General features: G+C 38.6%; 56 protein-coding genes (1 of these 56 cut by a window edge). 29 read left to right on the forward strand and 27 right to left on the reverse strand.

Annotation, left to right across the window (positions count from 1 at the left end):
• Positions 1-84 precede the first annotated feature (84 nt).
• From HNP36_RS10360 to HNP36_RS10380, 5 genes are all read right to left on the reverse strand, one after another.
• On the reverse strand, positions 85-2,148 hold the full coding sequence (locus tag HNP36_RS10360; RefSeq protein ID WP_184162644.1) for a T9SS type A sorting domain-containing protein: 2,064 nt from the start codon (positions 2,146-2,148) through the stop codon (positions 85-87).
• Positions 2,149-2,352: 204 nt separating this feature from the next.
• The gene (locus HNP36_RS10365) at positions 2,353-3,030 is read right to left on the reverse strand and encodes an RluA family pseudouridine synthase (RefSeq protein ID WP_184162647.1); all 678 of its coding nucleotides are present in this window, start codon (positions 3,028-3,030) and stop codon (positions 2,353-2,355) included.
• Between the two features lie 3 nt (positions 3,031-3,033).
• The gene (locus HNP36_RS10370) at positions 3,034-3,354 is read right to left on the reverse strand and encodes a hypothetical protein (RefSeq protein WP_184162650.1); all 321 of its coding nucleotides are present in this window, start codon (positions 3,352-3,354) and stop codon (positions 3,034-3,036) included.
• A gap of 3 nt (positions 3,355-3,357) precedes the next feature.
• Positions 3,358-4,173 (reverse strand): 3-methyl-2-oxobutanoate hydroxymethyltransferase, encoded by an 816-nt coding sequence (gene panB / locus HNP36_RS10375; RefSeq protein WP_184162653.1) that lies wholly within the window; start codon positions 4,171-4,173, stop codon positions 3,358-3,360.
• A gap of 63 nt (positions 4,174-4,236) precedes the next feature.
• Entirely contained in the window at positions 4,237-4,950 is a 714-nt protein-coding gene (locus tag HNP36_RS10380; protein ID WP_184162675.1) for a Crp/Fnr family transcriptional regulator, read from the reverse strand.
• A gap of 89 nt (positions 4,951-5,039) precedes the next feature.
• Between HNP36_RS10380 and HNP36_RS10385 the strand changes: the two genes are divergently transcribed.
• The 10 genes from HNP36_RS10385 (at position 5,040) to HNP36_RS10430 (ending at position 15,505) form a co-directional block, all read left to right on the forward strand.
• Entirely contained in the window at positions 5,040-7,418 is a 2,379-nt protein-coding gene (locus HNP36_RS10385; RefSeq protein ID WP_184162678.1) for a heavy metal translocating P-type ATPase, read from the forward strand.
• A 110-nt stretch (positions 7,419-7,528) separates the two neighbouring features.
• Positions 7,529-7,756 (forward strand): cbb3-type cytochrome oxidase assembly protein CcoS, encoded by a 228-nt coding sequence (gene ccoS, locus HNP36_RS10390; protein ID WP_184162681.1) that lies wholly within the window; start codon positions 7,529-7,531, stop codon positions 7,754-7,756.
• A 5-nt stretch (positions 7,757-7,761) separates the two neighbouring features.
• Entirely contained in the window at positions 7,762-10,023 is a 2,262-nt protein-coding gene (ccoN, locus tag HNP36_RS10395) for a cytochrome-c oxidase, cbb3-type subunit I (RefSeq protein ID WP_184162684.1), read from the forward strand.
• A gap of 16 nt (positions 10,024-10,039) precedes the next feature.
• A complete protein-coding gene (locus HNP36_RS10400) occupies positions 10,040-10,240 on the forward strand; it encodes a cbb3-type cytochrome c oxidase subunit 3 (protein ID WP_184162687.1) in 201 nt (66 codons plus the stop codon).
• A 10-nt stretch (positions 10,241-10,250) separates the two neighbouring features.
• On the forward strand, positions 10,251-11,132 hold the full coding sequence (locus tag HNP36_RS10405; protein ID WP_184162690.1) for a cbb3-type cytochrome c oxidase N-terminal domain-containing protein: 882 nt from the start codon (positions 10,251-10,253) through the stop codon (positions 11,130-11,132).
• A 95-nt stretch (positions 11,133-11,227) separates the two neighbouring features.
• A complete protein-coding gene (gene ccoG / locus HNP36_RS10410; protein ID WP_184162693.1) occupies positions 11,228-12,682 on the forward strand; it encodes a cytochrome c oxidase accessory protein CcoG in 1,455 nt (484 codons plus the stop codon).
• 12 nt (positions 12,683-12,694) lie between these two features.
• Complete coding sequence (locus HNP36_RS10415; RefSeq protein WP_184162696.1) at positions 12,695-13,147, forward strand: FixH family protein; 453 nt, start codon at positions 12,695-12,697, stop codon at positions 13,145-13,147.
• Entirely contained in the window at positions 13,138-13,893 is a 756-nt protein-coding gene (locus HNP36_RS10420) for a sulfite exporter TauE/SafE family protein (RefSeq protein WP_184162699.1), read from the forward strand. The genes HNP36_RS10415 and HNP36_RS10420 overlap by 10 nt, the downstream gene beginning before the upstream one ends.
• 17 nt (positions 13,894-13,910) lie before the next feature.
• Complete coding sequence (locus HNP36_RS10425; protein ID WP_184162703.1) at positions 13,911-14,651, forward strand: hypothetical protein; 741 nt, start codon at positions 13,911-13,913, stop codon at positions 14,649-14,651.
• A gap of 77 nt (positions 14,652-14,728) precedes the next feature.
• On the forward strand, positions 14,729-15,505 hold the full coding sequence (locus HNP36_RS10430; protein ID WP_184162708.1) for a hypothetical protein: 777 nt from the start codon (positions 14,729-14,731) through the stop codon (positions 15,503-15,505).
• Positions 15,506-15,579: 74 nt separating this feature from the next.
• Here the strand turns inward: HNP36_RS10430 and serS are convergent, their stop codons facing one another.
• Together serS and HNP36_RS10440 are read right to left on the reverse strand one after the other, a co-directional pair.
• Positions 15,580-16,848 carry a serine--tRNA ligase gene (gene serS / locus HNP36_RS10435; RefSeq protein WP_184162711.1) on the reverse strand — a complete coding sequence of 423 codons (1,269 nt, stop codon included), beginning with the start codon at positions 16,846-16,848 and terminating at the stop codon, positions 15,580-15,582.
• A 66-nt stretch (positions 16,849-16,914) separates the two neighbouring features.
• Positions 16,915-17,439, reverse strand: a complete 525-nt coding sequence (locus HNP36_RS10440; protein ID WP_184162714.1) for a hypothetical protein — start codon at positions 17,437-17,439, stop codon at positions 16,915-16,917.
• A 71-nt stretch (positions 17,440-17,510) separates the two neighbouring features.
• Between HNP36_RS10440 and HNP36_RS10445 the strand changes: the two genes are divergently transcribed.
• Both HNP36_RS10445 and HNP36_RS10450 read left to right on the forward strand, forming a co-directional pair.
• A complete protein-coding gene (locus tag HNP36_RS10445) occupies positions 17,511-18,743 on the forward strand; it encodes a lipopolysaccharide biosynthesis protein (RefSeq protein ID WP_184162717.1) in 1,233 nt (410 codons plus the stop codon).
• Positions 18,730-19,338: an acyltransferase gene (locus tag HNP36_RS10450; RefSeq protein WP_184162720.1), complete on the forward strand. Its 609-nt coding sequence runs from the start codon at positions 18,730-18,732 to the stop codon at positions 19,336-19,338. Before HNP36_RS10445 ends, HNP36_RS10450 begins: the two co-directional genes overlap by 14 nt.
• A 20-nt stretch (positions 19,339-19,358) precedes the next feature.
• Here HNP36_RS10450 and HNP36_RS10455 read toward each other — a convergent pair whose 3' ends face one another.
• The 5 genes from HNP36_RS10455 to HNP36_RS10475 all read right to left on the reverse strand — a co-directional run bounded on the left by HNP36_RS10455 (position 19,359) and on the right by HNP36_RS10475 (position 25,396).
• Complete coding sequence (locus HNP36_RS10455; protein WP_184162723.1) at positions 19,359-19,847, reverse strand: hypothetical protein; 489 nt, start codon at positions 19,845-19,847, stop codon at positions 19,359-19,361.
• A 102-nt stretch (positions 19,848-19,949) separates the two neighbouring features.
• Complete coding sequence (locus HNP36_RS10460; RefSeq protein WP_184162727.1) at positions 19,950-20,735, reverse strand: (Fe-S)-binding protein; 786 nt, start codon at positions 20,733-20,735, stop codon at positions 19,950-19,952.
• Between the two features lie 78 nt (positions 20,736-20,813).
• Positions 20,814-22,157 carry a (Fe-S)-binding protein gene (locus HNP36_RS10465; protein ID WP_184162729.1) on the reverse strand — a complete coding sequence of 448 codons (1,344 nt, stop codon included), beginning with the start codon at positions 22,155-22,157 and terminating at the stop codon, positions 20,814-20,816.
• A 7-nt stretch (positions 22,158-22,164) separates the two neighbouring features.
• Positions 22,165-23,115 (reverse strand): MlaD family protein, encoded by a 951-nt coding sequence (locus HNP36_RS10470; RefSeq protein ID WP_184162730.1) that lies wholly within the window; start codon positions 23,113-23,115, stop codon positions 22,165-22,167.
• Positions 23,116-23,242: 127 nt separating this feature from the next.
• Positions 23,243-25,396 carry a peptidylprolyl isomerase gene (locus tag HNP36_RS10475; RefSeq protein ID WP_184162731.1) on the reverse strand — a complete coding sequence of 718 codons (2,154 nt, stop codon included), beginning with the start codon at positions 25,394-25,396 and terminating at the stop codon, positions 23,243-23,245.
• Positions 25,397-25,659: 263 nt separating this feature from the next.
• Here HNP36_RS10475 and lon point away from each other — a divergent pair, with 263 nt between their 5' ends.
• Together lon and HNP36_RS10485 are read left to right on the forward strand one after the other, a co-directional pair.
• Positions 25,660-28,065, forward strand: coding sequence for an endopeptidase La (gene lon, locus HNP36_RS10480; protein WP_184162732.1), 2,406 nt, complete (start codon positions 25,660-25,662; stop codon positions 28,063-28,065).
• A gap of 297 nt (positions 28,066-28,362) precedes the next feature.
• Positions 28,363-29,475, forward strand: a complete 1,113-nt coding sequence (locus HNP36_RS10485) for an AI-2E family transporter (protein ID WP_184162733.1) — start codon at positions 28,363-28,365, stop codon at positions 29,473-29,475.
• A gap of 116 nt (positions 29,476-29,591) precedes the next feature.
• Here the strand turns inward: HNP36_RS10485 and HNP36_RS10490 are convergent, their stop codons facing one another.
• Complete coding sequence (locus tag HNP36_RS10490) at positions 29,592-29,831, reverse strand: bacteriocin-like protein (RefSeq protein WP_228456340.1); 240 nt, start codon at positions 29,829-29,831, stop codon at positions 29,592-29,594.
• A 155-nt stretch (positions 29,832-29,986) separates the two neighbouring features.
• On the opposite strand from HNP36_RS10490, the gene HNP36_RS10495 reads away from it, so the two are divergent.
• Positions 29,987-30,364 (forward strand): DoxX family protein, encoded by a 378-nt coding sequence (locus HNP36_RS10495; RefSeq protein WP_184162734.1) that lies wholly within the window; start codon positions 29,987-29,989, stop codon positions 30,362-30,364.
• A gap of 77 nt (positions 30,365-30,441) precedes the next feature.
• On the opposite strand, the gene HNP36_RS10500 is transcribed toward HNP36_RS10495, so the two are convergent.
• Positions 30,442-31,800, reverse strand: a complete 1,359-nt coding sequence (locus HNP36_RS10500) for an acyl-CoA dehydrogenase family protein (RefSeq protein WP_184162737.1) — start codon at positions 31,798-31,800, stop codon at positions 30,442-30,444.
• 208 nt (positions 31,801-32,008) lie between these two features.
• Here HNP36_RS10500 and HNP36_RS10505 point away from each other — a divergent pair, with 208 nt between their 5' ends.
• The 11 genes from HNP36_RS10505 to HNP36_RS10555 all read left to right on the forward strand — a co-directional run bounded on the left by HNP36_RS10505 (position 32,009) and on the right by HNP36_RS10555 (position 42,207).
• Complete coding sequence (locus HNP36_RS10505; RefSeq protein WP_184162740.1) at positions 32,009-32,929, forward strand: DUF4349 domain-containing protein; 921 nt, start codon at positions 32,009-32,011, stop codon at positions 32,927-32,929.
• Between the two features lie 328 nt (positions 32,930-33,257).
• Complete coding sequence (locus HNP36_RS10510; RefSeq protein WP_410494182.1) at positions 33,258-33,692, forward strand: RNA polymerase sigma factor; 435 nt, start codon at positions 33,258-33,260, stop codon at positions 33,690-33,692.
• Positions 33,682-34,290 carry a hypothetical protein gene (locus HNP36_RS10515; protein WP_184162746.1) on the forward strand — a complete coding sequence of 203 codons (609 nt, stop codon included), beginning with the start codon at positions 33,682-33,684 and terminating at the stop codon, positions 34,288-34,290. The genes HNP36_RS10510 and HNP36_RS10515 overlap by 11 nt, the downstream gene beginning before the upstream one ends.
• 206 nt (positions 34,291-34,496) lie before the next feature.
• Entirely contained in the window at positions 34,497-36,137 is a 1,641-nt protein-coding gene (pgi, locus tag HNP36_RS10520; RefSeq protein WP_184162749.1) for a glucose-6-phosphate isomerase, read from the forward strand.
• A 3-nt stretch (positions 36,138-36,140) separates the two neighbouring features.
• Entirely contained in the window at positions 36,141-36,965 is an 825-nt protein-coding gene (locus HNP36_RS10525; RefSeq protein ID WP_184162752.1) for a class I SAM-dependent methyltransferase, read from the forward strand.
• A 21-nt stretch (positions 36,966-36,986) separates the two neighbouring features.
• On the forward strand, positions 36,987-37,871 hold the full coding sequence (locus tag HNP36_RS10530; protein ID WP_184162755.1) for a bifunctional 5,10-methylenetetrahydrofolate dehydrogenase/5,10-methenyltetrahydrofolate cyclohydrolase: 885 nt from the start codon (positions 36,987-36,989) through the stop codon (positions 37,869-37,871).
• A gap of 7 nt (positions 37,872-37,878) precedes the next feature.
• A complete protein-coding gene (locus HNP36_RS10535; protein ID WP_184162758.1) occupies positions 37,879-38,508 on the forward strand; it encodes a 7-carboxy-7-deazaguanine synthase QueE in 630 nt (209 codons plus the stop codon).
• 44 nt (positions 38,509-38,552) lie between these two features.
• Positions 38,553-39,923, forward strand: coding sequence for an exopolysaccharide biosynthesis polyprenyl glycosylphosphotransferase (locus HNP36_RS10540; protein ID WP_184162775.1), 1,371 nt, complete (start codon positions 38,553-38,555; stop codon positions 39,921-39,923).
• 118 nt (positions 39,924-40,041) lie between these two features.
• A complete protein-coding gene (locus HNP36_RS10545) occupies positions 40,042-40,794 on the forward strand; it encodes an MlaE family ABC transporter permease (RefSeq protein WP_184162778.1) in 753 nt (250 codons plus the stop codon).
• Positions 40,794-41,609 carry an ABC transporter ATP-binding protein gene (locus HNP36_RS10550; RefSeq protein ID WP_184162780.1) on the forward strand — a complete coding sequence of 272 codons (816 nt, stop codon included), beginning with the start codon at positions 40,794-40,796 and terminating at the stop codon, positions 41,607-41,609. The genes HNP36_RS10545 and HNP36_RS10550 overlap by 1 nt, the downstream gene beginning before the upstream one ends.
• Positions 41,593-42,207 (forward strand): outer membrane beta-barrel protein, encoded by a 615-nt coding sequence (locus HNP36_RS10555; protein WP_184162783.1) that lies wholly within the window; start codon positions 41,593-41,595, stop codon positions 42,205-42,207. The genes HNP36_RS10550 and HNP36_RS10555 overlap by 17 nt, the downstream gene beginning before the upstream one ends.
• 35 nt (positions 42,208-42,242) lie before the next feature.
• Here HNP36_RS10555 and HNP36_RS10560 read toward each other — a convergent pair whose 3' ends face one another.
• Together HNP36_RS10560 and HNP36_RS10565 are read right to left on the reverse strand one after the other, a co-directional pair.
• Entirely contained in the window at positions 42,243-42,551 is a 309-nt protein-coding gene (locus HNP36_RS10560) for a hypothetical protein (protein WP_184162786.1), read from the reverse strand.
• A 91-nt stretch (positions 42,552-42,642) separates the two neighbouring features.
• On the reverse strand, positions 42,643-43,449 hold the full coding sequence (locus HNP36_RS10565) for a M48 family metallopeptidase (protein ID WP_184162789.1): 807 nt from the start codon (positions 43,447-43,449) through the stop codon (positions 42,643-42,645).
• Positions 43,450-43,558: 109 nt separating this feature from the next.
• Here HNP36_RS10565 and HNP36_RS10570 point away from each other — a divergent pair, with 109 nt between their 5' ends.
• A complete protein-coding gene (locus tag HNP36_RS10570; RefSeq protein WP_184162792.1) occupies positions 43,559-44,110 on the forward strand; it encodes a DUF4251 domain-containing protein in 552 nt (183 codons plus the stop codon).
• Here the strand turns inward: HNP36_RS10570 and meaB are convergent.
• Entirely contained in the window at positions 44,107-45,090 is a 984-nt protein-coding gene (meaB, locus tag HNP36_RS10575) for a methylmalonyl Co-A mutase-associated GTPase MeaB (RefSeq protein ID WP_184162795.1), read from the reverse strand. The two genes, HNP36_RS10570 and meaB, sit on opposite strands and share 4 nt — an antisense overlap.
• Positions 45,091-45,231: 141 nt before the next feature.
• Here meaB and HNP36_RS10580 point away from each other — a divergent pair, with 141 nt between their 5' ends.
• Complete coding sequence (locus HNP36_RS10580; RefSeq protein ID WP_184162798.1) at positions 45,232-45,522, forward strand: c-type cytochrome; 291 nt, start codon at positions 45,232-45,234, stop codon at positions 45,520-45,522.
• A gap of 24 nt (positions 45,523-45,546) precedes the next feature.
• On the forward strand, positions 45,547-45,834 hold the full coding sequence (locus tag HNP36_RS10585; protein ID WP_184162801.1) for a c-type cytochrome: 288 nt from the start codon (positions 45,547-45,549) through the stop codon (positions 45,832-45,834).
• A 19-nt stretch (positions 45,835-45,853) separates the two neighbouring features.
• Here HNP36_RS10585 and HNP36_RS10590 read toward each other — a convergent pair whose 3' ends face one another.
• From HNP36_RS10590 to HNP36_RS10635, 10 genes are all read right to left on the reverse strand, one after another.
• On the reverse strand, positions 45,854-46,846 hold the full coding sequence (locus tag HNP36_RS10590; RefSeq protein WP_184162805.1) for an enolase C-terminal domain-like protein: 993 nt from the start codon (positions 46,844-46,846) through the stop codon (positions 45,854-45,856).
• Between the two features lie 62 nt (positions 46,847-46,908).
• On the reverse strand, positions 46,909-49,509 hold the full coding sequence (locus HNP36_RS10595; protein ID WP_184162808.1) for a T9SS-dependent M36 family metallopeptidase: 2,601 nt from the start codon (positions 49,507-49,509) through the stop codon (positions 46,909-46,911).
• Positions 49,510-49,560: 51 nt separating this feature from the next.
• Complete coding sequence (locus HNP36_RS10600; RefSeq protein ID WP_184162812.1) at positions 49,561-50,061, reverse strand: hypothetical protein; 501 nt, start codon at positions 50,059-50,061, stop codon at positions 49,561-49,563.
• Positions 50,048-50,746 (reverse strand): peptide chain release factor H, encoded by a 699-nt coding sequence (gene prfH / locus HNP36_RS10605; RefSeq protein WP_184162815.1) that lies wholly within the window; start codon positions 50,744-50,746, stop codon positions 50,048-50,050. Before prfH ends, HNP36_RS10600 begins: the two co-directional genes overlap by 14 nt.
• A gap of 3 nt (positions 50,747-50,749) precedes the next feature.
• Positions 50,750-51,301, reverse strand: a complete 552-nt coding sequence (locus HNP36_RS10610) for a hypothetical protein (protein ID WP_184162818.1) — start codon at positions 51,299-51,301, stop codon at positions 50,750-50,752.
• Between the two features lie 83 nt (positions 51,302-51,384).
• Positions 51,385-52,776 carry an RtcB family protein gene (locus HNP36_RS10615; RefSeq protein ID WP_184162821.1) on the reverse strand — a complete coding sequence of 464 codons (1,392 nt, stop codon included), beginning with the start codon at positions 52,774-52,776 and terminating at the stop codon, positions 51,385-51,387.
• A 26-nt stretch (positions 52,777-52,802) separates the two neighbouring features.
• Positions 52,803-53,537 (reverse strand): hypothetical protein, encoded by a 735-nt coding sequence (locus HNP36_RS10620; RefSeq protein ID WP_184162824.1) that lies wholly within the window; start codon positions 53,535-53,537, stop codon positions 52,803-52,805.
• A gap of 408 nt (positions 53,538-53,945) precedes the next feature.
• Entirely contained in the window at positions 53,946-54,926 is a 981-nt protein-coding gene (locus tag HNP36_RS10625; RefSeq protein WP_184162827.1) for a M28 family peptidase, read from the reverse strand.
• 77 nt (positions 54,927-55,003) lie between these two features.
• The gene (gene scpA / locus HNP36_RS10630) at positions 55,004-57,124 is read right to left on the reverse strand and encodes a methylmalonyl-CoA mutase (protein ID WP_184162830.1); all 2,121 of its coding nucleotides are present in this window, start codon (positions 57,122-57,124) and stop codon (positions 55,004-55,006) included.
• A gap of 138 nt (positions 57,125-57,262) precedes the next feature.
• On the reverse strand, positions 57,263-57,671 hold the 3' portion of the coding sequence (locus HNP36_RS10635) for a reprolysin-like metallopeptidase (protein ID WP_184162833.1). It continues 2,549 nt past the right edge of the window; only the last 409 of its 2,958 coding nucleotides appear in the window; the start codon falls outside the window, past its right edge; the stop codon is at positions 57,263-57,265.

Genomic DNA, 57,671 nt, shown 5'->3' on the forward strand with positions numbered 1-57,671 from the left:
ACATTTTTTCAGAACGGACAAAATTTAAATTGAAAAGCCCGGAGCTTTGAAACTCCGGGCTTTTTATTTTTTGTTTAAAAGATCTTATTTTTTAATTGCTTTTATCTGGAAAGCATTTCCTTCTTTCATGGATATGTTAAGAATATACATTCCTGATTTTAAGTCTCCAAGATAGATTTCTTCAGATGGCTTGTCTATAGTTTTCATCATTCTTCCTGCAGTGTCAAAAATCTGAATGGATTTTACTTTTTCAACATCATTAATTGTTATTATATCTTTAAACGGATTAGGATATACTTTCATTTTATCTTTAGCATTAACCTCTGACGTACTTAAACAGGCAGTATCCACTGTTGCCGTAACTGTACTTCTTATACTTTCACATTTGGTACTGATCTGCCAGTCATAAAAATAGTAATAAGATGTTGAGGGACTATTTCCGGTAAGATTTCCCCCAGTCACAGACAATGCCCCCGGAACTGTAAGCGGATAACTGCCCCAGCTACTTCCCGACTCTCTTATCAATCCACTCACACCGCCAGCTCTGGTGAGCATCATTAATTTATAATTGTTCCCGGGAGGAACCGTAAAATTCAAAGGAACGTAAGTTTTTACATATGGAGAGCCGGAACCTGTAAGATTAACCGTAATCGTCTGTAATGTAGCGGCAGGTGAAACATTTCCATCCTGAAGGGCAATTTCTACAGTTCCTGCTCCTGTACCTATTGGATATACATTTACCCCATTGATTGTAATTGTAGAGTAAACATCAAAGAGCAACCCTGCATCCAGGGTATATCCCGATGTGGAAATTGCATTGGTCATTCCTGTTGAAGAAGTTCCTCCCGTTGAAGCTGCTACATAATAAGGCGTTGTACTGCTTAACGCTGGTGTTGTAAAACTCGATCCTGTACCTACTACATTTCCTGCAGTAGCGGCATCATACCAGGTTATGGATGCTCCGGTATCTGCAGTAGCAGACAATGTCGCAGGCTGGTTAGGACAAACAATTGCACCGGCGGTTGTAAGAATGGCCGGCGGCTGACATTGCGTTATTACCTGTACAGGCTGAAGAGACCATACACTTGTGTTCCCTCCTCCGCAATTTGACCTGATCCAGACATAATATGATGTAGAGGGTGCTAATGACCCTATAGAAGTTGAAGTACCCGGAACATTTGGAATTGTTGGAGGTGTAGAAGATGTGGGAGGTGTGCTGGAAGTGCTATAATAAATATCATACCCAGAAGGAGATGATGGAGAAGCAGTCCAGGATATAGCAGCACTGTTATTGGTAGTTGCCCCTCCCGTAAGTGCTGATGCAGCATAACATGTCGGAGGTGTCCAGATATAGGTAAGTCCTGCGGCAGGCATCCCCGGAACTGCATTGGCCGTATTAAATGCCTGTGTACTGCTATTTGCTATACCTGGTGTGGAATTTATAAATTCCAGTGTTGTTGCGTTAAGCCGGGTATTAAAATCAGTGGCAGCATTACCTCTCAGTCCTATCTGGGCAGTTCCTGAAACAGCTGTAGACCCCACTAAATAAGCTCCGCTGCTATACACCATCTGAATAACATTAGAGGTTTCCTGTAAACGGATCTGGAAGGAAAAGGTATAAGCCGCAGTGGTAGAGGTACTGCTGCTTGGCCTGAAATTTTTCCATTGAATAATTGCCTCTCGGTTAGGAGCTGCCCCGGTTGTTTGCCAGCTGATATCACCTGTTGTTCCACTGATATCGAAAACACTGCTCAAATCCCGTCCGAAGACAGAAACTGCTCCTTCATAAGCTGTAGTGCCTGATATGGGCGTTGTGGTAGTGGTCCCCGGAACTGTTGCTCCGAAAGTTATAAATCCGTTCGTGGAAACATTCAGCGTATTATAGGAAATTCCGTTGAATACAAAATTGAATGGCAGGGTTAAGGGGTAAACGTTACTGTTAAGATTGGTTGCAGAAGCATTACCTGTAGCCGCCCCCAATACACTTCCTGATATTGGGCTATAAGTGCCTGTAGCCTGTGAAAAGCCGTAAGCACTTACCTGGGCATCAGCTGCAGTTACAGCTGTAAACATAGCAAAGCAACTGAAAACAGTTTTCAGATGCTTTTTCTTTCCGTTACCGAAAAGAAATTTGTAAAAATAATTCATAATGGAATAGGATTAGATTATCTCCTAAGATATGAAATTTTAACAATATTACATTAAAAAATAAATTACAATAAAATATTTATATTAATTCAAGCAAAAACAAACCAATTAATTATTTGTATTTGAAAAATATTGCAAATAATTTTTTATGAATTTTATATTATAATTTAAAAAAATCCTGCAAATTTTGCAGGATCATTTATTTTATTCTTCACAAGCTCTCCAGATGGCATCGTTCTGTGGAACGGGAGCTATAATCTCTATTTTCTCTTTGGTAACAGGATGAATAAATTCCAGCTTCCTTGCATGAAGATTAATTCCTCCATCCGGATTGGAACGAGGCGCCCCATATTTCAGATCTCCTTTTATAGGAACTCCGGTTTTAGAAAGCTGAGCACGGATCTGGTGATGCCTTCCCGTTTCAAGATCAATTTCAAGAAGCATATAATGATCTAATGCTTTAATCACATGATAAGTCAAGATTGCTTCTTTTGCTCCTTCCGTTGCTTTTGGAAAGACAATGGCTTTATTATTCTTTTCGTTCTTTTTCAGATAATGAACAAGTCTTTGGCTTTGCGGTATCATTTCTTTTCCTACAACAGCCCAATACGTTTTTTTGACCTCTCTGTTCTTTACCATTTGGGTAAGTCGGGAAAGCGCTTTGGAAGTTTTAGCATAAATAACCAGGCCGGAAGTCGGACGGTCTATACGGTGAACCAGGCCGAGAAAAACATTTCCGGGCTTGGCATCTCTTATTTTAATAAAATTTTTAATGGACTCCAGCAAAGATTCATCACCGGTTTTATCACCCTGAACAAGCTGTCCTACCTTCTTATTAACAACCAAAAGGTGGTTGTCTTCATATACAATCTGTTCCTTCATACATTATACGCGCTTTGGCCGACCGATAAAAGAAAGGGCAATTCCCCCAAGCAGACCTATCGTTTTAAGAATCGAAAATTTGGATTCTTCCGGTAAAGTCGCCCCCACTATACAAAGCAGTGCCGCTGCGTACATTATATATGTAAAATTTTTATTGCTGAGTAACGGGGCCTGAAAAAAGAAACTGGCTCCTATCAGGTAATAAAAAACCTTTCGGGAAAGAATAATATTGATTTCGGGAGAAAACAGGTTAAACCAGCCCGCCGCAAGACAGACCAGCGCTGCAATTGATAAAATTCCCTGAATAGTTTGTTGGTTCTGCATCAGTTAGTAACTTTCATTTTCGTTAGGGAATTCAACGTTTTTCACATCTTTTACGTACTGGGCAACTGCTCCTGTAATTTCTGTATAGAGATCAAGGTATCTTCTTAGGAATTTCGGACTGAAACCTTTGTTCATACCAACCATATCGTGATATACCAACACCTGTCCGTCACAGTCAGGGCCAGCTCCAATTCCAATGGTTGGAATGGAAATGCTTTCAGATACTTTTTTGGCCAGATCAGCAGGAATTTTCTCCAAAACTACCGCGAAACAGCCTAATTCTTCCAAAAGCTGTGCATCGGAAATCAATTTTTCAGCTTCCGCTTCGTCTTTTGCTCTTACTTTATAGGTACCGAATTTGTAGATGGACTGCGGTGTTAGCCCCAAATGTCCCATCACAGGAATTCCGGCATTGATGATTTTTTTAATAGATTTTGAGATCTCTTTTCCCCCTTCAATTTTTACGGCATGAGCACCTCCTTCTTTCATCATTCTTACAGCAGATTCCAGCGCTTTTTCAGGATTACTCTGATAAGTCCCGAATGGAAGGTCTGCTACAACAAGAGCCCTGTCCGTTCCTCTTACCACACTTTGGGAATGGTAGATCATCTGATCAAGCGTAATCGGCAATGTTGTTTCAAAACCCGCCATCACATTGGCTGCGGAATCTCCGATCAAAATTGCATCAACTCCTCCCGCATCTACCATTTTAGCGGTAGTAAAATCGTATGCAGTAAGCATTGTTATTTTCTCCTTGTCGAATTTCATTTTTCGCAAGGTTTCAGTGGTAACTTTTTTAATTTCAGAGTGAACAGACATAATTTATCTATTTTTAAAAGTTAAAAAAGTCGGCTTTCGCCGACTTAAGTTTTTGTATGATGGTTATAAAACTACGTGACCTAGTTTCATCAGTTTGTCGTGGTTCAAAATTTTGATGTTTCTTCCGTCTACTTCAATGAGACTGTCCTGTTTAAATTCGGAAATCAAACGGATGGCACTTTCTGTGGCGGTACCAATAATGTTAGCAATCTCTTCTCTTGTAAGCGAGATTTTTATAAATCCTTCCGGATCTACTCCTAATTTCTGCTCAAGAAGAATAAGGATTTCCGCCAGTCTTTCTCTCACTGTTTTCTGAGCAAGGAAAGTGATGGTGTTGGATGATTCTCCGAGTTCATAAGAAATTTTCTGAAGCATTACAAAAGAAAGCTGTGGATCTACCTCAAGAAGGTACATAAAAATATCCGCGGGCAGGAAAATGCATTCAATATCTGTCATAGCCTCTGCCTTTGCCTGGAAATTCTCCCCGCAAAGCAATGAACGATAGCCGATAATATCCCCCTCTTTGATAAATCTTAAAATCTGGTCTTTTCCAAAAGCTCCGGACTTGGAAAGTTTAGCTGCTCCTTTTTCTAAAACATAAACTCCTTTCGGTGTTTCTCCGTCCTCGAAAATGGTGTCGTGTTTCTGAAAACTTAATTTTTTCTTGCCGTTAATATATTTTTCAAAATCAGTGCTAGAAAGTCTTTCCTTAAATGATTTATCATTAAAAACTCTGGCGAACCTCTCTTCAATTGCAATCTGTTGTTCCTGCGACATTTTATATGACATTTATCACAAAAATAGAACTTTTTAACTCGATAAACAAAAAAAATTGTTATAATTTTGTAGTTCAATATTTTATGGTGGTGAGCGAGAACTGTTTTCATTGTGGTCAAGGAATAGAAAAGGAGCGAATTCTATTTGATGAAAAGACTTTCTGTTGCAACGGCTGCAAGTCCGTTTACGAAATTCTGAATATCAATAATTTAACCAATTTCTACGAGCTTAATAAAAGAGCAGGAATCCGTCCCAGTGACGAAAGTTCTTCACAGTTCGAATATCTTGACACTCCGGAGATTTTCGAGAAGATTACGGATTTTTCCGAAGGAAGCACCAGCCTTGTTACGTTCAAGATTCCTGTAATTCACTGTTCTTCGTGTATATGGCTGCTGGAAAGCCTTCATACCCTGAATGAACATATCAAATACTCACAGGTAAACTTCACGCGGAAAACCTTACAGATTTCATTTAACCATAACGATCTGAAATTAAGCGAACTAGCTAATTTCCTAACCAATCTTGGATACAAACCCGTTATCAGTCTTGAAACAGCAGATAAAAATGTAGACCATCTTGATAAATCTCTTCTTATAAAGTTTGCCATTGCAGGTTTTGCATTCGGAAACGGGATGTTTCTTGCTTTCCCTGAGTATGTAGGCGGTGAAGATTACTGGATGGAGCATTACAAAGGGCTATTCAGAACACTGATGTTCCTTTTAGCATGTCCTGTTGTATTTTATTCTGCTTCAGATTATTATAAATCCGCGTGGTATGGTTTAAAGAATAAAATTGTTAATATTGATGTCCCAATTGTGCTTGGAATCTTTGTCCTTTTCGGGCGAAGCATTTATGAAGTGGTTACGGATTACGGGCCAGGATATTTTGATACTTTGTGCGGACTGCTTTTCTTTATGCTGATGGGTAAAATTTTCCAGAAAAGAACATACAGCGCATTATCATATGACAGAGATTACAAATCATTTTATCCTATTGCCGTTACCAAAGTAGATTTTGAAGGAAAACAGGATAATATCCTCCTTTCTGAAATCAAAGTTGGAGACAGAATTCTAGTAAGAAACCAGGAAATTATTCCGGTTGATGCCATCCTGATCAACGGGGAAGGAAATATAGACAACAGTTTTATCACGGGAGAAAGTGAAAGTATCAGCAAACAGCCAGGCGACAAGATATTTGCCGGAGGAAAGCAAATCGGATCTTCATTAGAGCTGGAAGTGATTAAAGATGTTGACCAGAGTTACCTTACGCAGCTTTGGAACAAGGAAGCTTTCAAAAAGCATGAAACCGGCCTTGATACCCTAACGAACAGCATCAGCAAGTATTTCACTTTCATTATTTTAGGTATTGCTTTAATTTCCGGAATTTACTGGGCATTTATTGATCTGGAAAAAATGTTCCAGGTAATTTCAGCGATCCTTATTATCGCCTGCCCATGCGCCTTAGCATTGTCTGCTCCGTTTACTTTCGGGCATATTATGAGAATTTTAGGCCGCAATAAATTCTATGTAAAAGATACGTTAACGATTGAAAAGATTGCGAAACTGGATACGATTGTTTTTGATAAAACAGGAACCATCACTCACAGAAAAAAATCAAACATCCGGTATGAAGGATCTGCAATCAGTGAATTTGATCAACTGAATATCAAAACCTTATTAAAAAATTCCAATCACCCTCTTTCTAAATCTCTTTATGAATTCATAGAGGTGAATGATGATTATTTCCCTGTTGAAAATTTCCAGGAGATTTCCGGAAAAGGCTATGAGGCAAGTGTAAGAGGAAATATCTATAAGATAGGTTCTGCCCGTTATAACGAACAGGAGCCTAAGAATCTGGAAACAGCCGTTTACATCAGCAAAAATGGAGCATTTTCAGGTAAATTCATCTTCAAAAATGAATACCGCCCGAAATTAAAGGAGCTGTTCACAAAACTTACCAGCTACAAAATATTCATCCTGAGCGGCGATAATTCTTCTGAAGAAACACAGCTTAAGGAACTTATCCCGAGCTATAAGGGAATGGCTTTCAACCAAAACCCTGAAGATAAGCTGAATTACATTAAAAACCTTCAGGATCAGAACATGAAAGTAGCAATGCTCGGCGACGGATTAAATGACGCAGGAGCCTTGAAACAGAGTAATGTGGGAATAGCAATTGCCGATGACACCAACAGCTTCACACCTTCTTCCGATGTCATTATGAATGGTGATAAAGTTGTAACATTAGACAATTACCTGAACGTATGCAAAGGATCGATCACCATTGTTAAAATGACATTCATAATCAGTTTCCTGTACAACATTGTTGGTTTAAGTTACGCAGTTACAGGCCATATGCATCCGCTTTTTGCAGCAATCATCATGCCAATCAGTTCCATTACTGTGGTTACATTCACTACTATTTCCACCTGGATTTTAGGGCGTAAATATTTCAAAAAACAGGCGTAAAAGCCCCTTATTTAGACTGATTTTAAATTAGCTGAAATCCGCATTTATTGATGAATGTCATTATTTTTCACTAAATTTGAACCCCGAAAATAGGTTAATTTTGTTGTCCAATGGATATTCTATATTTAATGATCCTCTGCAGTGTTTCTTTGGCTGCGATTTTCTTGGTCGTATTTATAGTGTATGCCCGAAAAGGACAGTTTGAAGATGATGAATCTCCGGCTGTCAGAATCCTTTTTGATAATGGAGAGATCAAGGAAAAGGATGAAAACGGCAACAAAGATAAAGACGAGAAAAAAATAGGAGAGAATAATAAAATTGAAGAAAAAAGTGAATAGTTGATATGGAAACACAAAAGTTTAGTTATGACAACAGTATTGTCCGTGCGTTTCTCTATGCGACCTTAGTTTTCGGTCTTATAGGATTTACGTTCGGGCTTACGGCGGCATTAATGCTTTTCTACCCGGAATTACCGGAATTTTTATTCGGTACAGATGATACAACCATCAAAAGTCTTGCATCAGGCAATATTCAGGGGTTAATAAATACTCATGGTGCATTTGGTTTTGGTAGAATCAGAATGCTTCATACCAATACCGTGATCTTTGCATTTGTATGTAATATCGTTTATACCGGTATTTATTACTCATTACAGAGATTATTAAAAACAAGAATGTACAGTGATACATTATCATGGTTGCATTTCTGGACCTGGCAGTTTATGATTGTTGCTACGTTCGTTACCTTCTTTATGGGGATCAATACTTCAAAAGAATATGCTGAACACGAGTGGCCGATCGACATATTGATTGCATTCTCCTGGATCATTTTCGGGATTAACATGTTCCTGACTATTTCAAAAAGAAGAGTAAGACACCTTTATGTGGCCATCTGGTTCTATATCGGAACATGGATTGCAGTAGCAATGCTTCACATCTTCAATAACCTTGAAGTTCCATTATCTTTCACTGGCTGGAAATCATATTCAGCATATGCAGGGGTAAAAGATGCTATTGTACAGTGGTGGTACGGTCACAATGCGGTGGCATTCGTACTGACGACTCCGGTTCTTGGGTTAATGTATTACTTCCTTCCGAAGGCTGCAGACCGACCGGTATTCTCTTACAAACTGTCTATTATTCACTTCTGGTCATTAATTTTCGTATATATCTGGGCTGGTCCTCACCACCTTCAGTATACAGCACTTCCTGCGTGGGCACAGGCTGTGGGAACCGGTTTCTCTATCATGCTTATTGCACCATCCTGGGGAGGAATGCTAAACGGACTTCTTACGCTGAGAGGAGCGTGGGATAAGGTAAGAGAAAATCCTATCCTTAAATTCTTCGTAGTAGCTGTTACCTGTTATGGTATGGCAACATTCGAAGGGCCGCTTTTGGCAACAAAAAACATCAACAAAATTGGTCACTTTACAGACTGGGTTATCGGTCACGTACACTTAGGAGCTCTTGGATGGAATGGTTTCATGGCATTCGGGGTTATCTATTACCTGGTACCTATTATGTGGAGAACAAAAATCTGGTCTGTAAAATTAGCTAACTGGCATTTCTGGTTAGGTACGTTAGGAATTATTTTCTATGCAGTACCCATGTATATTTCAGGATTTACACAAGGTTTGATGTGGAAACAGTTCAACCCGGACGGTACTTTGATGTACAAAAACTGGTTGGATACCGTAACAGCAATCATTCCTTACTTCAAAATGAGATTCTTAGGAGGAGCATTCTATATTTCAGGATCTATTCTAATGATTATTAACGTAATCGCTACGGTAAGAAAAGGTTCATTCCAGAAAGAAGTTCCTGCTGAAGCACCTGCACTGGCAAACATCGGAAACAAACGTAAAGAAGGGGAAGGTACTCACCTATGGCTTGAAAGAATGCCATTATTATTAGGTATCCTGTCTTTCTTCACTATTTCCATCGGTAGTTCAGTTGAAATTATTCCTACACTATCTTTAAAGAAAAGTGTTCCTACGATTTCAGCGGTAAAACCATATTCACCACTTGAACTGGAAGGTAGAGATATTTATATCCGTGAAGGATGTAACGCTTGTCACTCCCAAATGATCAGACCGTTCAGAGATGAGATCACAAGATTCAACGGTAAGAACGGACAGTATTCAAAAGCGGGAGAATTCATTTATGACAGACCATTCTTATGGGGGTCTAAGAGAACAGGACCGGATTTACATAGAGAAGGAGGTAAAAACCCAAGTTCTTGGCACTATAAGCATATGTATAACCCAAGATCTACTTCTGCAGGTTCCATTATGCCTCGTTACCCTTGGCTAATTGCCACCAACTTAGACAGATCTAAAATGGTAGATAAAATGAAGCTTATGAAGAACGCATTTGAAGTTCCTTATAGCAAAGCTGAAATAGATTCTGCCAACTCATGGGCAGATAACCAGTCAAAGAAAATTGTAAAAGATATCTTCTCTGAAGCTAATGACCTTAAAGTGGCGTATGCTAAGAGACCTCAGGGAGAATTGGAGAAAAAAGAGATTGTAGCTCTTATCTCTTTCCTTCAGAGACTTGGAACAGATATCAAAACAACAGAAATAAAAACAGCAAGTACTAACTAAACATTAAAAGGTTCACATGATTCCTCAGAACTTTAAAGATATATTATCCAATACAGAAAACGCTGGTCTCTACCAGACGCTGGCTCTGATTTTCTTTATGCTGTTCTTCGTAGCTCTTGTAATCTATGTTTTTACCAGACCTAAAAAATATTACAAAGAGGAAGAAGAGGCTCCGCTTGGGGATGATGAGGATGACGATTTTAATTTAAAAAATTAAACTATTTATTATGAAACAAAGAACACCTGTTGTTGTAAACATTTTAATAATAACTGGACTTTTAATAGTTTTTTATTATTTGTTTGTACAAAGCTACTCGTTCCTAGCTTCACCTTACTTCTGGGGAACTGTGGTGATCAGTGCTATTCTGGCATATATCCACAGTGCTATCGGGGATTTGATTGAAAACAACAAATTCAAAAAATTATCTCCGGAAGAAAAAGCAGCTTATCTGGCAGAAAAGAAAGTTCCTTTCTTAAGAAGAATGTACGACAGTGCATTCAAGAAACAGTCTGCTACAGAAGAAAAAGATATCCTTATTGACCACGGTTTCGATGGGATCATGGAATTGGATAACCAATTGCCAAAATGGTGGGTAGGTTTATTCTATTTTGGGACTGCTTTTTGTATTGTATATATTGCAGCTTACTCTTTCACAGATTTCGCACACCCGTTGAGCGAATATGAACAAGAATATAAAGAACAGATGGCAAGTATTGCAGAATATGAAAAGAACCAGCCTCCTGTGACTATAGAAACAGCAAAATACTCTGCTGACAATATCGCAGATGGGAAAGAGCTATTCAAAACCAACTGTGCATCTTGTCACAAAGAAGACGGAAGCGGTGGTATCGGTCCAAACCTTACGGATAATTACTGGATCAACCAGCCTGAGAAAACCTTATTCAAAAACGTTTTCCATATGGACTGGAATGGTTCTCCTACTAACCCTGCGATGAGAGCATTCGGTAAAAACGGAGAAGTTTCAGGTGCAGAGATTGAGAAGATTGCAGCCTATGTATATCATATCAACCAGGAACAACCGCCAGTGACGCAGGCTCAGGGAGGAGCAGCTCCTCAGGGAACCGAAGCACATTGGGAAAAAGAATAATTTTAAAAAAATTAGAAACATATGAAAAAAACATAATTTGTTATTAAAGAAAATAGTAACGAATTATGTTTTTTCTTTTTAAAACATACTATAAAATGTCAGACATAGAAGAAATAGAAGTACGCGGCGGACAGGGACAGGTTCTGGACCCTGAGACTTACAGAGATTCTATAGGGACAATGGAGCAATCCGGAAAAAGAAAATGGGTATTCCCAAGAAAGCCAAAAGGGAAATACACCAACTATAGAAACATTGTAAGCTATATTTTATTAATCATTTATTTTACAGTGCCATTTCTCAAGATCAATGGTAACCCTTTCTTTTTATTTAATGTTATTGATAGAGAGTTCTATATTTTCGGACAGCCTTTCTATCCACAGGACTTTTTTATCCTTACTTTAGGTGCCATCGCATCTTTAATATTTATCATCATTTTTACGATTGCGTTCGGAAGAATTTTCTGCGGGTGGATATGTCCTCAGACAATTTTTATGGAATCTATCTTCCGTAAAATTGAATATCTTATTGAAGGTGACCGGAACAAACAGATGAAACTGGACAGACAGGAGTGGAACAGCGAGAAAATCTGGAAACGAAGCTTAAAATGGACAGTTTATATCATTATTTCATTAATAATCACCCACTTTATGCTTATGTATATCGTTGGGTATAAAGAAATATTCAGAATCATCTCGGAAGGGCCGTTTGCCCATCCTACCAATTTTATCATAATGGTTCTTTTTACCGCTGCATTTTATTTTGTATTTGCATGGTTCAGAGAACAGGTTTGTACATTGGTTTGCCCATACGGAAGACTGCAAGGAGTTTTAATCGATAAAGATACCATCAACGTTTTCTACGATTTCAAAAGAGGGGAAAACAGATCTAAATGGAGAAAAGGTGAAGACCGTAAAGCAGCCGGAAAAGGAGACTGTATAGATTGCCATCAATGCGTGGTAGTTTGTCCTACAGGAATTGATATCAGGGACGGACAGCAGCTTGAATGCGTGAACTGTACAGCATGTATTGACGCCTGTGACGAAGTAATGGAAAAAGTAGGCCTTCCAAAAGGGCTTATCAGATACGCTTCCGAAAATGAAATTGAAAACCAGACTCAGTTCAAATTCACGGGAAGAATGAAAGGCTTTGCCGTTGTTCTGGTATTGCTGGTAGGATTCTTAGGATTCCTTCTTTACAGTCGTGGTGAAATGGAAGCAAAATTCATTAAACCGGCAGGAAGCACATTCTTTGTAAGAGACGGCAGAATTACCAATACCTACAATTATACATTCCTGAACAAAACCAACGATAAGAAGATCGTTACCATAAAAGTTCTTGAACCTGCTCATGGCGAGATCATCTACAGTGCATCCAGCAAGATTGAGGTAGACAGGGATAAAATTTCCAAAGGAACCATCAACATCAGCTTCCCGGAAGATGATATGAAACTTTCAAAACAGAATATAACCATCGGAGTTTACGACATGAAAGGTAAGCTTGTAGATTCTTACCAGACCTACTTCGAAGGGCCATTCAAACTGCAATTTTAATTTTAAGAAGAAATGAAAAACTTTAGTTGGGGACACGGTGTTGTAATTGCATTATTTGCATTCATTGCTTTTATTTTATCCATGTTATTCCTTTTCCCGAACGGGCAGAAGAATTCAGAAATGGTAACCGATAATTATTATGAAGAGGAACTTAAGTACCAGGATGTAATTGATGCTAAAAAAAGAGCGGACAATCTTCAGGAAAAACCGGTATACAGCCAGGAAAAAAGCGGAATTAAAATCACCTTTCCGAAAGATTACAATAACTCAAATACTACGGTAAAATTTGTTTTAAACAGAACCGACGACCAGAATTTAGACATAAAAAAATCTGTACAGCTGGATGCTGCCCAGTCATTCTTTATACCCGGGCAGTTATTAAAAGTAGGAAACTATACTTTGAGACTGATGTGGACGAAAGACAAAACAGATTATAGAATGGATTATGATGTGATATGGAAATAGGACTTATTTTATCGGCTATTGCTTTGGGCTTCGCTTCCGGTTTTCATTGTATCGGAATGTGCGGACCTATTGCCTTATCGATGGGATTGACTAAAAAACAGGCCACCAACTTCTATCTTCAGAATCTCACCTACCAGTTCGGCAGAATCTTTACCTATTCTTTATTAGGCGCCATTCTGGGAATTGTAGGAGAAGGTTTTGAAATGGCAGGGTTCCAACAGTACCTGACAATCATTGCGGGAGTCCTTCTGATTATCATGGCCCTGTTTTCATTTGGCGGAAAGGATTTTGCCTCTAAAATTCCCTTTCTTTCCGGATTTCTTTTTTCTGTAAAATCAAACTTAGGGAAATTACTTCAGAAAGCAGATTACCGGTCAAGGTTTACAACCGGGGTCCTTAACGGTTTTCTTCCATGCGGAATGGTTTACATGGCACTTACAGCCAGCCTGGCAGCCGGAGGAATATGGCAGGGAGCATCATATATGGCCTTATTCGGGTTGGGAACACTTCCATTCATGTTTGCGGTAGTTTTGGCCGGGAATCTCATGAATCAGGCTTTCAGAATTAAAATCCTAAAAGCTGTTCCTGTTATTATGATCATTTTAGGCGGATTATTTATTCTGAGAGGCCTTGAACTGGGAATCCCATACATTTCACCAAGGGCCGAAGCAATGACCATATCCAAAGATCATAATGCCAACTGTCACATTGAAGGGCATGATCACGGTTCAGCCAACTGTCATTAATACATCTAACTAATTCCATGAAAAAAGTATTTCTCTTATTCATTGCAGCTCTTTTCGTCCTGCAATCGTGTACGATCAACTCTGAAATTGTTTACCATAAAGATGCAGCCTCAACTTCAGTTACCGATATTGATATGAGACAGTTCATTTCAGAAATGAAAGCTATGACTCCCGATTCCTTGAAACAGAAGAAAGAATTCGGGGAAATGGATAAACTTCCAACAGTCTGGACAAGTCTTTCAGATATTCAGAAACAGGATGGCAAGCCTCAGACCACAGACCCGGATTCTCTCAGGATCATGAAAAAGATCTTCATGAAAATGAATAAGGAAAATAATGAGCCGGCAGGACTTTCTTTAAAAATGGATCGTTTCACACAGGCAGACTATCAATTGCTGAGCAGCTATAATAAGAAAGAAAAATTACCGCTGGATCAGAATATCTTTAATAACTGGGATGGAAAAACACTGACCATTAACACGGAAAATTTCAACCTTAAAAATATTGAAGAAACGCTTAAAAACAAAACTTCAAAAGATGAAGCTGAAAAGGTAGAAGGAATGATTACCATGTTCTTTAAAAGCATTGGAACAACCCTGAAGTTCGAAAACAAAATAAAATCCGTCACCGGAAAACATGACTGGGTGAAACAGATAGATCATTATACGGTTAAAATAGACTACGATATCAAAGCAATATACGATACAGAGGCTAAATTAAAAAATGCAGATAAAAAAATCGTCATTGTTACAGAATAAAAAACCGGCTGAAGTTTCAGCCGGTTTTTGGTTGGTATCTGTTTTGTTATACATAAGATAATACTAAAATTTGAGTAATGATTAAACAGATAAATTTTTTATGGGCTGCCCTTCTTATCGTAGTTCTCCAGTCCTGCTCCATCAATACAGAAACTACTTATTATAAGGATTCTGCAACCAGTATGCAGTCTAATATTCTTATGGATAAAAGTGTAATGGGAATGATGAGCATGATGGGAACAGATCCGAAGAAGCTGAATGACCTTGATAAGCTGCCTACCGACTGGACCAGCCTTTACAATGTTCAGAAGCATGGAAAAGTAACTTTGAATGAAGATTCAGTAAAAGTGCTGAAAAAAGTCTTTATGAAGGTGGATAAAGATAAAAATGAAATCGTTGGCCTTTCTCTTAAATATGATAAACTCATGCCTTCGGAAATCACGCAGCTTCTGACCAGCGACAAACGCCTGAAAAAAATCCCTTTACAGGACATTGCAGTCTGGAATGGCAATTCATTAACGATTAATACTGATAAATTCAACTCCGATGGCATTCTTAAAATGCTGGAAGAAAAAGAAACGGAAGAAAAAACAGTTCCCAAAACCAAAAGCGATTCCATTGAAGCATACGGAAAACAAATGGCTTCCGGAATGGCAGGAATGCTGAGGATGTTCAATCTTACATTTACCAATACCCTGAAATTTCAGAAACCGATCAAAACTATTGAAGGAAAACACGATTTTGTAAAACAGATAGACAATAAAACAGTTGAGATTACTGTAAGATCCAATGATTTAGCAGACGGCAAAAATCTTGTTAATAAAGACAAAAAAGTCGTTATTACCACTGAATAATTCTAACAATTACCGATAAATAAAATCCCCTTCCAAAGCTGAAAGGGGATTATTTATTATAATAAAATATAATTCTAGTTAATCAGATCGAATCTTGCATATTCTGCAATTTTCTTAGGAATTTTGATACCTTCCGCAGTCTGGTTGTTTTCAAGCAAAGCAGCCATAATTCTTGGAAGGGCCATTGCAGAACCATTCAAGGTATGCACCAGCTGAGATTTTCCTTCTGTTTTGAAACGGCATTTCAAACGGTTTGACTGGAATGTTTCAAAATTAGATACAGAGCTTACCTCAAGCCACATTTCCTGTGCTGCGCTCCAAACTTCAAAATCATAGGTCATTGCAGATGCAAAACCTGTATCACCACCACAAAGTCTCAATACTCTGAACGGAAGCTCAAGATCTGTAAGGATTTCTTTGATGTGTTCTACCATTTCTTCTAATGCAGCATAAGAATTTTCAGGCTTTTCAAGTCTTACGATCTCTACTTTTTCGAACTGGTGAAGACGGTTCAGGCCTCTTACATGAGCTCCGTAACTTCCCGCTTCTCTTCTGTAACACTGAGAGAAAGCCGTATTTTTGATAGGAAGATCCTTTTCTTCAAGCAATACATCACGGTAAAGGTTCGTTACAGGAACTTCTGCCGTTGGGATCAGGTAAAGATCATCTAAACCTACATGGTACATCTGCCCTTCTTTATCAGGAAGCTGCCCTGTTCCGTATCCTGAAGCCTCGTTGACAACGTGAGGAGGATTTACTTCCATATATCCTTTTTCAACATTCTTATCAAGGAAATACTGAACCAAAGCTCTCTGAAGTCTTGCTCCCTTACCTAAATAAACAGGGAAACCTGCCCCTGCAATCTTTACCCCTAACTCAAAATCGATCAGGTTATATTTTTTGGCCAGCTCCCAGTGAGGAATAGCGCCTTCTCCAAGGCCTTCCACATCGTGAGACTGGAAAATATTTTCATTGTCTTCTGCAGAAGCTCCGCTTTTTACCGCTTCAAACGGAATATTCGGAATCTGGTATAAAATATCCAGCAAGGCTTTCTCCGTTACATCTAATTGGGACTGCAGTTCTTTACCCGATTCTTTAAATTGTGCTGTTTTAGATTTTGCAGACTCCGCCTCTTCTTTCTTTCCTTCTTTCATCAAAAGTCCGATTTCTTTGGAGATTTTGTTGATCTCGGAAAGCTGGGAATCTAATTCAAACTGGATTCTTTTTCTTTCGTCGTCAGTAGCAATAGCATCGTCTACCAACCCAAGATTCTTGAATTGTCTTTTCTGAAGACCTTCTAAAACGCGTTCTTTATTGTCGCGTAAAAAATTGACTTGTAACATTGTATTGGGATGTTAAATATTAGATGTTAAACTTAAATAGTAAGCTAACAGTTTTGCAAATTTAAATTATTTTATGATAGTAACGGTATTTATAGCATTGGGTGCGTCTGCCGGTTTGGTAAATACAGTCTGATTATTGTAAAGAACCTCGGAAACCTGGAATACTGAGGGTGTCCAGCGGTACCTGATCTCCATTGAATCAACAGTGATTACCTGTGCATTATTTACAGTTCTGCTCAGGGCAATTGCCAGTTTGGAGTGATAAGTCCTGTTATCCGGGCTGAGTGAATCCATTGTTCTTCTTTTTGCTCCTCTCAGATATTCAAAATAATATAAGGAATCTGCGGTCATTTTAAGAGGTACGGATACCGGAGCTACGTCTGTAACACCAAAAACATCATTCACCGCATAGGCAGAATAGGAGCCGTTCTTTTTTGCATTCAGAAGGTCCTGCCCGGCGCTGTTTTTTATGTAGATGTTCAGGGTCTGATCAATTCTCTGCAGAGATTCATCATCGCTTCCGCACGAAACCGCTAAAAACAGGATGGCTGTAAGTTTAACTAATAAAATATGATTCAGCTTCAATTTCATCTTCCGTTAATTTTCAATAATCTTTTTTATGCAAATGTATAATTATATATTTGTTCTCGTAATATTTTACCATGTTTTTAAATAAACTCAAAAGATTAAACAGCAGCCACATCACCACCATCTTTAAGGGGAACTTTATTTCCAAGTTCGTTCTGGTGATCGGAGGGCTTTTACTGGCGAAATATTACGGGTCTTCCGAATACGGTATTTTCAGTATTTACCTGAGTATTATGAGCATCTTTACGGTGGTTTTAAGTCTTGCACAGGAACATATGATTATGCTTGAAGGCAATGAGCAGGATGTGAATAATAATTTTAGTGCGGCAGGTATCGTTTCAGCGATAGTTATGCTTTTGGCTTTCCTGTTGGTCTTCATTCCTTTTGATATTCCGAAAAATATTTTATTTCTTGGGATTTTTACGGGTTTCATCTATTTGTTCACGAATAATGCGAAATTTCTGCTGGCCAAGAAAAAACTTTTCAAGCTGGTATCTGTATTAACGATCATAGATTCTTTGGTGAGCTTTCTGTTTCAGGTACTGTTTGTATTTATTAAGATTGAAAACGGGCTTGTTATCGGTAGTCTGATAGGATATATTGCAGCTTTTCTTGCCGCTTTATATTGTTCAAGAAAATATTTCGTAAAGCCTGATGTGAAGCGCTATATCGCCAATGCAAAGAAAAGGCCTGAGCTTTTTAAATATTCATATCCTTCTACCCTGATCAATGCTTTAGGCAATAATATCATGCCGATCCTGATTTCGCTTTATTTTGCAGACTCTTTATTGGGAGAATATTCTTTAGCTGTAAAAATAATGTCGGTTCCGCTTCTTCTGATCTCATCCTCCATTGCTACGGTTTATTATCCGAAAGCCGCAGAAATCAATAACAAAGGCAAAAGCAGAAACGAGCTGTTTGCTTACACGAAGAAAATGAGCCTGATGAATTTCTATATCATTTTTGGATTATACATTCTCATTAATGTAATTGGTATCCCTGTCCTGAAAATGTTTTTCAATAAAAACTGGGAACATCTGGGGCTGTTTATTTTCCTGATGTCTTTCGGATATCTTACGCGAAGCCTTATCAATCCTATTTCCGATATTCTGACGATCTTAAAGCGGAATAATGTTGCCCTGGTTTTTAATATTTATCTTTTCCTGGCCAATATTGCTGCAATCTTTATTGGAAAAGAAATGGGAATCAGCTATCTGGTGGGGATTTTTTCAGGTTTCTTGTTTATCGGCTATGGATTTTTGTATTTTTACATCATGCTTATTCTGAAGAAAAATGAATCCGATTAAAAAATTTATTGAATACCAGATTTTCCATAGAATTAATAATTTTTTCTATCCTGAATATTACCGCCAGAAGTATGATTACCTGCTTCCTCATGTGCTTTTCTTCACGTATTTAATTCCACAAAAAATATTGAGGATCAACGGAAAAGTTCCGTGGCCTGTACATTTTACTTCGGAAATCAGAGGGTATCAGAATATTAAGAAAGGTATTTTGTGCGATCCGGGAGATAATCCCAATATTTATATCCAGGCCAATAATGGTATTATTATCGGAAGTAATGTGGGTTTCGGAGCGGGATCTTCGCTGATTTCTGCCAATCACAATCATAATGATCACAGTATTCATGATGAATGCGGCCCGATTGTTATTGGTAATAATGTTTTTGTAGGGACTAATTCTGTAATCCTTCCGGGGGTAAAAATTGGGGACAATGTGGTAATTGGAGCAGGCTCTATTGTTGCCAAAGATATTCCTTCCAATTCTATTGCGGTTGGAAACCCATGCAAGGTAATCAAACAAAAAGAACCTTACATTGAAGACTTTACGCAGACTGTTTTCAACCGAAAACTGCCTGAAGGCTTCAATCTAAAGTTCTGATTGATATTTTTTTTAATGCTTTAAGCTATTCCTGCAGCCCAACTTTTTTCCAACGGCAGCAAGAAGTGACTTAAAAAGTCCAGATACGTATTTTTAGAGAAATCAAAGACCTGAATGTCTTTTGGTAATTCACCGTTTCTCAGTTGAGATTTAAAGTCTTGCAGCTTGAGTGTTTTTACCTGTCCGTCCTGTACAAAGCTGGCTTTCATCCTGTCGAAAAGTCCAAGCTGGTACTCTCCGTCAATCTCGCGCATGATCTTTCCTAATGCATCAATACTGCATCCTGAAGCCATTTCCTTCTCTTCATCCACACATACTACGATAAACTGATTTTTTTCAATTTTAAAGGATGAGGAAAGCGGTTTTCCGTGGGCAGCCCAGGTCGCAAGGAAATCGAAAAGTTTTTCGGTGATTACTTTGGCTTCTTTGGTTTCAAAAGGTCTGGATGCCGGGTATATAATGACTCTGTAGTCGCTGGTTTCTACTATACTGGATTCTTCAATTTTCATATCCTGTCTGTTTTAAAGTATAAAATTAAGAAATATTCCTGAGTTTATGATAAAGAAAAACCCAGACCTGAGCCTGAGTTTTTACATCTGTTTTATAGGATCTTACAGATCGTCTGCTTCTGCAAGAAGTTCTACAATATCTTTTACGGCTACTTCCGTGTTCTTGTTAAAATGTTTTACGCCATCCGTCATCATTGTATTACAGAAAGGACATCCTGTAGCAATCACTTTAGGCTCGAAAGACAAGGCTTCTTCGGTTCTTTCGATATTGATGTCTTTATTTCCTTTTTCAGGTTCTTTAAACATCTGTGCGCCTCCTGCCCCACAACATAAACCGTTGGTTTTGCAGCGTTTCATTTCCACTAGTTCTGCATCCAGCTTTTCAAGAAGCATTCTTGGAGCTTCATACTCGTCATTGGCTCTTCCAAGGTAGCAAGGATCGTGGAAAGTGATCTTTTTCCCTCTGAAGGCTCCTCCTTCTATCTTCAGCCTTCCTTCTTCCATCAATGATTTAAGGAACTGGGTATGGTGTACCACATCAAAATGCCCTCCTAAGCTTGGATATTCATTTTTAAGGGTGTTGAAACAGTGAGGACATGCCGTAACGATCTTTTTCACTTCATAAGCATTCAGGACCTCAATATTGGTAAGGGCCATCATCTGGAAAACAAATTCGTTACCGGCTCTTTTTGCGGGATCTCCTGTACAGCTTTCTTCCTGTCCAAGAACGGCAAATTCAACTCCTATTTTATTTAATATCTTGCAAAATGCTTTTGTAATTTTTTTGGCTCGGTCGTCAAAACTTCCGGCGCATCCAACCCAGAATAAAACTTCCGGGGCTTTTCCTTCGGCAGCATATTCTGCCATTGTTTTTATACTGAAATCCATTTTCTCAAATTTATCAATATGTCCATGTACCAGTTTACCAATGATTGTTAAATGGTTACATTATTTTACACTGTTACATTAATTTTCATTGGCCCAATTCAGACGGTCTGCCTGATTATACTGCCACGGAGCAGCATTGTTTTCCACATTCGTCATCATGAGATTGAGTTCCTGAGGAGCAGCAGACTGTTCCATTACAAGGAATCTTCTCATTTCAAAAATAATGGAAAGGGGATCCAGCAGTACCGGACAGGCTTCCGTACATGCATTACATGTAGTACATGCCCAAAGTTCTTCTTTTGTGATATAATCATTCAGGAGCCTCTTTCCATCGTCTTCGAATTTCCCGTTTTTGTCAATATTTCTTCCTACTTCCTCTAACCTGTCTCTTGTTTTCATAAGAATTAATCTCGGAGAAAGTTTTTTACCTGTAATATTGGCAGGGCATACGGAAGTACATCTTCCGCATTCTGTACATGAGTAGGCATTAAGCAGCTGTACCTGATTAAGGTCAAATATATCTTCTGCACCAAATTTAGAGGGAACATCAGCTTCAGCACCTTCAGCCGGAGCGGCATAAGGGTCTGCGTTGGGGTCCATCATTAATTTGATTTCTTTTGTTACTGAATCAAGGTTATTGAATTTTCCTTTTTCATCAAGATTTGAATACCATGTACTTGGAAATGCAAGAATAATGTGTAAATGCTTGGAATAATAAAGGTAGTTCATAAAGAACAGGATTCCTACAAAGTGGAACCACCATGCGCTTCTTTCAATAAAAATTAAGAATCCATTGTCAAAGCTGAATACTTCCAGGAACGGAACGAAAAGCATCTGGCTGATCGGGAAAGAACCGATATGGTGAAAGCCTTCTGCATTTCTTGCCTGCAAAACAGACTCCGAAGCATTCATGCTAAAGAAAGCCATCATCAGAGCAAATTCAATGATCAGAATCCAGTTGGCATCGTTTTTAGGCCAGCCGAAAAGTTCTTTCATATTAAGTCTTTTCACTCCGTAGAAATTTCTTCTGATAAAGAAAATAACCACTCCAATTATTACTAAAAGAGCCAGTACTTCTAAAGTTGCCGTAAAGAAACTGTAGAACATATCTCCAAAAATGGAGGCTAAAAATCTGTGGGTTCCAAAGATTCCGTCAACAATAATTTCTATCAGCTCAATGTTGATAATCACAAAACCTACATATACAAAAAGGTGAAGAATACCTGCTACAGGACGTTTGCCCATTTTGCTCTGGCCCATAGCTACTGTGGCCATGGTTTCCCAGCGCTCGGATTTCCTGTCGCTTCTGTTGATTTCTCTTCCTAACCTGATATTTCTGTAGATCTTTTGCAGACTTTTGGCAAACAGCCCGAATCCCGCCACTAATAAGATCAGAAAAATAATGTTATCGATGTACTGCATAAGGTGATTAGTCTTTATTATTCTTACCGAAAACCGAGAAATTAATATATCTCTTAGGGTTTGCTTTCATGTCTTCAATCAGTGAATTCAGGTTGGTGGAAGCAGAATTCAGGTTATTGTATAACTGTTCATCTTTCATCAGTTTTCCTAAGCTTCCCTGTCCGTTGTCAACTCCTGCGATTACCTGATTAAGTTTTCCTACGGTAGCGTCTAAATTTGCGATTGTTGCATTCAGTTTTTTAGTATCAATGCTTTCTGCAAGGTTACCGTATTTGTCTAATGTTACTTTCCCGCTCTGCATGGTAACGCTTGCATCATCAAGTACTTTCTGAAGTTTAGGATCGTTATGGCCTACAAGGGTATTTACGCTTCCTGCTGTGGTTTCCAGCGCTCCTACTGTTTTGTTAAGATTAGCCAGTAATGCCTTGATCTCAGCTCTGTTCTGCCCGTCAACCAATTGATTGGCATTGGCCATAAGTGAGTCTACACGGTGTAAAACAGTCTGCAGTTGATCCTTAACCGGGCCTACCTGAGAAGAAAGGCTTCCCAAAGTTCCCAATTTGAAAGCTCCCTGCAATGTATCTCCATCTTTGGCAGTCGGGCCTCCGTACATCAGATTTACTCTCATCTCCTTTCCGGACATTAAGCCAGGTTCAAAGATTTCAAGGGTTGAATTTTTGGAAAACTCGAATTTATCATCCACTGTAATTTTTACCACAAAACTGATCTTTCCGTCTTTTGCTGTTCTGGGAATGATCTTATCAACCTGTCCTACTTTCAGACCATTGATGGAAACTGCGGATGACTGTGCAAGCCCTTCCACATTATCGTATTTTGCGTAAAATATATTGTCAGTAGTAAAAAGACTTCTGCCTTTCATGAATTGAAACAACAACACAAAGCCTACTATAGCTAGAAGTGCAATTACACCAGCTTTTAATTCTTTACTCAACTTCACTTGCTAAATTTTTTCTAATGAGCAAATATAGCACATTTTAAATTAATCTTTTTCTTTATTGTTCTGCGTTAAATACAAAAAAGCGGCAGAAAATTCTGCCGCTTTCATATCTGTAAAAATTAATTTCTTACTGTTGCTGATTTCCCAGCTTATTCCAGATCTCGATTCTGTAATCTTTGATATCTGCATTATCCTGAAGGCTCTTCATCCAAGCCTGTCCGAACATTCCTGAATTTCTCTGGGTAATAGATTCTGTAAACTGCTTCACGTCTCCCGGCTGCTTGTTTACCGTTTCTGATTTTTTGATCAATACATAAACTCCTGTTCCGCCTTCAATAGGGTTGGAAAGTTTACCTTTTGCCGCACCGAAAGCAGCACCGGCTACTTTAGGCTCCATAGCACCGGCTACTGAAGGGTTAAGCATATTAACCTGAGCGGCCTGTTTTGTAGAAGCAAACATTTTAGCAATCTGATCTAAGTTTGAAGCCTTAGCTCCGGCAATTTTATCAGAAATCTGTTTTGCTGCCAGTTTATTTTTAACGATCACTTCAATCTGATCTCTTACAGATTCAGGATCAGCAAGACCAGCTTCCTGTTTCCCGTTAAGATATGCAACGATTTTATCTCCTGTACCTTCTACAGTAAAGAATTCTGTATCTCCTTTGGTTCTTTTCTTATCGAAAGCCCAAGCCAGGATTTCTCCGTCTTTATCTGTACCAAGTCCCTGAAGCTGTCCGTCAAATCTTTTGGCAGCTTTTGGATTGGAGAACTGATAGTTTCCTTTTTTAGCAATATTCACGAAATCGTTGAAAGATTTCCCCTGAACCTGCTGGATGAATCTTCTTGCTTTTTTATCAGATTCAGCTTCTGTAGCATCAGAAGGCTTCACTTCTTTTACAAGGTTAGCTACTTTATAGCTCATTGCCCCTGCTTTTTTATCTTCAATATTGATGATATGGTATCCGAACTGTGTTTCTACTACGCCTGTAGCACCTTTAGGGTTGTTAGCCAGATAGGTAAGGAACTCGGGAACGAAAGGTGTTTCCGGGGTTGTCCATCCTAGGCTTCCTCCCTGAGCTGCAGAGTTAGGGTCGTTGGAAAGTTTCAGGAATTCTGTAAATTTAGCTGGAGTTGCTTTTACAATAGCTCCGATAGAGTCTGCCAATTTCTTAGCCTGCTCTTTAGTTCTTGTTACTCCTTCTCCCGCAGGGCTTCCTTTGAAAGCAATAAGAATATGTCTTGACAATGTAGAGTCAGAGGTCTTTTTATCCAAAAGTTTTGAAACCACATAGAAGTTCTGCTCTTTGTAAGGTCCAAAAACCTGTCCGATAGCAGCAGATGTGATCTGCCCTTTAATCGTCTGAGGTAATTGGTTAGGCGATAAATATTGGTTGTTGAATGGCATATCAGAATTAGCCATTACGAACATTGAGTCATTCTTTGTATTCTGGAAGTTTTCAGTTCCTCCACTAGTATCTGTACCGGCTGAAAACAGCTTATTGATCTCCTTCTGAGTCGCTGCATCATCTGCAGGACTAGGTGTGGAAGGGAAATAAACGATTCCTATATTTCTGCTAGGCTCAGCTTTGAACATTACAGGGTGCTGCTTGATGTAGTTTTCAAGGTCAGCTGTAGTAACGTTGATTTTTGTTTTCTGAAGGTATGCCGCATAATCAATCTTTACGAAATCAATGTCAGCCATCTGATCTCTCTGCTTCATAAGCTCTTCAGCTTCTTTCTTTCCGGTAGTGATTCCCGCAGAAATATTAGTAAACACCTGTCTTGCCATCAGTCTGTATTCCACAGTTTTTCTGGTTTTCAGCCACTGGTTGTAGCCTTCCGGGTTGGTGTTCTTTAATGTTTCAATTTCTTTTTTAAGTTCTTGAGTTTTAAAATTACCTTTCTCATCAAAGAACTGTTTGTTTTGTGCAAACATCTGGTCATACTGGATCTGATTCCAGAAATAATCATCTGTCATTTCAAAGCCCAATTTCTCAAACTGCTGCTTGATAAGTTTAGATTGTACAAGTAACTGCCATGCCTGCTCTTCAAGTCCCGTTTTTGGACGGCCCTGTTGTTCAGCCTGCTGCTGCAGTACGAAAAGCTGGTCATTAAACTCTTCGCGGGATATTTTCTCCCCGTTTACTTTTCCTAAAACATCAGGATTTTTTCCAAAAACCTTGTCGATGCTGTCAGGGTTTACCAGAAACGCTAAAAGCGCCAATGCGATCACTCCCATCAAAAGCCAAGGCTTACTCCTAATCTGTCCTAAAATTGCCATTTTATATATTATAGTTTTTTATCAGTTTGCGAAAATACACATTTTTAAGAAATTAGAGAAGCAGAAGTCCTTTATTTTAATTTTAAAAATGAAAGATTATTAAAAAAAGGAAATTTTGACCATATTTTTCAACAAAAAACAAATGGCACAGCTATTGTGCCATTTAGATAACTATAATATGCCACACGTTTTCAGCGCATATTGTAAGTTTATCACTTTAACGATTTAAAACGAGAATGACAATTTGTCATTTCAATATAAGTATGACAGAATTTGAAGATATTAGTTTAGAGGAAATGATTGGTGATGGATTTGATATTGTAGCGGAAGAGATCAACCTTTCAGACTTTTCGGAGACTGATAAAAATTCCGAACAGAGAATATTCCCGATACTTCCTGTAAGAAATATGGTCATGTTTCCGAATGTGGTAATTCCTATTACCGCCGGAAGAAAAACCTCGATACAGCTTCTTGAAGAGGCCCAGAAAAATGGTGAATTCATCGGAATCGTGAGCCAGAAAAATTCAGATCTGGAGCAGCCTTCTGAAAAAGATATGTACCAGACCGGCACTCTGGCCAAGATTATTAAGATCATCAAACTTCCTGAAGGAAATATCACCGCTATTACCAAAGGCTTCCACAGATTCAAAATAAAAAAGATTGTAGAAAACAAGCCTTACTTTAAAGCGGAAATCTCAAAGCTAAAGGATTCCCAACCAAAAAATAAGGAAGAATATGAGGCTTTGCTTGAAAATATCAAAGATTTAGCCTTAAAAATCATTGAGCTGGATCCCAACATCCCGAATGCAGCCAATTTCGCCATCAAGAATATTAATAATAATGATGATCTTCTGAATTTCATCTGTACCAATGCCAGTTTTCCTTCCACAGAAAAGCAAAAGCTCCTTGAAGAGAAAAGTCTCATAGAAAGAGCCAACAAGTGCTATGAAATGATGCATGAGGATTTCAGAAAACTGGAACTGAGAAACCAGATTCATCAGAAAACCTCGAAGGATCTTGACAAGCAGCAGAGGGAATACTTCCTGAACCAGCAGATCAGAACCATCCAGGATGAATTGGGAGGCGGCCTGGAAAGTGATGTGGAAGACCTCATCAACAAAGCAAAAAGTAAAAAATGGAGTCAGGAAGTGGAAGATCATTTCCAAAAGGAGATCAACAGGCTGCAACGCCAGAATCCTAATGCTCCGGATTATAACGTACAAAGGAATTATCTTGATTTCTTTACGGATCTTCCGTGGGAAACCTATACAAAGGATACTTTTGATATTGCCAAAGCTGAAAAGATTTTAGACAAGGCTCATTTCGGACTGGAAGATATTAAGAAAAGGATTCTGGAGCACATGGCTGTTTTAAAATTGAAAAACAACATGAAATCTCCTATTCTTTTACTTGTAGGGCCTCCGGGAGTAGGAAAAACTTCTTTAGGAAAATCTGTTGCTGATGCTTTGGGAAGAAAATACGTAAGGTTATCACTTGGCGGACTTCATGATGAAAGTGAGATCCGCGGACACAGAAAGACTTATATTGGAGCTATGGCCGGAAGAATTCTGCAGTCTATCAAAAAATCAGGCACATCCAACCCCGTTATTGTTCTTGATGAAATTGATAAGATCGGGCAAGGTCTTCATGGCGATCCAAGTTCCGCCTTGCTGGAAGTCCTTGATCCTGAACAAAATAAAGCTTTCTATGATAATTTCCTGGAAATGGGTTACGATTTGTCTAAGGTAATGTTTATTGCTACAGCCAATTCACTTTCCACAATTCAAACACCATTATTGGACAGAACGGAGATCATTCAGATCGCCGGATACACAATGGAGGAAAAAACGGAGATCGCGAAAAGACATTTGATCAAAAAGCAGCAGGAAGAAAACGGTCTGGATGCAAAATCATTCAAACTTGGAAATCCTGAGCTTAAGCATATTATTGAAGCACACACTTCGGAAAGCGGTGTGAGAACCCTGGAAAAAAGGATTGCTGCCATTGCAAGATGGGTGGCTCTTCAGACCGCTCTGGTAAAAGAATATGATCCAAAGATCACTATCGAAAAAACAGATGAAATCCTTGGGGTTCCAAGACCGAAAAGTCTGTCTGAAATTACCGGTGTGCCCGGTGTTGTAACCGGACTGGCCTGGACAAGCGTAGGTGGGGATATTTTATACATTGAAAGTATCTTAAGCAATGGAAAAGGCAGTCTTACCATGACCGGAAATTTAGGTACGGTAATGAAGGAATCCGCAACTATTGCCCTTGAATATATTAAAGCTAAGCATCATGAACTTGGTATACCGCAGGAAGACCTGGATAAGAAAAATGTTCACGTTCACGTTCCGGAAGGGGCAACTCCAAAGGATGGACCATCTGCCGGTATTGCGATGCTGACCTCAATGGTTTCTTCATTCAAGAATAAGAAAGTAAAACCTCATCTTGCCATGACAGGAGAAATAACTTTAAGAGGAAAAGTTCTTCCTGTAGGCGGAATCAAAGAAAAGCTTCTTGCTGCAACCAGAGCAGGAATAAAGGAAGTAATTCTTTGTGAAGCCAACAGAAAAGATGTGGAAGAAATTAAAAAAGATTACCTGAAAAACCTGACTGTACATTATGTAAACAGAATGGAAGAGGTAATAGATTTTGCCATTGAAAAATAACAGATAACATATCAACTCTCAATAAGGAAACGCGTCTCATATTTCTGGGATGCGTTTTTTTATGGTAAACCTGTTTACACTTATTGAAAAGTAGTTTTTACTTTAATCATTAAGCTACACTTGAGGAAAAAAGTACGGTTAAGATCCAAATTTACAATGTCCATTATTATTTAAACAAAACATACCACACCACTGAATCCCGGCATTTATTTTGTTAAAAGAATTATGTTAATTAAGCCAAAATAACCTTTCAATTGGGAGGGTTTTATTATTTTTATACTACATATTTGAAAAATCATGAATTTTCTTAGACTTCCTTTCCTTGTTAATCTCACGCTTGTAGTTATTTCCATTATTGGTCTGGGCTACCTGCTGGCACTCGGGCAGAGCATTTTAGCCCCTTTTTTTCTGGCCTTTTTAATGGCTATGCTCTTTCTGCCTGCTGCCACTTTTATGGAAAGAAGACTGAAATTTCCCAGATCCATTTCAACAATGACTTCTGTTCTCATTATGCTGGCCATTTTATCAGGACTCATTTATTTTTTCGGATCGCAGCTTTCTGATTTCAGCAAAGATCTGCCGCACCTCAGAGAACAGGTAACGACCGTTTTCAGTAATCTGCAGCACTGGATATCAAAAACATTCAATGTAAAGGTGGATGAGCAGCTTAATTACATTAACCAGGGATTAAACAAACTCTTGTCTTCTTCGGGTGTGATTCTGGGTTTTACTTTCGGAATATTTTCAAGCGGTTTCGGCTTTATTGTATTTTTCACCCTGTTTTTTATCTTTATTTTAAACTACAGAAGAGTTCTTAATAATTTCATTGTAACGGTATTTAATGAAAAACACAAGGCAAGTGTACAGGAAGTGGTTACGGAGATCAGGGTGATGACGAAGAAATATATTTTCGGGCTCTGCCTGCAGGTTTTGATTGTTTCCATTCTCTGCTCGATCCTGCTTACCATTTTAGGGGTAAAATATGCTATTCTTCTGGCTGTTTTAACCGGTTTATTAAATGTAATTCCTTATCTGGGAATCTGCATTTCCCTTTTAATATCATGTTTTATTGCTTTTGCAACAGGTACACCTTCCACATGCGTATATGTAGCTATAGGGTATATTGCCGTACATATTATTGACGGAAATATTGTGCTTCCATTTGTTGTAGGTTCAAAAGTAAAGATCAATGCTTTGTTTTCTTTCATTGGAATTATCTTAGGTGAACATCTTTGGGGCATCGCGGGAATGTTCCTTTGTATTCCGGCCATTGCAATTATTAAAATTATCTTTGAAAGAGTGGATGGTCTAAAACCATGGGGTAAACTGCTCGGTGAGGAAGAAAAGCCCAATAAAAAGAAAAAGAGCTATAAAATTTCTAAGAATATCACACTGAAAGAAATGGATTGATTACGAGGAATCGGTAAAGAGCAGTTAGTAATGATTGTACGTAATTATCATTCATAATCATAACCTGTCACTTATAAAAAAAGCTGCCTCAATTGAGACAGCTCCTATAGTTAATTTTATAATGCGCATAATGGACTCATTCCATTGGGACAGGACTGGTCACACGGAATATAAGCATGGCTGTCAGGACAGTATCCCAAAGTATCGGTTCCACCACCTCCACCGCCTAAGCATGGGTCTCCCGGTGGAATTTTACACGGACATCCTTCAGGGCCAATATCACAGATCTGTGGTTTTCCTCCCCCATTAATTCTTTTTAAATTTTCGCGGTCTAGCTTTTGAAGATTTTTCAGCATAATATTTTTGTTTAGTTGGATTTGTATAACAAATATATCAATTCAAATTATAAAAATCACCAAACCATGATAAAAACAAAAAAAACAACAATTTTCATTAAAAATAACTAAATGAATATCCTTTTTGTTTTACATTTGATGTAAAATCATCACTTATGAAAATCGTAAAATTTATTATCTGCCTTTTGTTCGCATTAGTTTTCATTAATGCAGGCCTGGACAAGTTCTTCCACTATTCACCAATGCCAAAGCTGACTCCTGAACAGGTGAAGATTTTTGCCGCTTTTACAGAAATCCGCTGGCTGCTGCCATTGGTAGGGATTGTTGAGATTGTTGGCGGAATACTGTTTCTTTTCCCGAAAACCAGAGCTTTGGGAGCCATCATCATTCTTCCCGTTATGGTAGGGATATTTCTTCACAATGTTTACAGAGATCCCAACCAGATGGGAGTCATCATGGCTGTAGTGATGTTTCTGATCAACATCTGGATCATTATAGATAACAGAGAAAAGTATAAAGCTTTGATTAGTTAGAAGGTAACAGGTCGCAGGTAACAGTTATATTAACCCTGTTACCTGCAACCTATAATCTGCTATCTGTAACCTTTCGTCTATACAAACGCACTGAATCCCGTAATTGATCTTCCCACAATCAGGGAATTGATTTCTTTTGTGCCTTCATAAGAGTAAATAGCTTCAGCATCTGCAACAAATCTTGCCACGTCATATTCCAGGAGAATGCCGTTTCCGCCCATTACCTCTCTTGCCCTGGAAACAATATCCCGGGTTCTCAGAGTACAGAAAACTTTGGCCAATGAGGCATGCTCATCCTTTAAAATTCCTTCATCCTGCATTTCCGAAAGCCTGAACACCATTGTTTGCATGGCCGTAAGATTGGAAAGCATTTCCACCAGATGTCCCTGGATCATCTGAAATGAGGCAATAGGTTTCCCGAACTGTTCTCTGGTTCTGGTATACTGTAAAGCGCTTTCATAGGCTCCTCTTGCACAGCCTGTAGCCATCCAGGCCACTCCTGCCCTGGTCATACGCAGTACTTTTCCGGTATCTTTAAATGAATCCGCATGCTGAAGGCGGTTTTCTTCCGTCACCAGGCAATCTTTTAAAGTAATGAGACCGTTCTGGACAATTCTCAATGCCATTTTTCCTTTGATTTTTTCAACGGAATATCCCGGATTATCTTTCTCTACAATGAATCCTTTTACCTCACCGCTATCCAGATCCCTTGCCCATATAATGACCAGATCAGCAAAAGTGGCATTCCCTATCCATTTTTTCTGGCCGTTAAGAATCCAGCCTTCCGGAGTTTTCTTACAGGTTACTGCTAAGCCGCCTGCTGCTCCTGAACCTACTTCCGGCTCCGTAAGGCCAAAGGCCCCTATTTTTTCGAATTTCTGCATCTGGGGAAGCCATTTCTGCTTCTGCTCCTCCGAACCGCAGATATAAATAGATCCCATAGCCAGCCCCGACTGCACGCCAAAGAATGTAGCTATAGAGGCATCAATCCTTGCCATTTCCATTGCAATGACTCCTTCCATCAGAAAAGGCATACCCGGGCATCCATATCCTTCATAGGTTACTCCACAGATATTCAGCTTTTGGAATTTCGGAATCAGCTCGAAAGGGAATTCGTCCCTGAGCCAGTAATGATTCACCAAAGGTTTTACTTCTTTCTCCATAAACGCCCTCACTTTAAGCTGTATTTCCCGCTGTTCAGGAGTTAATGTATGGTAAATGTCATAAAAATCGCCATCCACCGGAGGAAGCTCTTTCTTTTTTTTATTGGGATCGAGCATCTTCATCATTCCGTTCAGCTGTTTCTCATCCAGTTTAGAGAAATTCTGCATCAGTTTTGGGAGGTCTACTTTCTGGGAAATAGCACTCAGCTGGTCAAAATCTATGGATCTGAATAATTCTATTGCGTTTCTGATTTTGGAAAAGGTATTCGACATAGTACTGTTTTGTGGGATTGATTTGTAAAAATGAAGCAAAAACTGCTCCGAAAATAAATCTTCTTCTTAGAACTTATTTTACAAAACACTCATTTACAATAAATTAAAACAGAAATATTTCTTTACAAACTTTTTACGTCTGATTTTCAAATATTACAAAGATTCCTGCCTGAACTTTGACTTAACAAAACAAGAAAAAATCAACGCTATGAAAACGACTTACATTAAACTATCCCTGTCAGCAGTTCTTTTATTAGGAATTTATTCATGTAAAAAAGGAGAATCAGCAGTGTCTTCTACTGAACGCGCAGATTATACAGTGGCAGACTCTGCAGCTGTAACCACCTCAGACAGTGTTTCATCTGCAGCCACCATGAAAGTAAAGGACAAGCAGTTCATTAAAACAGCTGACGTGAATATGGAGGTGAAAGACGTCTATGAAGCAACAATTTCTATTGAAAAAACAGTTCAGGATTTGGGAGGATTTGTTACCAACAGCAATCTTCACAGTAATGTAATTTCTGAGGATACCTATAATACTTCCAGTGAAAATGCCATGCTGGTAAAAAAATACCAAACGGAAAATACAATGCAGGTACGTGTTCCTACAGAAAAGTTAGGCGAGCTCTTAACCCTGATTAATGATAAAAAGCTTTTCCTGAATTCCAGAACGATTAATGCCGAGGATGTGACCGCAAACATTAAGTATGCGGAAATGGAAAGTAAAAGGATAAAAAAAACAGGCGAAAATATCGGGCAACTAAAAGCCAATAAAGACAAAGTAAAACTTGATAATGACAATATGGCGGAAGGCAATCTGCAACAGCTCGCCAACATGGATACTACGGACAATATAAAATACAGCACCATAGATATTTTTATTAAGGAGCCTAAACTCCGTATTGCTGAAATCGCTATAACCAATACCAGAAATATTGATAATAAATATAAATTCAACTTTATATATGATGCTAAAAATGCATTTGTAGAAGGGTTTTATCTGATCCAAAAAATTGCGGTAGGACTTATTACGATCTGGCCACTGATATTAATCTTAGGTGCCATATTCTATTTTCTGAGAAAGAGAAAGTTCACAAAACCGGAATCTGCAAAAATCCCAGAGCAATAAAAGCTATCCTAACCAACCGGTTATCATCATAATTTTAGATTTTACAGGCCTCCTTTTCAGGAGGTTTTTATTTTTTATGAAAAAAACTGTAACGATCATGCTAATGCACTTACCTACTGTTTAAAGAATAAGAACTTAATCATATGAAAAACTTAATACAATTGGGTTCCAGAATATTTTTATCACTGAATATGAAAAGATATCCTGTAAAGCTGGACTTAAACCTGTAAATTAACCAAACCATGAAACTATCGTGAGCAGTCAGACCGAAACCAATTTTTTAAAGCTCGTCAACCAGCACAAGGGTATTTTGTACAAAACTTCCCGCATTTATGCCGACTCTGTTGAAGACCGGGAAGATCTTCAGCAGGAAATACTGATCCAGCTTTGGAAATCTTACCAAAGCTTCAAAGGCAACAGTGAATTTTCCACATGGATGTACCGTGTTGCCATCAATACTGCTATTACTTATTTAAAAAAAGAAAAACAGCGGGCCGGGAATCATACGGAGACCCCTCATTATTTTGAAATCCAGAACGAAGACTACAATCCTTCAAAGGATGAACAACTGGAGATTTTCTACAGTGTCGTCCAGGAGCTTAAGGCCATTGAAAAAGCCGTTATATTCTACTTTATGGAAGGCATGTCCCACAAAGAGATAGGAGAAAACCTGGGATTAAGCGAAGGCAATGCCCGTGTAAAACTTAACAGAACCAAAGAAAAAATACAGCAAATCATAAAAAAATCAGGCTATGAATTTTGACCAATTAAAAGAACAGTGGAATAATGAAAACGGTGACTCCGTAAATATTCCCAACACCATAGAACAGTTAAAGAAAAGCAGACACCCTATTGAAAAGATCCAGAAAAGCATGAGGGCAGAATTTCCGATGCAGATTATTGCCATTATTCTTATTGCATTTTTTCCACAGCAGCTGCATTTTCCTTCATCACAATATATTATTTATTACACCTCTTATGCCATGCTGGTTGTGATTTCTTCTTACTACCTGTTCGGGTTCTATAAATTTTATAAACAGACCGAACTGTATACCGGAAACACCAAAAACAGCCTTTGGAAAATATACCACGAACTGAAACTGAATATGGAAAGATACCAATCTTTCGGATTTCTCCTGCTTCCTCACTTCATGATTACTTTAGGATTGGAATTTTATAATATATTTCAGAAAAAAGGAATGCCGTTAGAGAGCTTTGCAGACTCTTATCAGCAGGTTTTTATTCTGATCGTACTTCTAGGAACCATAACGATTGTAGCCAGCATTGTCTTATGGACTAAATACTTTTATGGACGCCATGCCAAACGTTTGGAAAATATACTTAATGAAACAGACGAATAGCTTTTCTGTCCTGTCTTTCACGAAATAATAACTATGAAACCTCAGAGCTGTTCTGGGGTTTACATTTTAAAAAATTGTTATTTATCATCCTCAAATTTATCTGAGGTTTTATTTTTCCTTAAATTTGCAGATCAGAAATAAAATGGTGTGGATCTCAAACATTTGATCCGCCCTCTCATTTTCTGAATCTATATAATTTCTAAAATATGCTATCAAAAATAAATCCTAAACAAACCAACAGCTGGAAGGCCCTTGATGAACACTTTGCAGGTAACGACTTTGATCTCAGAAGTCTTTTCCAGTACAATCCTGACCGTTTTAACGAATTTTCTCTGCAGAAAGACAATTTCCTTTTTGATTATTCTAAAAACCTGATCGATGCAAGAACAAAAGAGCTTTTGCTTCAATTAGCCAATGAATGTCAGCTGAAAGATGCCATTTCCAAAATGTTTTCCGGTGATAAGATCAATGAAACAGAAGGAAGAGCAGTTTTGCATACTGCTTTAAGAGATTTTTCCGATAAAGAGATCCTCGTAGACGGAGAAAATATCAAACCTCAGATTAAAAGCGTTCTCGATCATATGAAAGCTTTCTCTGAAAAAATTATTTCAGGGGAACACAAAGGCTTCAGCGGAAAAGAAATTACCGATGTCGTAAATATCGGGATCGGAGGTTCAGATCTTGGGCCTGTAATGGTTTGTTCAGCTTTAAAGCATTTCAAAACAAGATTAAACGTTCATTTCGTTTCAAATGTTGACGGTAACCACATCGCGGAAACCGTTAAAACACTTGATCCTGAAACCACATTATTCATCATTGCTTCCAAAACCTTTACAACCCAGGAAACAATGACGAATGCCAATTCTGCAAAAGACTGGTTCCTGAAAGCAGGAAAAGAAGAAGACGTTGCCAAGCATTTCGTAGCTTTATCCACTAATATTGAAGAAGTTAAGAAATTCGGAATTGCAGAGGAGAATATTTTTGAGTTCTGGGACTGGGTAGGCGGAAGATATTCCCTTTGGAGTGCTATCGGCCTTAGCATTGTTCTCGCAGTAGGATATGATAATTTTGAGCAGCTTTTAAAAGGTGCCTATGATACAGACCAGCATTTCCAGACGGCTGATTTTTCAGAAAATGTTCCGGTTTTAATGGGACTTTTAGGAATCTGGTACCGTAATTTCTACGCAGCAACAAGCTATGCAATTCTTCCGTATTCTCAATACTTGGACAGGTTTGCAGCTTATCTTCAGCAGGGAGATATGGAAAGTAACGGAAAATGTGTTGACAGAAACGGTGAATTTGTAGAATATGAAACTGGACCTATCATCTGGGGCGAACCGGGAACCAACGGTCAGCATGCTTTCTACCAGTTGATTCACCAGGGAACGGAATTAATTCCGGCAGACTTTATTGCTTATGTGAAAAGCTGCAACGAGGTTTCTGACCACCAGCCTAAACTTTTGGCCAACTTCTTTGCACAGACCGAGGCACTTGCATTCGGGAAATATGAAGAGGAAGTAGAAGAAGAATTAAGAAATGCCGGAAAATCTGAGGAAGAAATTGACAAACTCTTAAACTTCAAGGTTTTCCATGGAAACACACCAACTAACTCTATATTATTCAACGAATTAACTCCTTTTTCATTAGGACAGTTAATTGCAATGTATGAGCATAAAATATTTGTTCAGGGTGTGATCTGGAATATTTTCAGCTTCGACCAGTTTGGTGTGGAATTAGGAAAAGTTTTAGCTAACAAAATCCTTCCGGAGCTTGAAAACAATGAGAAAATTAGTTCCCATGACAGCTCTACCAACGGACTTATTAATTATTATAAAGGAAATAAATAACCGATGTCTGTACTGCGGTCATATTATTACAAACTTCCTCCCGGTCTCAGGCTTCTGGGAAGAAAGATCTACTATTTCCCTATAGATCTTTATAACGGACTTACAGGAAAAAGATCTGAAAATGAGCCTAAAAAAGGTGACATTTATGTGGGAGGAAGCGATTTTATTCCTCACGGAATCCGTCAGGTAAATGCGCTTAAAAAATATATCGGACTGCAAAACACAGATCATGTTCTGGACGTTGGATGCGGGATTGGCAGAACAGCAGTAGCCCTTACTGAGGTTATAGACAAAGGAACGTATGATGGTTTTGATGCCGTAGAAAAAGGAATCAGCTGGTGCAACAAACATATTGGCAGGAAACACCCGAATTTTAAATTCAAGTTTACACCCATTTATAATGATCTGTACAATACTTTCAGTCAGAAAGCGGAGAATTTTACATTTCCTTATATTGATGCACAGTTTGACAAAGCCTTTCTGTTCTCAGTTTTCACACATATGCAGATTCCCGAGATCAAAAGATACCTGAAAGAAATCAGCAGAGTGTTGAAAAATGACGGGCAGTGCCTGGCTACATTCTTTCTGTATGATGAAACAAAAAAAGAATTCGGAACAATGCCTTTTCCCCATCAGTATGAAGGTTACAGGCTTATGGATGATAAAGTGACTGCAGCCAATATTGCAGTAAGTATCCCATTACTGAATCAAATGGCTGCGGAAGCAGGACTAAAAGTAACCACTATACAGGAAGGATTCTGGAGAACCAATGTAGAAAAGGAAGGTGCTGATGAATTCCAGGATATTGTTGTATTCAATAAAATCTAAATAAAAGTAAAAAAAGTAAAAATGGCAGAAATTCTTGACGGACTTAAAGTATCCAAAGAAATAAAAGCAGAAATCAAGGTTGAAGTTGAAAAAATCCTTGAAAGCAAGAAAAGAGCACCGCATCTGGTGGCCATTCTTGTGGGTAACAACGGAGCAAGCAAGGCTTATGTAAATGCAAAAGTAAAAGATTGTGAAGAAGTAGGATTCCGCTCTTCTCTTTTGAAGTTCCCAAGCACTGTTTCCGAATCTGAACTTCTGGAAAAAATTGATGAACTAAATAAATCTAAAGAAGTAGACGGTTTCATTGTACAGCTTCCTTTACCAGACCAGATTGATCAGGAAAAAATCATCAACGCAATTGATCCGAGAAAGGACGTAGATGGTTTCCACCCTGAAAACTTCGGAAAAATGGCTTTGGAAATGGATACATTTTTACCTGCGACTCCGTTCGGAATTTTAACATTATTGGAAAGATATAATATTGAAACAAAAGGTAAAGACTGTGTAATTATCGGAAGAAGCAAGATTGTAGGAAGACCAATGAGTATCCTGATGGGAAGAAAAGATTTCCCGGGAAATTCAACCGTTACCCTTACACACTCTTATACCAAAGACATTGAAGAATATACTAAAAAAGCAGACATTGTAATTACCGCTTTGGGGGATCCTCATTTCTTAAAAGGGGATATGATCAAAGACGGAGCAGTAATTGTAGATGTAGGTATTACAAGAGTAGATGATGACTCTCCAAAGGGTTACTACCTTGCCGGTGATGTAGATTTCGACAGCTGTGCAGCCAAAGCAGGCTGGATTACACCCGTACCGGGAGGAGTAGGCCCCATGACCAGAGCCATGCTGATGAAAAACACCATCATTGCCTATAAAACTTCGGTCTATAACGACTAATTTTAAAATGAACAAAGAAGAAGATATTTTATTAAAAGAAGGTAAAATGCTCCCTGTTATGGAGCATTTTTACACTCTACAGGGAGAAGGCGCACACACCGGAAAAGCATCCTATTTCATCAGATTGGGAGGCTGCGATGTCGGGTGCCACTGGTGCGATGTAAAAGAAAGCTGGGACCCTAACTTACATCCGTTAATGAATGCGGAAGACATTGCAGAAACAGCTGCAAAACACTGTAAAACAATTGTTTTAACAGGTGGTGAACCATTGATGTGGAACCTGGACATTTTAACATCCAAGTTAAAAGAATTGGGATGCACCATCCATATTGAGACTTCAGGTGCCTATCCTATGAGCGGGCAGATCGACTGGATCACCCTTTCACCTAAAAAAACAGGACTTCCGAAAGAAGAGATCTATAAAAAAGCAAGCGAGCTGAAAGTAATTATATTCAATCAGCATGATTTTACCTTTGCACAGGAGCAGGCCGCAAAAGTTTCTGAAAACTGCAGGCTGTATATGCAGAGCGAATGGAGCAAACGCGACGAAATGTATCCGAAGATCACCGATTTTATTTTAGCCCATCCGGAATGGCAGGCTTCAGTTCAGACCCATAAATACCTGAATATACCGTAAAAATACGTACATTAGCCCTCCTTATCTGTTATAACACCAAATAGATGCAAAGAATTCGATATTCCAGATACCTGAAATCGATCATTATTTTGCTTGACCTTCTGGTTATAGCATCTATTTTTATATTCTTTTTTATAAGCAGGAACGAAGACTTAAGATATCATGAAGAAACCTGGTATCAGAATATTTTTTCCCTGGCATTACTGTTTTTGTTCTGGATGTTGCTGAGCGGCAGAACAAAAATTTATAATGTCCAGAGGAATCTTACTTACACCCTGTTTATGGAACGGCTCCTGATTCATTTCCTATTTTTTATTTTGGGAGTGCTTCTTATTGCAAAAGTGAGCAAAAACGTATTCTTTAATTCAGATATTTACTGGCTTTCGTTTTACCTTTTTTTCTTTATTTTTCTGGCCAAATCGGTTATTTATTTTTCCATAAAATATTTCCGTTCATTGGGGATCAATTACAGAAATGTTATGTTCCTGGGAGAAACAGGCTCTACTGAAATTCTAAAGAATATCTTTAAAGACAGAAAAGATTACGGATATAAGATTTTTGAATATGAAAATCCGGATATCAGTTCGAACAGCTTAGTAGAATTCTGGAAGAAAAATGGAATTCATACTCTGTTTTTATCTACAGAAAATACCTTCACAGAAAGTGTGGAAGCTGAAATTTTCAAACTGGCAGAAGACAATAAAGTTCATGTTTCACTGATTCCCAGCATTACACAAAGCGATTTTTTCCTGTATGACCTTGGGTATATTCAGACTCAGCCGGTTCTCAGCCAGGCAAAATATCCTTTGGATTATTACTCTAATTTCCTGGTTAAAAGGGTTTTTGATATTGTCTTTTCTATTACAATACTTGTTTTGATCTGTTCCTGGTTATTTCCCATTATTTCTATTCTGATAAAAATATCCTCTAAAGGGCCTGTGTTTTTCGTCCAAAAAAGATACGGTTTTCACGAAGAAGTATTTTCCTGCATCAAATTCAGGACAATGATCGTTAATGAAGAATCTGCGACCAAAACTACAGAAGAAAATGATACCCGGATCACAAAAATCGGGAAATTCCTTAGAAAGACCAGCCTTGATGAGCTCCCCCAGTTTATCAATGTACTGAAGGGGGAAATGTCTATTGTAGGGCCACGTCCGCATATGCTGGCTGTTGATAATTTCTATAAACCCAAAATAGGAAGGTATATTTTAAGAAGTGTGGTAGCCCCGGGTATTACGGGCCTTGCTCAGGTAAGCGGGCTGCGCGGAGACTATGGAGATGTAGAGGTGGAAATGAAAAAACGTATTCTTGCAGACACATTCTATGTAAGAAACTGGAGCTTTGTGCTGGATCTGGTGATTATTTTAAAAACCGTTTTTTTAGTCATCGGCGGCGATAAAAATGCAAAATAAACCAAACAAAAGGCTAAGATGAAGATTGAGGAATCATATTTGCTTCTAAGCTTAAATAAACCTCAGGTGTTCGCAGAGGCTTAACCTTAATTAAATAAAAAAAGTCTAATTTAGCAGCATGTTAAAAAAGTTTTTCACAGCGGTAGGAGAATACATTATTCTTCTGGGTAAATCCTTACAGAAACCTCAGAAAATGAGGGTTTTTTGGAAGCTGTTTATGAGAGAAATTAATGATCTGGGTGTCAATTCTTTTGGACTCGTGATCTTCACTTCTATATTTGTGGGAGCCGTAGTTGCTATCCAGATGTTCAACAACTTTGATTCTTCCTCTTTTCCTATTCCTCCCTCTTTTGTAGGATATGCTACCAAAGCTGTTCTGGTGCTGGAATTTTCCCCAACCATTATCAGTCTTATCTTAGCGGGTAAAGTAGGATCATATATTGCATCAAGTATAGGAACCATGAGGGTTTCCGAGCAAATTGACGCACTGGACATTATGGGAGTAAACTCTCCGAACTTCCTGATATTTCCCAAAATCATTGCCTGTGTTATTTTCAATCCTTTGCTGATTGCCATCAGTATTGTATTCGGTATTGGCGGCGGATATCTGGCCGGTATTCTGACCGGAAACTGGACAGAAAATGATTATATCGTAGGTATCCAGATGTATATGCCCAATTTATTTGTGTTCTATGCATTTTTAAAAACCATTGTATTTGCTTTTATTATTGCTACGGTGCCTTCCTATTTCGGATATAATGTAAAAGGAGGATCTCTGGAAGTAGGTAGAGCCAGTACACAGGCTGTGGTATGGACTATGGTATTTATTATCATTTCTGAATTAATTTTAACCCAATTAATATTAAGCTGATGATTGAGGTAAAAGATCTTAAGAAGAGTTTTGACGATGTTGAAGTACTTAAGGGAATTTCAACTTCTTTTGACAAAGGAAAGGTAAATCTGATCATCGGACAGAGTGGCTCGGGGAAAACAGTTTTCCTGAAAAGCTTACTGAATGTTTATCAGCCTTCATCAGGTGAAATCCTTTTTGACGGCAGAGATATCAATACAATGACCCGGGACGAGAAACAGCACCTCCGTTCAGAAATCGGGACCGTATTTCAGGGCAGCGCCCTCTTCGACTCCCTAACAGTGGAAGAGAATATCATGTTCCCGCTGGATATGTTTACCAACCTGACGTTCAGAGAAAAAAAGAAAAGAGTATTTGAAGTAATAGGCAGGGTGCATCTTGATAAGGCAGGAAGAAAATTCCCATCCGAAATTTCCGGCGGAATGCAGAAACGTGTCGCCATCGCAAGAGCCATTGTGAACAACCCGAAGTACCTTTTCTGTGACGAACCGAACTCCGGCCTCGACCCTTATACTTCCAATGTAATTGATGATCTTCTTCTTGAAATCACCAAAGAATATAATACAACAACCATCATCAATACCCACGATATGAATTCCGTGATGACGATTGGTGAGAAAATTGTATACCTGAGGTTAGGCATTAAGGAATGGGAAGGAAACAAGGACATTCTGATCACGGCAGGCAATAAAAATCTTATTGACTTCGTTTATTCTTCAGAACTGTTTAAAGAACTGAGAGAATATTTACTTGAAAATAATAAAACGATTGAAAATACAATCACTAAAATAGATGATAATGAAAAAGGTACTTAGTATAGCATTAATCGGGTTTTCAATGTTTGCTTCCGCGCAGATTTCTCTGGCAGGAAAAGCAAATTTAATATTCCCTACAGGTTCTCCCTCCTGGAAAAACATTAAAGGAACGGTAAATGACGCAATTGAAGGAACAGGAAAAAATAATGCTGGGTTTAACGTAGGACTGTCATTAAAAGTAGGGCTTCCGGGTTCATTATATGTAATGCCTGAATTATACTACACCCACTTCAAAAATGAATTTACTGCGGAAAATACTACTTTTGATGTAAAGAGCAACCGTCTTGATATGCCTGTTTTATTAGGCTATAACCTTTTAGGAAATATGCTTGGAGTTTTTGTAGGACCGGTTGCCAGCTATAATCTAAGCAAAGACAATACCTACAATGATTTCAAAGAAAATGTGAAAAACAACTTCACCGTAGGTTACCAGTTAGGGGCACAGCTTGAAATCAAAAAACTGATTATCAATGCAAGATACGAAGGAGCATTCAGCAAGGATGAAAGAAATTTTATCAATAAGGTTTCAGACTCGGAAATCAGATATGACAACAGGCCTAATCTATTCTTAGTAGGCGTAGGTTACAGGTTTAAATAATTTGAAAATAACACTATAGAAAAACCCTCAAAATTTTAAATTTGAGGGTTTTGATTTTTCTGAAGTTCTGCTTCACGCCTGGCAATTTCTGCTGCCTGCTTTTCCAGTTCTTCTTTTTCTTTCTGCAGCTGTTTGAATTCTTTCTTTTTCTCTTCAGCCTTTATTGCGCTTCCTTTGCTTACATACCCTACCATGCCCCCTATAATAAGGCCAATCCCCACTCCGGCCATCACTCCCATCATGTGTGAGATGGTAATTCCACCTACCGTAAAATCAGTAGTCAGATAAAAAAGCAATGCCGAAACGGCGAGCAGTATAAGTCCGGTAATTGATAAACTTTTCATAAATATGTGTTTAGTGGTTTATATTGAAAAAGCCTTACCCAATTTAGTGAAAAATTAAATAAGGCTCTATACAAGATTAAATTCTGACTTATTATATTTTCCCTCCGGCTGCTTTATAATATTCCAGAGCTTTCGGAAGGTTTTTATTGATATCCGAAATCCTTGTTTCCGGATTCGGGTGGGTAGATAAGAATTCAGGCTGTCTCGCTCCTGACGATGCACCTTCCATTCTGTTCCAGAAAGGTATAGCCTCTCTCGGATCGTATCCTGCCATAGACATCAGGTACAATCCCATCTGGTCTGCCTCTGATTCCTGGTTTCTTCCATATTTCAAAAGGGCTACCTGCGACCCGATAGGATATACTTTTTCAAAAATACCGGCCCACTGTGAATTGGAAATTGTTCCCCCTAAAATAGAACCTCCGTACTGGGCTACCATAGCCTGGGAAATCCTTTCATTACCATGTCCGGCCAAAGCGTGTGAAACTTCGTGCCCCATTACTACCGCAAGACCATTGTCGTTTTTTGTAACAGGAAGAATCCCTGTATAAACGGCCACTTTTCCACCAGGCATACACCAGGCATTCAGTTCGTTGCTCTGTATAAGGTTGAACTCCCAGTTATAGTTTGCAAGATCTGCAGATCTCCCGATACTTTGGTAATATCTTTCTGCTGCACTTTTTATTCTGCTTCCTACACTCGCTATCTTTTTTGCATCTGCAGTTCCTGATATAATTTTAGATTTAGACAATGTCGTTTTATATTCCTGAGCAGACATTGTCATTATTTCCGAATTATTGGCAATCTGTAATGAAGATCTGCCTGTAATTGGGTTAGTAGTACAAGCTACAGTCGACAAAGCAACTGCTCCTATTCCTAATAGATGTGTAAATTTCATAGTTGTTTGAGTGTTAATGATTCAACATTTACAATTTTTATTCCAAAATGATTCAGAAGGAATATATTTGCATACAATTTGCTATTTAAATTTAACAATTATTACGGTTATGAAAAAGTATATTTCATTTATATTTATTTTTGGATTTCTTTTTTTCTTCCAAAGCTGTTCGTCTCAGGCTTCAATAGACTCCAAAACAGTTGATGCACTTGTAGATTCCCAGGAATTTACGTTTCATGCACAAAGGGCAAATCCTATGAACTATGAGGTAATTAACATAATGGGTTCTATCCAGAATGCGCCGTCTACGAGAATGCTTCAGCTGGACGGAGAGAACTATACCATAGAGCTTAAAAAAAATAACCTGGAAGTAGTTCTTCCCTATTTTGGAAGAATGTTTACTCCATCATACAATACAGCTGATAACAGCTACCGCTTTACATCAAAAGATTTTACCGTAAATAAATCTCAAAATAAAAAAGGAAACTGGACTTTAAAAATTAAGCCCAATGATAAGAGAAATGTGGATGAAATTAACATAGAAGTCTTTAAAAACGGCAAAGCATTTGTTTCTATGAGAAGTAACGACAGACAGCCGATTACGTATGACGGCTATATTTCAAAGAATGATGCACCTCAGAAAGAAAATGAAAAGCTTTAGTCTTTAGATAAAAATTTTTCAACAAACAGTTTTGCTTCAGTGCTGGGATTCGAAACCATTTCTGAAGCATTTTTTTTGTGCTGTATATAAGCAGCCTCTACAGAATCGCTTCTTTTCATCATAGCAAGAATATATTCCTGAACCCAGTATTCAAAACGTTTTTCTGCCTGCCGGGTACGAACTTCATTAAAACTGCCTGCTTTCTTTTTCAGGTTTATAAATTCGTCAATTTTGCTGTAGACATCTTCCAGGCCTTCATTATGAAGCGCAGAGCCTAAAAGTACGGGAATTTTCCAGTCCTTTTCTTTGGGAGGAATAAAATCCAGCGCCCGCTTTAATTCCAGTCTGGTATTTTTGGCTTTCTGCAGATTATCCTGATCTACTTTATTGATAAAAATAAGATCCACCATTTCCATGATCCCACGTTTGATTCCCTGCAGCTCATCTCCTCCTCCAATAATCTTCAGAAATAAGAATATATCTGTAATATCAGCCACAAGCACTTCAGACTGCCCTACTCCCACTGTTTCGATCAGAATGTAATCATAGCCTGCCGCTTCGCAGATCATCATAGTTTCAAATGTGGTATTGGCAACTCCGCCAAGAAATCCGGAACTTGGGGAAGGACGGATAAAAGCATTTTCTTCTTTGGCAAGCTCTTCCATCCTGGTTTTATCTCCCAGAATACTTCCTTTGTTGATAGAGGAACTGGGATCAATAGCCAGCACCGCTACTTTTTTATCATTCGAAATAGCAAGCCTTCCGAAATTTTCAATGAATGTGGATTTTCCTGCTCCAGGAACTCCTGTAATTCCTATTCTTATGGAATTTCCCGTGAAAGGCATTATTTTCTTAAGAAGTTCTTCTGCCTGGGTTCTGTGCTCGGCTTTTTTACTTTCAACTAAGGTAATAGCTTTTGCGATCAGGCGTTTATTTCCTGACTGTATTCCCCGGATCAGTTCTTCTGTAGAAAATTTCATTGATTCAAAAGTATAAAAATAACCGTCAAACTCCCATATAAACGGGTATTAATTTTATTTCTTCTAAATTAAAACTACAAACCGTTTTATCAACGGCAGGGGGAATTTCCTACATTTGTTTTAAATCAAAATTCAAGAAACATGAAAAAAATATCCGCTGCTGTATTATTTACCTGTATTTTACTGGCTTCCTGTACCCCTAAAGCTTCTACAGCCGGCCCGGTAGGACCTGCCGTTTCTACTGCAGAACAGATAGCGCAGGGAAAAACGATCTTTGAAAATTCCTGCGGAAGATGCCATAAACTGCCGGATCCCGCAGCACATACTTCAGTACAGTGGGTAGGAATCATGAATTCTATGGCTCCAAAAGCAAAATTGACAGACGAGCAGCATCAATGGGTATATGATTATATTGTTTCTGTGAAAAAATAACCCCTAAAATCAAAAAATATGGGTATGAGAAAAGTAATCTTAAGTATGATCGCAGGTGCTGTCTTTATGGTATCATGCGGACCAAAAAGTGTTGCTGTAACCGGGCCAAAATATACGGCATCGGAACAACTGACCCAAGGTAAAACGATTTTTGAAAACTCATGTTCCAGATGTCATAAACTTCCGAATCCTGTTAAACATGATGATCAGGGCTGGATTAAAACTTTGAGCAGAATGGCTCCCAAAGCGAAGTTAAGTGACGAGCAGCATCAGATGGTTTATGACTATCTTATTTCTGTAAACAAAAAATAAGCTTTCAAATAATGAAAGCTTATTTTAGCTCTATTCCTAATCCCAGCTTTTCCGATAAAATTACCCTCCCGTTTTCCACAAAATTCCCGGAGGCATAATCATTGGAAATGAGGGTTGCACCGTCAAGATCAGCAAAATCAGTAAGTCCGGCCAGCAAGCAGCCGGCAGAGATTCCAACGGTAGACTCGGTCATACATCCTATCATAATTTTATATCCCTGTTCTTTTGCTTTTCTGATCATTTCCAGGGCTGGAGTCAATCCTCCACATTTCATCAGTTTTATATTGACACTTTTATAGTAAGGTATTAATTCTTCCAAAGAGTTGATATCCTGACAGTCTTCATCTGCCATCCAATTGGCAAAACCTTTCTTTTTTAAAATTTTGTATTGATCTATAGGGCGTGGCTGTTCAAGATATGAGAATTTTTGAACTTCATTATTTTCCTGAAGCCATCTGCAGTCTTCTTCTGTAAAACTTGCATTGGAATCTAAAGCTAAATTTCTGTCCAACTGTAAAAGCCGGTCAACATTGTGTTTATCCAAACCTTTACATTTTACTTTGAATTTATTCCATTTGCTTTTTTCAATCTTTCTGATCTGTTCCTCTACATTTCCAACTGATATTGTGATAGAGCTTTCAATGAGGTTTTCAGAAGGAAGGCTGTTCAGTTCAATAAAGCTTTTGTTTTCAAGTTTTCCAAACAGGTCCCAATAAGCACAATCGAGTGCAGACATTAAAAACGGATGCAGATTCAGCCCGGAAAGAAAGTGGAAAAAATCTTTCGGATGAACAACAGGCTGTTTTTCAAGTATGGATTGAATTTCTTTTAACCTGAAAGTGAAATTCTTCAGATCAATCTGGTAATAATCTATCGCAACACATTCGCCGTAGCCTTTTGTGTTTTGATGGGACAGTTCCACAAGCAATGCTTCTCTTTTATCATAATTACCATAAGCAATTGAGAATGTTTCTTTCAGCAGAAGTGTTTTTAGTTCAAAATTCAGTTCCATATACTAAAACTACAAAAAAAAGAGACCATTTCCGGTCTCTTTCATTTATATATACAATCAATTTATCTTACAATCAGTTTTTCAGTCTGAATTTTTTCTCCCTGCTTGATGTGTACCATATATACTCCTTTCTGGAAGCCTTTGGTAGAAATTGCTTTTTTAGACTGAGGATCTCTGGCATCTGAGAAAACTAATTTTCCGGACATATCAAACATTTTAATCTGTACATCCTGAGAAGATTTATCTAAATTTCCTACAAAGAATTCATCATAAGTCGGGTTAGGGAATACAATGAATTTATTGTCTGCCGCTTTAATATCCTGAGTAGCTAAAGCTGTATTACACTCTTCAGGAACAGTGAAGTCTTCCACCTGATCGTTAGCAGTTGCCCTAACTCCCGCTGAAGCGTTAACTCCTAATCCTCTCTTCGCAAAAGCTTTCCAGATCATACATTTATCTGCTCCGGCATTTCCTACGGCATCTGCCTGAAGAATAGCATCTCTTCCGTCAATAAATGTAGGGCTGCAAGCCTGTAATTTAAGTCCGTTTACTACAAGCTGCAGAATCTTTGCATTTCCGGAAGTGGCACTTGCCAATACATCACTGTTATATCCATATTTTTCTATGTATTTCCAGGTCAGGTCCCAAAGCATAGTTGCCCATATGAATCCGATAGCATGGGAACCGGAAACTGTATTTGTTCTTGCGTAGGTGTAGTTATTTAGACCAAAATCAGGAGAATATTTGGCAAGCCTGATTCCTCCCCCTGTCGATGGCTGATCTGCTGAGTATGTCGCTACACCTCTGGCCAGAGATGAAGTATCTCCCGGCTTTGTTGTAAGCATTAATGCAAAGAAGTCTGACCATCCTTCACCCATCTGCTCCGCACTGTTTGCTGCAGAAAGACAGCTGTATCCCTGCCCTGTTAACCTGTTTGAAATACCGTGTCCATATTCGTGGGCAATAACACCGTTATCAAGACTTGAGTGTTTAAATCCATTAAAATCGTTTCCTAATGTTGCATTGATGGTAGTTCCACTTCCCAGTTCTCCAACCATATACAATCCTTCTGTTTTTCCTATGTTGATAGCAGGAATTGTTACCTGGCTTCCTGAAGCTCCTCCACCCATGCTGACAGGCGTATCTGTAGAAGGTCTGTACACAATGGCTCCTATTGCACCTGCATTCTGTGCGTTTAAAACTTTAAGTCCATATTCGCAGCTTGTACTTGTAATGACTGCTATTTTACCGGTAAGACTTCCGGCAGCAGGTGCGGTACATGCATCAGCGGGCACTGAAACAGCAAGATCACCGGTAACAGACTGCCCTTCAAATAATAAAGCTCCAAAAGATGCACTTCCGGTCATTACTTTCGGTCTGCTTACAGCCGTTGAAGGAGAATTATACTTATATCTGGAAATAGGGTCTGCTGTGGTTTGTGCTCTGTCCCAAAGATACATCTGCATTCTTGGGGCCTGGAGATAAGTTACGCCTGATATTACAGTCTCATAACCTGAACTGAAATTGGCATTATTCAGGCCGCTTCCATCAAATGCTTCGGCATTTACCGCATCACCTGCCATACCTCCGTTTGCAAAGTTATTGGTCTGATAGTTTCTTGCGGACTCTGTAAACCCGAATTTATAGAAGATGTCGTGCATCTTATTATTCATATAAAACAGATTGGTAATGGCAGCATCCCTGTGTGTAAAAGGGTTTATGTATCTTCCTTCTGCATACGGGAAATCAAAATTCAAGGAAGCTCCGCCATTTGGAGAATAGCCTGCTGTATTGGCATTAGCCTGATCTGAATAGGCATATACATTATTCCCTCTGGTATTGGTATAGCTATTGGTTCCGTCGGAATGCCATCCTTCAGGGGAAACTGTTATATCCCAGGGATTATTAATAAGGGCACGGGAACCAAAGGTAGGTGCCTCTACCGGTAAAGGGAAAACATTGTAAGAAGCATTGGAAGGGACAAGCAGATTACCGGCTGTTGTTTTATTCATTGCTCCAACTCCCAAAACAGCCTGTGCTCCGGACCCTGTATGTTGTTCTATATGTGATTCTTCTCCACTATCCGAAGAATTGTCATGGGTAAAATTACAATCAACCGTTAGATTGTCTTTTGTAAGAATTTCACCTGTGGCTGCATCGGCAATAATATGCCAAACATCGGCAGATTTCTTATCTGAAACAAAAAGTTCTTTTGCCAAAACATAAACTCCGTTCTTCTCAAAATATACATTGGGAAGATAATCTACTTTAGAGATTTCACTCAGGTTCAGTTTTTGTTTAAGAAGGTCTTCTGAAAACCGTTCTTTGGATTTTCCCTGGCCGGCAACAGAAATATTTTGTTTAAAGTCATTTTTTTCGGAGATAATCTTGTCTCCTTTGATCATCAGTTTTCCCAAAGCATTGTAAACTCTAAGTCCATCATAGGTTTGCTGAACGTTTACGATGTCCACTCCTAAACTTTTGGAAGGATCTTCATTGAGAATAATAACCCCGGTTTTATTACTGGTTCCATTTTTTTGTGCTAATTGTCCGCTTTTCTGGTAGTAATCCTGGATCAGCCCGTTGGAATTTTGTGCATTGATTTTACCAAAAGCAAAGAATACGGCCACAGAAAACGGCCATAAAAATAATTTTCTATTCATAAAGTTATCTTTTTCTCAATAAATTTAAGAATTTTTTAAGAAAAAAAGTATTTATTTTTTCTTTTGGGTATTTTTTCTCATTTTATTTTTTATAAATTTTGCTCTGTTCGTCAAAAAATCAACCATAGCTTGATTATAGCTGTATTTTTTTGCTTCTTCCAGTGGTTTCAAAGCTTTTTTATATTCAAGCCTGATTTCAAAGAGGAGGGATTTCTGAATCAATATCCTGGCTTTGTCTATTCCTTTGATCTTTAATGCATAGCTGATGAGTTTTTCGGCTTCATCAAGATCTTCATTATCCAAAAGGCATTTGATATAATACTGAGGCGTGTTGAGATTCGATACATTACACTGCATGGCTTCTTCAAAAAAGACTTTTGCTTTTTCATAATCGGTCAGCATTTCACTGTAAATCCTACCCATCAGGCAAAGACTGTCTGCATCTTCAGGATCGTAAGAAAGGGCATAGTTCAACGCTTCCAGGCAGTCCGGAAGGCTGTAGGGATAATTATCCAGTGCTTCGAAGTAATATTTATTTTTAGTTAAGGTCATTTCTGTAGTTCTTTAATTCTTTTTTCAGGGTATTTCTCTGTTTTTTAAAAGATTTGTCCTGATGATTTTTTTTAAAATCTGTCCCGGAAAATGTCCGCACAGGATTTCCTCTCTGTACTTGCAGATGATTGTTCCATGTATCCTGCATTCTTTTTTCCAGCTGTTTTATATAAATTCCGGCTACCTTTTCTTTCAGTCGCATGATGGCAAGCTTTTTATTTTCCAATTGCGACCTTGAGTCCTGGGCAAATACACTTTCACCGGTTGGTAAATGAACAGCGCGAACAGCTGTGTTTACTTTGTTCACATTCTGGCCTCCGCTTCCCTGGCTTCTTGTAGTCTGGAACTGGATGTCTTTTTCATTGAAATTGATTTTCTCCAACCCTTCCAATTCAAAAATACCGATAAACCAGTTGCTTCTTTTATGTAGTTTCCTGAAGGTGCTTTTCCCTATCCAGCAGATGCTTCCTAACCAGGTTTTTAAAAATGCATCCAGGTTTTTTGCTTTTAGAAGTATGGTGACGGATTTCAGGGTCAGGTTTTCATCACCGTTTTCCCGGTGAACGATTTCGTAATCTATAGTATTGTTTTTAACTTCCTCAAGGAAGACCTTCAGAATTTTTGCCGCAACCCACTGGCATTCTAAAGGTCCTCTTCCTGAGGTTATTTGTATGATTTTTTCCATTTTTTAATTTACTTTAGGCATTTCGCTTAATTTCGGATGGCCGACAGGATCAATTCCTTTGCTCAATAATTCTTTGGCAGCCATCACAGCCCAGCATTTATCACTGGAATGGATGTTTCTGTAAAACGTTAGTAAAAGCTCGGGTTTAACAACGGTAAAGCCATTAACTTCAATAATTTCCAGGTCATCTCTTTCAAAGAAATCTATAGTAATTCTGTGAGATTTGCCATTTTCCATTTCTTCTGTTTTTTCATACCTGCGGAAGTTTTCATCATTATGAAGATGGTCATATCGGGTCCATACTTTTTGGAATCCTTCCTGCTGAAGAATCATAACTGCTTCCGTTACGTTCTCTTTTCTTACAAAAACATCAATATCCTTGTGATCATGGGCATGCTTGTATTCCGTATGTCCTGTTTCTGACATAAAATGCCATGCCCAGCCTCCTGATATAATGACTGTATTTTTTAGTTTGTTTAAAATTTCAAGTCCGTGGCGGATTCTAAATTCCGGCCAGACTTCTCCGTATCTTTTTATATTATGTGGTGCTCCCATTTCTTTTGTTTTTTTGTTTTGGGTTGCCTGTTCTGGTTATCAGTCAGAATTTTCACTGAAAACCGGAAACCTGCAACTAAAATTTACCTGTCCATTCTCACAATTCTGGGTTGAAATGTTCCGAGAATATCTACCAATTCGCTTTGTGCGTTCATCACTTCATGAATATCCTTGTAAGCCATTGGTGCTTCTTCCGTATTGCCTCCCATTAATGTCACTTTCTTCAGCTTCAGCTCTTTTTTGATATCATTCTGGGTGAAAAGGCTCCTGCATTCTCCTCTTGAATGGGCTCTTCCCGCTCCATGTGATGCTGAGTTCAGGGAATCCGGGTTTCCTTTTCCACGAACGATAAAGCCTTTTGCCGTCATAGATCCCGGGATCATTCCTAATTCATTTTCATTGGCTGGTGTTGCTCCTTTCCTGTGAACAATGACTTCTTTTCCGTTGTGAATTTCTTTCCATGCGAAATTGTGATGGTTTTCAATTCTTGCTTTTACTCTTCCACCTACAGCTTTTACAAGTCTTCTGTGGATATCATCATGACAGGCAGAAGCGTAATCTCCGGCAAGATTCATCGCGGTCCAGTATTCCAGACCAAGATGGGTGTTCAGATCCAGCCAGGCAAACTGCTGTGCTTCTTTGGGCAAAGGACACTGGTCTGCAGCTACTCTTGAGTAATATTGCGCAATTTCAGCTCCTAAGCCTCTGGAACCACTGTGGGAAAGTATTCCCAGGTATTTTCCTTTTGGCAGCCCAATCTGATCATCTTCTTCTGTAATTTTAACTTCCCCGAATTCTACAAAGTGATTTCCGCCGCCGGAAGATCCCATCTGTTTAATGGCCTTTCCTTTTAATCTTCTCAAAACCGGGATCATGTCAAATGTATCTCTGTCAAAGATTTCATGATCTACATGAGATTTATGTGTTTCATACATCCCGAATTTGGTATGTTCGGCAAGAGCTTTTTCATATTTATCTCTTGCTCCGTCAAGATATGAAACCGGTATATCCAGAATACTGAGACTCATCCTGCAGCCGATATCCATACCTACTCCGTAAGGAATCACTGCGTTTTCTACCGCCAGCACACCGCCTATCGGAAGTCCGTAACCGCTGTGTGCATCGGGCATTAAAGCGCTCTGGGTTGAGATTGGCAGTTTTAAAGCTGTGTACAGCTGGTTTTTTGCTTCTTCGGAGATATTGTTTCCGAAGATGCTGAAATTGGCACGCTGGGTATTGAGCATTCTTTTTTCTGTTTTCCTGGATGAAAGCAGTGATTCTGCAATCTGCCCGAAAGTCAGGTCTTTTTCAAAGTTTTCCGGGTTCAGGAGGATTTCTTTTAAAATAGATTTTACATGATGAATATTCTTCGTTGCAAAATTTCTTTTCATCACCTCCAAAGCCACGTTCACGCTTTGATTATTCGGATAACCGAGTTTTAATATATCTTTTCCTTTTAGTTTTAAATTTCCCATTGTTTTTGTTTTAAATAATATTGGACTCACAGGTCCTCAAAATATTCTGCAAGCTCTGTTGCAGACATGATGCAGTCAGTATATTTTCTGCTTTTGATAAGATCAGTTTCATTTTCTTTTTTCCATGGATTTGATTTACCGTGAATTTTCTTTTGGATGATACCCATTATTTTATGCTGCTTTATATAAGATTCTATCTCTGCATACTCTTTTTCGAGTTCTGCATCTAAAGGTTTGTAATGGGTGATCATATGGGGTCTAATCCGCAGGGTAAATCTCCAGGGTTCAATAAATTCGTAGTATATTTCATTTCTTTTTCTGAATGGACTGTATTCTTCTGTTTTAAGAAAATACTGTCTTTCTTTCGGGCTAAGCCCAAACCTCGGGTCTGTCCATTTATAAAAGGAAATGCGGTTGAGTTTCTGTTCCTTTTCCACGAATATTCTTCGTCCGAATTTTCTCTTTTTTTTCAGAAACAGCCGGCTTTCGGAATACATATAGGTGTTGATCTTCTTCAGAACTCCTTCGAAGAAATCTGCATCTTCAGATCTTTTCACCTCATCATTCAGAACAAAGAATCTTACAAATCCTCTTTGATAGGGTTCTTCCAACGGAATCCACGGAATATTCCTTCTGATATTCCAAAGCTCTTTACTACGTTTATACTTTTTTCTTATCTGTTTTTCTACATCTTTTTTACTTGTTCTTTTTCTGCTTCTTACACTTCTTAAGCGTGAAAACAGAAGGTTATTATTTTCCATTGATGATAAGACACAAGATGCCTGATACAAGATCCAAGACTTTGGACTGTTTACATCTTTGCTTATTCAACTAAAATGCTAGTTGATTGATTTTACGATAATGAACAGGATGAAACAAGATCATAAATATCTGTTCGTCTGTTCTTAATGACACAAAAAAATTTCGGGGAAACCGGGGTTTAGATATTGCGCAATAAAAAACCCGAAATCTTACGACTCCGGGTTTTGATATTTCGTTATACTATTATTCTAAGAGCATACCAAACCACGAAGCCTTACCACTATAAGCGGTACTCCAGCTGTAGAATTCTGTTTCGTTTTGAACATTGCTTCGTTGTTTTTTAATTGGTTAAACTTGATTTTCAGGTGCAAATATATTAATTTTTCTGAATATCAAAATATTTTTTTTTATTTCAAGTGGGTCAGGCTCAGAAAAATAGCATCTATTACTTTTGTCATTTTCAGAAGATCCAGTGTTTCCAACGTGTCTGTGGTCTGGTGATAGTTTTTATTCCTGAAAAACGATGTATCTGTGATCATCAGGGCAGAATACCCGAAATTCCAGTAATTAAGATGATCTGAAAAATCTATGCCTTTTACAAATTTCGGGGCTGTAAAGGTTTCGGTTTTTATCTGATGGGATGCTTTAAATTGAGTGCTGAAATTATTTACAAAATTTCCGGCACTGAATTTTTTTACGAGGGTGATAAAGTCTCCTTTATTGCCATAAATCCAGGATAATATGCCTAACGGATAGCCCTGCGAATCTTTCTCATCTTTGAAGTATCCTATCATTTCTACACTTGCCATGCCGTATACATCGATATTATGATCTTTTAAATACTGGGCATGGATATAGCTTCCCATATTTTCTGTCCTGAAATAGGGAGGTTCTTCAAGGGTATAGGCTACCAGATCAATTCTATAGTTCAGTTTTTGATCTTTGAGCATTCTGGCTAATTCTAAAAGGGCTGTTACTCCGGTTGCATTGTCGTCCGCTCCCTTCTGATCTCCGCAAACATCGTAATGAGCTCCAATGATGATTCTTTTCTTATTTTCTGTCCCGAAAGAGGTAATTACGTTTTTATAAATTTTTCCATCAACGGAATAGTCCTGAAAGACCGTACTGTCTCCATATTTACTGAAATTCTGCTTAATATAATCTGCGACAGCATCCAGCTGGCCAATATTTTTATGATTTCTGAATTCAGGGGTTTGGGTAAGTGCTTCCAGATGGCTTTTAACGAGATTGATATCAGCCGGCACCGGAGATTTCTGAACCGGATTGTTTCCGGAACCTGCCATAAAACAAAACAGAGCTATAAAAAGCAAGCCTGCAGCAATAATGGTCTTGCCGGCTACAGGCTTTGTTATATTTTTAAAATTCATCTCACGGTATGCTTATTGTTGGAAAGACGGAAATTAATACTTTTCCGCTAAACCGCACAGAGACTGAAGATTTTATTTTAGTTTTCCAAGAATTTCTCTAAAATTTCCACGGCACATTTCGGAAGGTTGGTTCCCGGTCCGAAGATGAAATCTGCCCCGTTGGCATACAGGAATTCGTAATCCTGCTGAGGAATTACTCCTCCTACTACAATGGTAACATCATCAGCACCCAGTTTTTTGAGTTCTTCCACCACCTGGGGAACAAGAGTTTTGTGCCCTGCTGCCAAAGAAGATACACCTAGAATATGGATATCGTTTTCCACAGCTTGTTTTGCCACTTCTTCAGGAGTCTGGAATAATGGCGCCACATCAACATCAAATCCCATGTCTGCAAATGCTGTTGCCACTACTTTAGCACCTCTGTCGTGCCCGTCCTGTCCCATTTTGGCAACCATTAATCTTGGACGGCGGCCTTCTTCTTCTTCAAATTTCTGAGTCAGGTGAAGGGCTTTTTCAAAATATTCGTTTTTCCCGGCGTTCATAGCATATACTCCAGAGATTGTTTTAATATTGGCTTTATATCTCCCGAAGGTTTCTTCCATGGCATCACTCATTTCACCAAGGGTAACTCTGCTTTTTGCTGCTTCTATGCATAATGCCAGAAGATTTCCTTTTCCTGTCTTTGCACTTTCGCGGATTTGGTTCAGGATTTCTGCAACGGCTTCCGGGTTTCTGTCTGCTTTTATTTTTTCGAGTCTTTCGATCTGTTTTCTCCGGACTTCTGTATTGTCGATATCAAGAATCTCTATACCATCCTGTTTCAAAGCTGTTCTGAATGAGTTTACACCGATGATAAATTCTTCACCGCTATCAATTTTAGCCTGTTTTTTGGCAGCAGCTTCTTCAATTCTCATTTTTGGAATTCCTGCTTCAATGGCTTTTGTCATTCCTCCTTCCTGCTCTACCTCATCGATGTATTTCATCGCTTCTTCAATCATCTGCTGGGTAAGGCTTTCTACAAGATTGCTTCCGCCCATAGGATCTACAACATCACAAATTCCACTTTCCTGCTGAAGGATGATCTGGGTATTTCTTGCAATCTTCGCTGAATAATCTGTAGGCAACGCAATAGCCTCATCCAATGCATTGGTATGCAGTGACTGGGTTCCTCCCAAAGCGGAAGAAAGTGCTTCAATAGCTGTTCTCGTAATATTATTAAATGGCTCCTGCTCTGTAAGTGACCATCCTGATGTCTGGGAATGGGTTCTTAAAGCTAAAGATTTCTGGTTTTGCGGGTTAAATTGTTTTAAAAGAGTGGCCCAGATATATCTTGCGGCACGCATTTTTGCAATTTCCATAAAATGGTTCATCCCGATTGCCCAAAAGAATGAAAGTCTCGGCGCAAAATCGTCTACATTCATTCCTGCCTTAATTCCTGTTCTTACGTATTCGAGACCGTCTGCCAATGTGTAGGCCATTTCCAGCACCGGAGTGGCACCTGCTTCCTGCATGTGGTATCCTGATATGGAAATTGAGTTGAATTTGGGAATGTTCTGGGAGGTATATTCAAAGATATCGGCAATGATCTTCATGGAAGGTGCAGGTGGGTAAATATAAGTGTTTCTTACCATGAATTCTTTCAAAATATCATTCTGAATGGTTCCTGAAAGCAATTCCTGTTTTACACCCTGTTCTTCTGCGGCAACGATATAGAAAGACAAAATAGGAAGTACGGCTCCGTTCATGGTCATGGATACTGAGATCTGGTCTAACGGAATCTCGTTAAAAAGGATCTTCATATCTTCTACAGAATCTATGGCTACACCTGCTTTACCTACATCTCCAACTACTCTTGAGTGATCGGAATCGTATCCTCTGTGAGTGGCAAGGTCAAAAGCTACAGATAATCCTTTTTGTCCTGCTACAAGATTTCTTCTGTAAAAGGCATTGGATTCTTCTGCTGTGGAGAAACCGGCATACTGTCTTACTGTCCACGGTTTTTGTACATACATGGTAGAATACGGACCTCTGAGATAAGGGGCAATTCCTGGAGAAGCCTGTGTTAAAGATTCGTTTTTAACATCTTTCCGGCTGTAGGATGATTTTAGCTCTAACCCGTCTTTTTCAAAATTATAGATCTCTCTTTCCTGAGGCTCTATACTAAAATCCGGTTTTTTCACAGAAATTGTCTTTCTCATTCCAATAATTTTTGTCTGCGTAAAGTTAATTTTTTTGAATGAAACATGAAACTTATGTTAACATCCGGTTTTTCTGAGTTTTAACGCATAAAAAAGACCGGACAGATGCCCGGTCTTTTTTATAGATATACTTACTTATTATTTTTTAATAAGCTTAGTATTATAAGTGTTTTTGTCATCTTTGATGGTGATTACGTACACTCCTTTTACAAGTTGTGCCACATTAATTCTCTGACCATCGATCTGACCTTGCTGAACTAATCTTCCGTCTGCACTGAAAATGCTGTAATCAGCTTTTCCTTTCAGGTTTTTAACTTCTACGAAAGTATCTGCAGGGTTCGGATAGATAGATATTTCTGATGGTTTTGTAGTATTAACATCATCTACTGCCAATCCGCTTGTGATTTTCACTGAAAGATCCATCACGCTTCCTGCCTGATTGGTATTTCCGCAGGCACTGCTTAATGCTCCGTTGAAATTCCCGGCTACTCTCATTCTTAACAACTTATCTCCGCTGTACGCTGTTCCCGGCACGGTAAATGTTGCT

Origin of the sequence: Chryseobacterium shigense (assembly GCF_014207845.1) — a bacterium.
GTDB classification, from domain to species: Bacteria; Bacteroidota; Bacteroidia; order Flavobacteriales; family Weeksellaceae; genus Chryseobacterium; species Chryseobacterium shigense_A.

Bases quoted from the DNA above. Each gene is read 5' to 3' on its own strand.
- HNP36_RS10455 (WP_184162723.1), bottom strand. From the start codon at position 19,847: ATGAAAATTGAAGAATCCAGTATAGTAGAAACCAGCGACTACAGAGTC.
- HNP36_RS10475 (WP_184162731.1), bottom strand. From the start codon at position 25,396: ATGGCAATTTTAGGACAGATTAGGAGTAAGCCTTGGCTTTTGATGGGA.
- HNP36_RS10450 (WP_184162720.1), top strand. From the start codon at position 18,730: ATGAATCCGATTAAAAAATTTATTGAATACCAGATTTTCCATAGAATT.
- HNP36_RS10615 (WP_184162821.1), bottom strand. From the start codon at position 52,776: ATGGGAAATTTAAAACTAAAAGGAAAAGATATATTAAAACTCGGTTAT.
- HNP36_RS10555 (WP_184162783.1), top strand. From the start codon at position 41,593: ATGAAAAAGGTACTTAGTATAGCATTAATCGGGTTTTCAATGTTTGCT.
- HNP36_RS10500 (WP_184162737.1), bottom strand. From the start codon at position 31,800: ATGTCGAATACCTTTTCCAAAATCAGAAACGCAATAGAATTATTCAGA.
- HNP36_RS10400 (WP_184162687.1), top strand. From the start codon at position 10,040: ATGATTCCTCAGAACTTTAAAGATATATTATCCAATACAGAAAACGCT.
- HNP36_RS10405 (WP_184162690.1), top strand. From the start codon at position 10,251: ATGAAACAAAGAACACCTGTTGTTGTAAACATTTTAATAATAACTGGA.
- HNP36_RS10485 (WP_184162733.1), top strand. From the start codon at position 28,363: ATGAATTTTCTTAGACTTCCTTTCCTTGTTAATCTCACGCTTGTAGTT.
- HNP36_RS10600 (WP_184162812.1), bottom strand. From the start codon at position 50,061: ATGACCTTAACTAAAAATAAATATTACTTCGAAGCACTGGATAATTAT.
- HNP36_RS10465 (WP_184162729.1), bottom strand. From the start codon at position 22,157: ATGCAGTACATCGATAACATTATTTTTCTGATCTTATTAGTGGCGGGA.
- HNP36_RS10570 (WP_184162792.1), top strand. From the start codon at position 43,559: ATGAAAAAGTATATTTCATTTATATTTATTTTTGGATTTCTTTTTTTC.
- HNP36_RS10380 (WP_184162675.1), bottom strand. From the start codon at position 4,950: ATGTCGCAGGAACAACAGATTGCAATTGAAGAGAGGTTCGCCAGAGTT.
- scpA (WP_184162830.1), bottom strand. From the start codon at position 57,124: ATGAGAAAGACAATTTCTGTGAAAAAACCGGATTTTAGTATAGAGCCT.
- ccoN (WP_184162684.1), top strand. From the start codon at position 7,762: ATGGAAACACAAAAGTTTAGTTATGACAACAGTATTGTCCGTGCGTTT.
- HNP36_RS10505 (WP_184162740.1), top strand. From the start codon at position 32,009: ATGAAAACGACTTACATTAAACTATCCCTGTCAGCAGTTCTTTTATTA.
- HNP36_RS10560 (WP_184162786.1), bottom strand. From the start codon at position 42,551: ATGAAAAGTTTATCAATTACCGGACTTATACTGCTCGCCGTTTCGGCA.
- HNP36_RS10515 (WP_184162746.1), top strand. From the start codon at position 33,682: ATGAATTTTGACCAATTAAAAGAACAGTGGAATAATGAAAACGGTGAC.
- HNP36_RS10365 (WP_184162647.1), bottom strand. From the start codon at position 3,030: ATGAAGGAACAGATTGTATATGAAGACAACCACCTTTTGGTTGTTAAT.
- HNP36_RS10495 (WP_184162734.1), top strand. From the start codon at position 29,987: ATGAAAATCGTAAAATTTATTATCTGCCTTTTGTTCGCATTAGTTTTC.
- HNP36_RS10595 (WP_184162808.1), bottom strand. From the start codon at position 49,509: ATGAATAGAAAATTATTTTTATGGCCGTTTTCTGTGGCCGTATTCTTT.
- HNP36_RS10525 (WP_184162752.1), top strand. From the start codon at position 36,141: ATGTCTGTACTGCGGTCATATTATTACAAACTTCCTCCCGGTCTCAGG.
- HNP36_RS10440 (WP_184162714.1), bottom strand. From the start codon at position 17,439: ATGAAATTGAAGCTGAATCATATTTTATTAGTTAAACTTACAGCCATC.
- HNP36_RS10535 (WP_184162758.1), top strand. From the start codon at position 37,879: ATGAACAAAGAAGAAGATATTTTATTAAAAGAAGGTAAAATGCTCCCT.
- HNP36_RS10425 (WP_184162703.1), top strand. From the start codon at position 13,911: ATGAAAAAAGTATTTCTCTTATTCATTGCAGCTCTTTTCGTCCTGCAA.
- HNP36_RS10545 (WP_184162778.1), top strand. From the start codon at position 40,042: ATGTTAAAAAAGTTTTTCACAGCGGTAGGAGAATACATTATTCTTCTG.
- meaB (WP_184162795.1), bottom strand. From the start codon at position 45,090: ATGAAATTTTCTACAGAAGAACTGATCCGGGGAATACAGTCAGGAAAT.
- panB (WP_184162653.1), bottom strand. From the start codon at position 4,173: ATGTCTGTTCACTCTGAAATTAAAAAAGTTACCACTGAAACCTTGCGA.
- HNP36_RS10360 (WP_184162644.1), bottom strand. From the start codon at position 2,148: ATGAATTATTTTTACAAATTTCTTTTCGGTAACGGAAAGAAAAAGCAT.
- HNP36_RS10625 (WP_184162827.1), bottom strand. From the start codon at position 54,926: ATGAATTTTAAAAATATAACAAAGCCTGTAGCCGGCAAGACCATTATT.
- HNP36_RS10550 (WP_184162780.1), top strand. From the start codon at position 40,794: ATGATTGAGGTAAAAGATCTTAAGAAGAGTTTTGACGATGTTGAAGTA.
- HNP36_RS10445 (WP_184162717.1), top strand. From the start codon at position 17,511: ATGTTTTTAAATAAACTCAAAAGATTAAACAGCAGCCACATCACCACC.
- pgi (WP_184162749.1), top strand. From the start codon at position 34,497: ATGCTATCAAAAATAAATCCTAAACAAACCAACAGCTGGAAGGCCCTT.
- HNP36_RS10430 (WP_184162708.1), top strand. From the start codon at position 14,729: ATGATTAAACAGATAAATTTTTTATGGGCTGCCCTTCTTATCGTAGTT.
- HNP36_RS10610 (WP_184162818.1), bottom strand. From the start codon at position 51,301: ATGGGAGCACCACATAATATAAAAAGATACGGAGAAGTCTGGCCGGAA.
- HNP36_RS10530 (WP_184162755.1), top strand. From the start codon at position 36,987: ATGGCAGAAATTCTTGACGGACTTAAAGTATCCAAAGAAATAAAAGCA.
- ccoG (WP_184162693.1), top strand. From the start codon at position 11,228: ATGTCAGACATAGAAGAAATAGAAGTACGCGGCGGACAGGGACAGGTT.
- HNP36_RS10590 (WP_184162805.1), bottom strand. From the start codon at position 46,846: ATGGAACTGAATTTTGAACTAAAAACACTTCTGCTGAAAGAAACATTC.
- serS (WP_184162711.1), bottom strand. From the start codon at position 16,848: ATGTTACAAGTCAATTTTTTACGCGACAATAAAGAACGCGTTTTAGAA.
- lon (WP_184162732.1), top strand. From the start codon at position 25,660: ATGACAGAATTTGAAGATATTAGTTTAGAGGAAATGATTGGTGATGGA.
- HNP36_RS10420 (WP_184162699.1), top strand. From the start codon at position 13,138: ATGGAAATAGGACTTATTTTATCGGCTATTGCTTTGGGCTTCGCTTCC.
- HNP36_RS10565 (WP_184162789.1), bottom strand. From the start codon at position 43,449: ATGAAATTTACACATCTATTAGGAATAGGAGCAGTTGCTTTGTCGACT.
- HNP36_RS10490 (WP_228456340.1), bottom strand. From the start codon at position 29,831: ATGCTGAAAAATCTTCAAAAGCTAGACCGCGAAAATTTAAAAAGAATT.
- HNP36_RS10415 (WP_184162696.1), top strand. From the start codon at position 12,695: ATGAAAAACTTTAGTTGGGGACACGGTGTTGTAATTGCATTATTTGCA.
- prfH (WP_184162815.1), bottom strand. From the start codon at position 50,746: ATGGAAAAAATCATACAAATAACCTCAGGAAGAGGACCTTTAGAATGC.
- HNP36_RS10460 (WP_184162727.1), bottom strand. From the start codon at position 20,735: ATGGATTTCAGTATAAAAACAATGGCAGAATATGCTGCCGAAGGAAAA.
- ccoS (WP_184162681.1), top strand. From the start codon at position 7,529: ATGGATATTCTATATTTAATGATCCTCTGCAGTGTTTCTTTGGCTGCG.
- HNP36_RS10370 (WP_184162650.1), bottom strand. From the start codon at position 3,354: ATGCAGAACCAACAAACTATTCAGGGAATTTTATCAATTGCAGCGCTG.
- HNP36_RS10620 (WP_184162824.1), bottom strand. From the start codon at position 53,537: ATGGAAAATAATAACCTTCTGTTTTCACGCTTAAGAAGTGTAAGAAGC.
- HNP36_RS10585 (WP_184162801.1), top strand. From the start codon at position 45,547: ATGAGAAAAGTAATCTTAAGTATGATCGCAGGTGCTGTCTTTATGGTA.
- HNP36_RS10580 (WP_184162798.1), top strand. From the start codon at position 45,232: ATGAAAAAAATATCCGCTGCTGTATTATTTACCTGTATTTTACTGGCT.
- HNP36_RS10540 (WP_184162775.1), top strand. From the start codon at position 38,553: ATGCAAAGAATTCGATATTCCAGATACCTGAAATCGATCATTATTTTG.